This is a genomic window from Campylobacter sp. JH23 (assembly GCF_017846595.1).
Taxonomy (GTDB): Bacteria; Campylobacterota; Campylobacteria; order Campylobacterales; family Campylobacteraceae; genus Campylobacter_D; species Campylobacter_D coli.
The window spans coordinates 1-57,671 of sequence record NZ_JAEQBP010000007.1 but is presented as its reverse complement, the minus strand read 5'-3'; the positions used below and the strand labels follow the sequence as shown (position 1 = coordinate 57,671).

Here is a 57,671-nt window from a genome sequence, read left to right as displayed (position 1 = left end):
TTTCCACCAATTTCTCCTAAACCTCCTAAAGGAGTGATGCGGATTTTATGCTCGCTAGAATTATTATATTTTAAAGGGTGTAAGCGGTTTTCATGTGAAACACGGTTAGCTTCTATGCATTCTGCAAGAGCGATTTGCCAATCTTCATTACCTGTGAGTTTTGAAGGAAGATTGCGATTTTTCTTCTTTTTTTTCTCAGTTTTATTTTCTGAGTTTTCAGAATTTTCCTTGTTGGAATTTTGATCAATTTTTGGAGTATCATTTTCATTTTGCAAAGAATCAGCTAATTTTTTTCTACGATTTTTATATTTATAGCGTTTATTGTTTTTTGAATTTGAGTTCGGATTTTGTTCGTTTTTATTTATCTCTTTGTTTTCGTCCATATTCATCCTTTAATTTGTCATAAATTTTAAGGTATAAATCAACGCAAATTTCATGTGGTCTGATGTTTTCTTTTAAGCCAAGAGTGCTTAAAACTTCTAAAACTTTTGCTTTATATGTTTTTAAATTTCCTAAGAGTTGTTTTCTAGGAGCTTTAAAACAATCTTTTAGAAAATTTTTGAAATTTTCTATTTCGCAAAGTTCATCAAAATCCTTAGTTTTAATCAAACTCATCACCGCTGACATAACTTTTGGTGGAGGATTAAAACATTGTGGATCAACATCAAAAAGTATTTTTCTTTCGCAAATCATTGCACTTAAAACACCTAAGGAAGAAAACTCACTATTTCCTTCTTTAGCGCAGAATTTTTCAGCCATTTCCCTTTGTACCATTACAATAAGCCCTAGACAATTTTTATCTTCTAAAGCTTTTAATATAATGTGACTTGCAACATAATAAGGCAAATTTGCAACCAAAAAATATGGTTTTTCATCAAGACTAGGATTAAAAGCTTCGCTTGCGTCTTGATGGATCAAGTTAAATTTTCCACATTCAAGTTCTTTTTGAAATTTCTTTTTTAAAATAGGTATGAGATCATTATCGATTTCATAAGCTTTTACTTGAGAAATTTTTAAAAGTTCTTGCGTTAAATCACCTAAGCCAGGCCCAATCTCAATGATATTGTTCATCTCTTTGGGTATGGCTTGGATGATTTTTGCTAATACGCTTTTATCGATTAAAAAATTTTGTCCGTATTGTTTTTTTGCTTTAACCATAAGAAATAATTTTATCTAAAAATTCTTAATTAAGTCTTTTTAGGTAGAATTATTTTTGTAAAATTTCATAAGGATCAAAATGATTGTTTGTGCGGGTGGAAATGAAAATTTTTCTTTTGCAAAAGCCATAGGCATAGGTTTGGTTGAGTCAGCTTTTCATTTGAGTCAACTTTACTTCAAAGAAAAACCATCAAAACTTATATTTATAGGAACTTGTGGGCTTTATGATAAGGGAGAGATTTTAGAAATTTATAGAAGTTCGCACGCTTTTAATGTAGAATTTTCTAAAATTTCACATGCATTTTATACTCCTGCAAAATATGAAATTTGCTTAGAAAAAGAAAATGTTTCTCGTGAAACAATAAAAATCAATTCTTCAAATTATATTTGTCAAAATTCAAAAGCAGCAAAAGAATTTTCAAAATTAGGTTTTTTTGCAGAAAATATGGAAGCCTTTTCTGTTTTGAGCGTAGCTAAAAATTTAAATATTGATGCAGAGTGTATTTTGTGTGCAACAAATTTTTGCAATGAAAACGCTCACGAAGATTTTATAAAAAATCATCAAAAGGCAAAAGAAAAATTAGAAGAATACTTAAAAAAATATCATTATATTTAAAAATTCAAAAAAGGAAAATAATTTTGAAAGAGCTTGTTAATATTTTAGATTTTTTACCTGAAGAATTAGGAGAAAAAATCAAACCGATGTTTCGCGTGAAACAAATTTATCAATGGATTTATCAAAAATACGCCAATAATTTTTCCGATATGTCAAATTTACCAAAAGATCTACGTTTAGAACTTGCGCAAAATTTTCATCTCTCTCCTGTAAAATGTGTTAAAAATGAGCAAAGTAAAGATGGAAGTATAAAATATCTTTTTGAACTCGTTGATGGTTTAAGGATAGAAAGTGTGCTTTTGCCTATGAAAGAAGAAAAAATAGACGCAGAAGGCAAAAGAATTTCTCATGCGAGATATACTATCTGTGTTTCTTCTCAAGTAGGTTGTAAAAGTGGATGTAGTTTTTGTCTTACTGCCAAGGGTGGTTTGAAAAGAAATTTAAGTGCAGGTGAGATAGTCGGACAAATTTTATGGATCAAAAAACAAAACAATATCCCTTATGAACGCCGTGTAAATATAGTATATATGGGTATGGGCGAGCCTTTGGATAATCTTAAAAATGTTTCTAAAGCGGTAAAAATTTTAGCGCAAAATGAGGGACTTGCTATAAGTCCTCGCCGTCAAACCATCAGTACTAGCGGTTTGGCAAAACAAATCAAAGAATTAGGTCAAATGAATTTAGGTGTTTTACTTGCTATATCATTGCATGCGGTTAATGATGAGCTTCGAACCGAACTTATGCCTATCAATAAAGCTTATAATATCGCTGCGATTATGGATGCGGTGCGTGAATTTCCTATAGATCAAAGAAAAAGGGTAATGTTTGAATATCTTTTAATTGATGGTATCAATGATAAGCTTGAACACGCTAAAGAATTAGTCAAGCTTTTAAATGGCATTAAAGCTAAAGTGAATTTAATACTCTTTAATCCACATGAAGGAAGTTTATATAAACGCCCTAGTTTAGAAAATGCGATTAAATTCCAAGATTTACTAAGTAATAAAGGTGTAACTTGCACCATAAGAGAGAGCAAGGGACTTGATATTTCAGCAGCTTGTGGACAACTCAAAGAAAGGGCAAAAGAATTATGACAGCTTTGGATATTTTTCAAATCATTTTTATATTTGTCGTTGTGTTGATAGGTTTTGTGGGTATGATTTGGGTGATTTCTAAAGATAAAAGCAATCGCTAATTGAATAAATCTTTTATTGAAATTTTAAGATATTTAAATTTATAAATAAAACGATGTGCGCTTTGATAAATTTAAATATCAATCAAATTATAATTTTATGATACTATACTCTTATCAAAAGTCTATTTTAAGTTAATTTTATAATAACAAATTCCCCTTGTGTCTTTAAATTTGATTATTTTTTTGATTATTTCGAGATAAATTTTTAAACATTAATCTTTAAAATACAATAATCAAATTTCTATCTTTTATAAAATATACCTTATCTCAAAACCATCTCTTCAAACAAATTTTATTTCAAGCCATATAAAAGATGGTACAAATTTAAATGCCAAAAATTTAAAATAGAACTTAAATTCTAAGATAAAAACAAATTTATAATTTAAAACTATTAAGATAAAATTTGTAATTAAAATAATTTAAGGGTGATTTTTTAAAAGAAGTTTTAAAAATGGTGTCAAGGGGGAGACTTGAACTCCCGACCTCCGGCTTATGAGACCAGCGCTCTAACCAGCTGAGCTACCCTGACATAATAAATCTTTAAAGATCATTTTACAAAATGAAAATGTAATTATACTCTTTTTTACTAAAATTTTATTTAAAGCTTTTTTAGATATAATTTAATTTTTAATTAGACAGGTGTCCGAGCGGTTGAAGGAGCACGCCTGGAACGCGTGTAAAGTGCAAGCTTTCGAGGGTTCGAATCCCTTCCTGTCTGCCACTATTAACTTTTTAACATTAAAATATTATTGTTTTATTAAAAATTACTTTACTACTTAATAATATTTTTGTAAAATATTATATTTTTTTATATGGACTTCACAATGCTACAATCGAGATTATTTATGAATTTAAAAGGCATCGGAATATCTTTTGCGCCAAGATATTTTTTCAAACAAAATTGCATAAAATTTTCAATGAAATTTTAAAATATAATGCTAAAGAGCTAGAAGAAATACGAACTCGGGTTAAGTATTACAATCAAATAAATGATTTTTTTACATTAACAGAAAGAGAAAAAATAGGAAAATTTCCTTTTAAAAATACTTCTTATGCTTTTGATGCTTATGAAATTAGTAAATACTTTAATGATGATTTTTTATGGAAAAAAGAATTTGGTGATGTAAAATATACTTTTAAAGAGCCGGCCATTTGTAAATCAAGACCTTTAGAAAATAATACAAACAACATTTTATTAAAACTTGATAAAAATAGGCATTTTTGTTTTTTAAAAGACAATATAAAATATGAAAATAAAAAAGATATAGCAATTTTTAGAGGTGCTGTATATCAAAAACATAGAAAAGAATTTTTTCATTCTTATTTTGGTAAATCATTTTGTGATATAGGAGATACTTCAAAGCAATTGAGTCAATGAAAAAAAACTTTTTAAGTAAAAAAGAACAAATGAAATATAAATTTATAATCTCTTTAGAAGGCAACGATGTAGCAAGCAATTTAAAATGGGAAATGAATTCCAATTCTTTAGTCTTAGCCCCAAAAATAACTTGCGAAACTTGGTTCATGGAAGGAACTTTAAAACCAAATTACCATTTTGCTTTAATTGATAATGATAACTTAGCTACAGTAATCGAACATTTTATCAGTCATCCAAAAGATGCGCTAGAAATCATTAATAATGCTCATCAGTATGTTAAGAATTCTTAGATAAGAAAAAAGAATTTTATATAGGGATTTTAGTTTTGACTAAATATTTTTACTATTCTGGGCAACTCGATCTTAACAAAGATGAATACAAAAGAGAAATTTTAGAATTAATCAAATAATTTAAAATTCTTTTATATTTTATTTTTATAACTTTTAATAAGAATTTTAAATTTAGTTTTCAGCCAAAAAAAAGTAATATTGCGCTAAAATTTTTTAGAAAATTCTAAGGGGCATTAGCTCAGCTGGGAGAGCACAACGCTGGCAGCGTTGGGGTCAGCGGTTCGAACCCGCTATGCTCCACCATGGTTCCGTAGCTCAGTTGGTAGAGCACTACCTTGACATGGTAGTGGCCGTTGGTTCAAGTCCAATCGGAGCCACCATTTTTCATTTCTTTCAATTTCTTCAACTTTCAAAAAATACCTTAAAAGCACTATATATAAACAAACTAAAGGATTTTTGATTTCAATTTATTGCTTTTGTGTTATAATGATTTTCAATTAATTAAAGTTCTTTTTGGGGCTTTTAAAACTCAATAGGGTTTTTTGAAGAAATAAAACTTACAAAAAATATTAAAGTTAAACACTAGTATTTACATTACAAAAGGATTTTTATGCAAAATTTTGTCATAGAAAAAGCTACACAAAAAGATTTAAATTCCATACTTAACATAACAAAAGACGCTCTAAATTCCATGAAAGCTATGAATTTTAATCAATGGAATGAACATTACCCTAATGAAGAAATTTTTAAAGAAGATATCAAAGCACAAGAGCTTTATCTTTATAAAGAAAAGGATGAGATTCTAGGCTTTATTTGCATCAATGAAAAATTCGAACCCGAATTTTACGAGCAAATCAACTTTAAAAAATCCTACAATAATCTAGCTTTTTATCTGCACCGTTTGGCTGTAAAAGAAAATGCTAAAGGCAAAGGCGTGGCGCAAAAGCTGTTAAATTTTTGTGAAACTTATGCTAAAAATGAAGGAAAATATAGCTTAAGAGCGGATACTCATAGTAAAAATATCCCTATGAATTCGCTCTTTAAAAAATTAAATTTTGAGTTTTGTGGGGCTTTTCATATCCCTTGCTATGAAGATGAATTTTTCGCTTATGAAAAAATCCTAAACCAAAAAGCTTTTTGAGTTTTTCTCATAAGCCTTGATTTGTTCTTCATATTTTAAAGTTAAAGCTATATTATCAAGCCCTTCTAGTAAACAGGTTCTACGAAATTCATCCAAATCAAAAGAAAAAACTTGATCTTTAAAAAATACCTTTTTCTCAAATAAAGAAATCTCTATATTTTTATCTTCAGATTCTTTCAGTTGTTTTATAATGCTTACAACCTCATCTTTAGCAAGCTCTATAGTAAGCAAACCATTTCCTAAAGCATTATTTTTAAAAATATCTGCAAAAGAAGGCGCGATAATAGCTCTTATACCATAATCCACCAAAGCCCAAGGTGCGTGCTCCCTTGAAGAACCGCTTCCAAAATTTTCAAAACTTACCAAGATAGAAGCGTTTTGGTATTCTTTTTTATTGAGATTAAAATCCATATTTAAAACGCTTTCTTTATCGTCTAAATAACGCAAATCATGAAATAAATGCTTACCAAAGCCCTGCTTTGAAACAGCAAGTAAAAATTGCTTAGGGATGATTTGATCTGTGTCGATATTGGCATATTCCAAAGGACAAGCTATACCTTTATGAGTAGTAAATTTTTGCATTTTAAACTCCTAAATATTTTCTATTATCACAAATAACGCCTTCTATGGCACAGGCTGCTGCGCTTGCAGGACTCATTAAGTGGGTGATAGAACCTTTACCTTGTCTGCCTACAAAATTACGATTTGAAGTTGAAGCAACTCTTTGTCCCGCACTTGCTTTATCATCATTCATACCAAGACACATTGAACACCCTGCATATCTCCACTCACACCCTGCTTCGATAAAAATTTTATCAAGTCCTAAATTTTCAGCTTCTTTTCTCACTTGCATAGAACCAGGCACGATTAAAGCTTTAACATCCTTGTGAATTTTACGCCCTTTTAAAATATCCGCAGCTATCTTAAGATCTTCTAAACGCCCATTTGTACAAGAACCTATGAAAACAATATCGATTTTTACCCCTTCTAAGCTTTGATCTTGCTCCAAATTCACATAATCTAAAGCATCAAGTAAAGATTTTTGATCGCTTGGATTGATAAAATCACTGACTTTTGGAATTCTTTCATTTATAGCAATAACTTGAGAAGGATTAGTTCCATAGCTGATTTGCGGTTGAATTTGGCTTGCATCAAGGACTATACTTTCATCATATTGTGCGCCCTCATCGCTTTTTAAACTTCTCCAATACTCACAATGCTTTTCAAATTCTTCTCCCTTTGGAGCAAATTCTTTCCCTTTTATATACTCAAAAGTAATCTCATCAGGAGCTATCATACCGACTTTTGCTCCAAATTCTATAGCCATATTGCAAAGTGTCATTCTAGCTTCCATACTCAAGCCTTCTATCAACTCTCCACAAAATTCTATAGCATAGCCTGTGCCTTTTGCGGTACCGTATTTTGATATAAGATATAAAATCAAATCCTTAGCATAAACACCCTTTTGAAACTGACCCTTGCATTCTATTTTCATAGTTTTAAGTTTTGCTTGTTTTAAAGTTTGCGTAGCCATTACATGCTCGACCTCGCTTGTGCCTATACCAAAAGCCAAAGCTCCAAAGGCCCCGTGTGTTGCAGTGTGAGAATCCCCACAAACCAAAGTTACACCCGGTAAAGTAAAACCAAGCTCGGGACTTACTATATGCACTATACCTTGATTTTTATCGCCTAGGCCTAAAAGTCTGACTCCAAATTCTTTAGTATTTTGCATCAAAGTCGTAATTTGCTCTTTTGCCATACCTGAACAAGCATCCAAATCTGTGCTTTTAGTCGATACATCATGATCTATAGTTGCTAAAGTCAAATCCGATCTTGCCATTTTACGATTTGCCATTTTAAGACCTGAAAAAGCTTGAGGGCTTGTTACTTCGTGGATTAAATGTCTATCGATATAAAGTATAGGAAGTTCATTTTCCTTTTGATAAACCACATGAGAATCAAACACTTTTTCATATAAAGTTTTAGCCATTGTTATTCTCCTTTAAAATTTCTACTATACAATCCCCCATTTCATCGGTGCTTAAATAAGAATTCGCATTTAAATCCTTAGTCATTTTTCCACGCTCTAAAGCTATGGCTATGGCATTTTCTATATCCCTTGCAGCCTTTTCTTCTTTAAAGCTATATTTTAACATCAAAGCAGCACTTAAAATTTGGGCTATAGGATTGGCTATATTTAAATGAGCTATATCAGGAGCTGAACCACCTGCTGGCTCATAAAGCCCAAAACCTTTATCATTTAAACTCGCAGAACAAAGCAAGCCCAAAGATCCACTTATAGCTGCTAATTCATCGCTTAAAATATCGCCAAAAAGATTAGAACAAAGCATTACATCAAAAGTGCTAGGATTTTTAATAATTTGCATAGCTGCATTATCTACATACATGTATTCTAGCTTGATATCTTCGTATTCTTTTGCAATTTGACCTACTACATCACGCCATAAAATAGAACTTGCTAAAACATTTGCCTTATCAACTAGATGCACTTTTTTATTTCTTATTCTTGCACTTTCAAAAGCAAGGCGTGTAATCCTTTCTATCTCTGCTTTAGTGTAAATTTCAGTATCATAAGCACTTTCTTTGCCCAATTCTTGCTTACCAAAATAAATCCCGCCTGTAAGCTCTCTAACGCACAAGATATCCACACCTTTTTGGATAATTTCATCTTTTAAGGGCGAAGCATGTCTTAAGCTTTCATAAATTTTACAAGGACGCAAATTTGCAAATAAATTAAAATGCTTTCTTAAAGGTAAAAGCGAAGCTCTTTCAGGTCTTTGATCTATAGGTAGATTATCCCACTTAGGTCCTCCTACTGAACCAAACAAAATAGCATCGCTTTGCTCACAAAGCTTTAAAGTCTCATCGCTTAATGCTACCCCATAGGCATCTATACTTGCCCCACCTATCTTCGCTTCTTTTGTTTCTAATTTAAAGCCGTGTTTTTGGGCGACAAAATTTAAAATTTTTAAAGCCTCTTTCATCACTGAAGGCCCTATGCCATCTCCTGGCAAAACTGCTATTTTATAAGTATTCATACTGCTTTCCTTTCTTCAACTTTTAAAGATCGATAAATTGCATTGTAAGCACTGATAAAGGCTTGAGCTGATGCTTCTATAACATCTGTTGAAAGCCCTTTGCCATGAAATTTTCTCCCTTTAAATTCTAAATCCACATCCACTTGCCCTTGTGCATCCACACCTGAACTTTTTGCATTAATGCTATATGCTTTTAAAACAGGGTTTAAGCCTGTGATTCTAGAGATGCAATTAAACACCGCTTCTATGGGCCCATTTCCGGTACAAGCTTCAGTTTTTAATTCTTCTTTTATACGCACACAAACACAAGCTGTTGGGATAGTGCCGCTGATTACGCTTAATTTTTCAAGTACTAATTCATTTTCTTCATCATTTTCATAACTTAAAAACATTAAAGCCTCTAAGTCATAATCATAAACCTGTCCTTTTTTATCCGCAAGGCGTAAAAAACTCTCATAAACTTCATCTAAATCATAAGTTTTTTCATCATATCCTAAATTATCAAGACAAGTTTTAATCATAGCTCTACCGCTTCTTGCAGTCATAAGCATACGATTTTCATGAAGTCCTATGCTGCTAGGGCTTATAATTTCATAAGTTTGTCTATTTTTAAGTACTCCATCTTGATGAATTCCAGAACTATGAGAAAAGGCGTTACTTCCTACTATGGCTTTATGTGAAGGTATGCTTTCATTAGTGATAGCTGAAACTAATTTTGAAGTTTTAGAAATATTTTCACACTTGATATCTGTATAAAAACCTTTTAAATAATCGCTTCTTGTTTTTATCGCCATTACAACTTCTTCCAAAGCGCAATTTCCAGCCCTTTCACCAAGCCCATTCATAGTACATTCTATCTGTCTTGCGCCTTGTAAAATAGCACTTAAGCTATTGCCTGTTGCCATACCTAAGTCATTATGACAATGCACAGAAATAACAGCTTTGTCTATATTGGGTACTTTGTTAAATAAAATTTTGATGATATTAGCAAATTCACTTGGCAAAGTATAACCCACAGTATCAGGTATATTGATAGTTCTAGCCCCTGCTTTGATAGCATTTTCTACCATAAAACAAAGATTATCAATAGGAGTTCTTCCTGCATCTTCACATGAAAATTCCACATCATCAGTATAGTTTCTAGCTCTTGCAATCGCTCTTTGTGCCATAGCTAAAATTTCATCAAAATCTTTTTTTAATTTATCTTGTATGTGCAAAGTTGAAGTGGCTATAAAAGTATGAATTCTAAAAGAATCCGCCACTTTTAAAGCCTCATAAGCGGCATCTATATCTTTATCCAAAGCTCTAGAAAGCGCACAAATGGTTGAATTTTTTACTTTTGAGGCTATATTTTTTACCGCTTCAAAATCTCCTTGTGAAGATACAGGAAAACCTGCTTCTATCACATCAACACCTAAATTTTCAAGCGCTAAGGCAATCTGTAATTTTTGATTTATATTTAAAGAACTGCCTAAGGCTTGTTCACCATCGCGTAAAGTTGTATCAAAAATGATAATTTTATTATTCTTCATATTTTAATCCTTAAAAAACGAGATAAACCGAATGAATTTTATTAAAAATTCAAAAACTTAAAAACAATAGTAAAATAAATAAATTTCAGAAATGATTAAAAAAAATAAAAATTTTAGTTTAGGATAAGTGAGAGTTGCAGCATCAGGTTAAAGTGATTTTCTTTATTTTTTTGCTCTTTGACTTGAATTGAATTTGAATTTTTAAAAACCTGTGTCATTGTCGCCTCCTTCATAAAATTATATAGTTTCAAATTTAGCATATTTTTAGTTAATACACAAAATAAAAATTTACAAATTAAGAAATTTATTGTTATAATTGTAATTTTAAGTAACAAAAAGGATGTTGATGTTAAAAGAGCTTTTAGAAATCAAAAAAGAAATGGAGCCTGTTATCCATGAAGCTAATGTAAAATTAAATGTATTGGCTCGTGAAGTAATAGTTCGTAGAAAAGAGTATGAAATTTACGGACCTATGGTAGATCGTGTCTATCTTGATAATGCAATTTATGTTAAAGTTATGGCAAGTGGGCGCGATGTCAAAACTGATAATGTCCCAATCAAAACAGGTTTTTACATGGTTTTTGTTGCTCCTGAAAAAGAAAGTACAAAAGATATCAAAAATAAACTCAAAGTAGCTTATGAAGGACTTGATAACAAATTTATCACTACACTTATACGATCTTGCCAACGCTTTAAAGAGATCATAAACAAAACCCAAGCTACTCTATCCAAAGCTTCGAAAATGAATGTTTTAGTAAAAACCAACCTAGGAGAAGCAAGCGCGGCTCTTAAATTTAACATCACCATAGAATACACCAAAGAAAACCAAAAATTAACACGCGAAAATACAAAATCGGCAGGAAGTTTTAGAGATACTAGAACTTATATCAATCTTGTAGTAGATAAAAATACTGATTCTCAAATTTGTGAAAAATTGCTAGATGATGTAGAAAGATATTTTATCGGTGGGGGTTGAAATCCTACCGATAAAATACTTCATTAGAATTTGTAAGTATAACCTAAATATAAACCATAATTTGTTTGTCTTGGATCATAAAAATTCGACCCTATAGCTTCTTGGTAATAATTTCTAGTATTGTATTCGATTTGTTCTGCTTTAAAACCTACTTCGATTTCATTAGAAGCGCCTAATTCAAATATAGCACCTATTTTTGCTCCGTAAACAAAACCATCAAAATCTTGAGATAAAGATAATAAAGATGTTTTTAAATCAATACTTGTTTTTGCATAGCCTAAATATCCACCCGCAACAGCTCTTACTCTTTTAAAAATTTCTGGAGTAAAATCATAGCCTAGCAAGAATTTATGTGTGTTAAAATCACCCTCTATTCTAAGATTAGGAGTTCTTATAATATCACTAAATTCATCAGAATAATTATAAGCAGCATACAATCTATGTAAATCATTAAAACGATAACCCATTCTTAAACCTAAAATAGGAATGCTACTAGATAAATCACCATTAAAAACAGCACCGGTTTTATTATGTTTTAAATCTCCTTTAACTTTAGTTTGAACATAAGCTGCATCCGCACCTATAAAAAAACCTGATTCTTCCGCAGCTAAAGCTGAACTTGAAAATAGCGCAATACCCACAATTACACTTAAAAACTTTTTATTCATAATTTTTCCTTTAAATTGGTTTTGTAAAACGCATTATATTATATTATATTGATAATTAATATAGTATTATTTTTGTTACTTTTTTAATTTTTTTCTAAGATATGTAAGTATTCTATGGTTTGAGATTGTTTGCAAATTCGAGAAGAATCGGCCTTAAAACGCTTATAAATTTGACTTTTTAAATCATATTTTCCATATTTTTAAAGATTTGTTTTTCAAGGAAAGCAAGCTCAACATAAATCACTTAACATCTAAAAATATTAGACTTTTTGCCTCAACGATAGACAACTAATATCAAAATATATAACTTATATTTAAAAAAATGTGCAATTATAATATAAATTTATCTAAAAAAGAATAAAAAACACAAAGAGTAAATTTACTCTTTGTAAAAAAGTTTCAATCAAAAGTGATTAATCATCAAATTTTTGTCCCAAAAAATTGCCATTGCGATCAAAATAAAGCTCCATAAAATTATTGAGCTTAACCTCATAACCATACTCTTCCCAATCCACATCAACAATAAAAGCACCTGGATGTAGATTTTGAATTTGGCTGTTGATATTTTTTGGTAAGCCATTAAAATAATCTTGTGGTGGCATAGCTTGTTGTGGGTATGCAGGATATGGATGAAGTGGGGCAGGTGCGACTGCAGGAGTTTGAGTCGAAGCAGGGACCATGTTCGCACTTGCAAGAATTGCAAAGCATGCTAGAATAGCAGGGATAATTTTTGTTTTCATTATCTAACTCCTTAAAATGTTTTAACAAGTGTAAGTTTATGTTTTTTGTGTGAAGCGAGCGTGAAAGATAAGATAAAAAATATTTAGAAAATAGCTCTATAAATTTAGAATATTGAAAAAATTTTGAAGCTTTTGCACTTTAAAGCTATTTTTTATAAAGCTTTACATGAATGCAAAAGCTTTATTTCATTTTGGCACTACCATATCACTGCGACATTCTATCACTGTGTGCACATTTCCGCGTGGATTAAAATCCCCTACCACCTTAATCCATTTTGGCTTGAGCTTATCTTTTAAGGTATTATAAATTTCATTGATGCTTGCTTCATGTGAAATATTTCTATGCATAAAAGTATTGATATAAAGTTTTATCGCTTTAAGTTCAACCACAAATTGATCAGGTATATACTCAAGATAAATCGTCGCAAAATCAGGATAACCCGAACGCGGACAACAACACATAAATTCAGGTAAAGTGATTTTTATAATATAATCATTCTTCGCATCATTAGGCCAAATTTCCATATTTTCTACATCAAATTCTTTAATTTCTTTTTCACCATAACGCATGAGCTTTCCTTATTGAAAATTTTTAGAAAATTATATAAAAAATTACTTTTAGAGCAATTGAAAAATAAACATTTTTAACAAATTGTATAAAAAAGATCGATATTAGATTAAATAAAGCTTTTTATACTAGAATAAGACAAATTTTTAAAAAGGAAAAAAATGAGAAAATCAATTGCAATTATAGGCGGTAGCATCGCAGGACTTAGCGCGGCTTTATTTTTCGCTTCAGCTAAAAATGAAGAACTTGACTTTGATATCACTGTTTTTGATGAGGGTAAAGCAGATTTAAAAGCAGCAGCAATTTACAATGTTCCTTTTTTCCCAAAAGGTGCAAAAGCAGATGAAATTTACACTCATATAAAAGCACAAATTGCTTCTATGCTCGAAGTAAAATACATCGATTCAAAAGTAGTAAGCATTAGTGGAGAAAAAGGCGATTTTACGGTTAATGATGAGCAAGGCTTGGGTATAAAAGCAGATTATATCATCGTAGCAACAGGGGCAAACAAAAGCGATATCAAAGAACTTGAAGATTTTGTAATACCGCATGAGCTTATGCCAAAACCAAACAAATTTTGCTTCAAACATCACGGGAGACAGATTATCAAAGAAGGAATTTACGCAGCAGGACTTGCTTCAGGTGTTACGACTATGGTAGCTTGCGCGATGGGAAGTGCCAATGAAGCAGCTTGCGCAATTTTAAGCGATATCAAAGGTGCAGTAAGCGTATATCACGATACCCCTACTACAAGAAATTAAATCATCAAAGCACAAAAGGTGTGCTTTGATACACATCATAATTGAGCCAATTTGCAAAGATGGTGTTCGCATTTGAACGCCAATTGTATTTTATATTGCCCTTTTTATCGTAATAATTTTTAGCTTTTTGTATGAAATTATCTCTTACATATTCTTGGTGTAAAGTATCTTTAAAATACTCTAAATGGCCTAAAATAAAAATATTCTTTTCATCTCTTAACAAAGCCGAGCCAATTTTTTTATTTCTAAGTAAAACTTTCAATTTCCCTTGTTTTTGTAGTGCTAAAATTTGCTCTTCATCCATACTAGAATGTCTTGAATGAGGCATTAAAACCTTTTCATCTAAATTCGTTAAAAGTAAATCAGGTGAAATTTTATCATGCTTATAAATTCCAAAAATTTTCTTATCTAAAGCGATTTTATCTACGCCATGAAAATGTTTTAAAGCAGCCATAGCACCCCAACAAATATACATAGAACTTGTTACATTTTGCTGTAAAAAATCAAAAATTTCTAACAATTCTTTCCAGTAAGCAACTTTTTCAAAATCCATTTGTTCCACAGGAGCTCCCGTAACAATAGCACCATCAAATTTGCGTTTTTTAACCTCATCAAGACCTTTATAAAATTTTTCTAAATGAGTAAAAGGAGTGTTTTTACCTACATAGCTAGTAGTAGCTAAAAGTGTGATATTTACTTGCAAAGGAGAATTTGCAAGTAAGCTTAAAATTTGATTTTCTGTTTCAATTTTTTTTGGCATAAGATTGATGATTAAAATCTCTTGCGGACGGATATCTTGATGTTTTGCCCTCCTTGATCCCATGATAAAAGCATGTTCTTTTAAAAGCTCATAAGCGGGTATATTTTCTGGAATAATAAGTGGCATTTTTTCTCCTTTATTTTTTAATAAGCTTTATTCTCCATTCTGCATCGCCTAAAAGTTCAAAATCAACGATCTCATGTCCTTCTTCAGCAGCCCATTGTGGGATTGTTTCTGTAGCCTGTGTACAATCAAAAAGAATTTCTAATTCTTCACCGCTTTTTAAAGTTTGAACCAAATTCTTTGCTTCAACGAGTGGAAAGGGACAAACCTTTCCTCTAGTATCTAAAGTTACCATATCTTATCCTTATATCTTTTGTGTTGCCTTACGCGTAGGCAATATAATTGTATAAAAAGTAGCTATGTAAGCACCTATTAAGAAAAATACCGTAGCAACCCAACCTTTATACGAAAAAAGCGATGTTTCTACCAATCCATTACCTATGGTACAGCCTCCAGCAAGAGAAGCTCCAACCCCCATTAAAATTCCTCCTATGCTTGCATAAGCTAGAGTTTTTTTATCAGGAAGACGAAATCTAAATTCCCCTGATAATTTAGCACCTAAAAAAGATCCAAGTGCGATTCCAAGAACCAAAAAAACTCCCCAATCAACAAACTGAACATCACCTGTACTAAGGTATTGTACAAGATTTGCCGAAGGAGTTGTAATCCCTAAACCATAATTTCTTCCACTTAAGCTTGAAAGAGGCCAAGCTAAAATTGCGATCAATGCAACCAAAACAGCCGTAACAAAAGGATGCCATGATTTTTCAAACAATATGTGTGAAATTCCTTGCTTTCTAGGCTTTAATCTTGCGACTTTAAGGCGTGGCTTGCGTAATTCTCTAATCACAAAAAAGCCAACAATCAAACTCAAAGCAAGCACCAAAATCCAAGGAGAAATTCCCAAGCTTTGATAAAAAGTTCCATCAGAAATTTTAAAAGTATTTAAATTATCCTGCAAAGGCAAAAGAACTCCGTATTTTACAGCACTTGCACTAAAAGCATAAAACAATAAAGCTGCGATAGAACCGATCAAGCCCTCCCCTGCTCTATACCAAGTTCCTGTAGCACATCCTCCTGCTATGACCATACCAAAGCCAAAAATAATCCCACCAATAATCGTTGAAAGCCAATAAAACTCTTGAGGCTTTATCGAAATATATCCTAAAGAATGAAGAGCCCAAACACCAATACTTTGCAATGCAACGACGATAAAAAGCGCTATAAAAATTGTAAATTTTTTACTTAAAAATACATCTCTATAAGCTCCCACAACGCAAAATCGTCCCCTTTGCAAAACAAAGCCTAATAACAAACCAACTATAATTCCACTTAACATAAACACGCTCTTTAACTTTCTATAGCTTGTTTTAAATCCGCTATCAAATCATCGCTATTTTCAAGCCCTATGCTTAAACGCACAGTGGTTTTCTTAATGCCTGCTTTTTGAAGTTCTTCTTCACTTAGTTGAGAATGAGTAGTAGAAGCAGGATGGATAATTAAAGATTTACTATCACCTAAATTTGCAGCAAGTAAGAAAAGTTGAGTTTTATCACAAATTCTTCTAGCATGCTCATAATCCCTAGCTTCAAAGCTTAAAAGTCCACTAGCTAATTTTTTATCAAAATATTTTTTAAATAAATTATGATAAGCATTACTTGCTAAAGTAGGATAATTTACACCCTTGATATCAGGATGAGAATTTAAAAAATTCGCAACTTTTTCAGCATTTTGGCTGTGTTTTTCTATACGCACTGCTAAAGTTTCAAGTCCTTGTAAAAGCAACCAAGCATTTTGAGGCGCTAAACTAGCTCCTAAATCTCTAAGCCAAGTGATGATGATTCTAATGCTAAAAATTGGCAAATCAAGTGTATTTAAATTCAGTCCATGATAACTTGGATCAGGAGTATTAAAAGCTTTATATCTATCGTTATTTTTAAGCAAGTCGTTTAAATCTTTTCTTTCTATAAGCACTCCGCCTAAAGCACTGCCTTGACCGCTTACATATTTACTTAAACTATGCACGATTATATCCACTCCATGTTTAAAAGGTTGGAGTAAGAAAGGAGTAGCAACGGTATTATCACAAATGGTAGCGATTTTATGTTTTTTTGCTATTTGGGTTATTTTTTCTATATCAGCTATGGCAATTTGAGGATTTGAAAGACTTTCGAAAAAAATCGCTTTTGTGTTTTGATCTATAACTTTTTCTAAGCTATCTAAATCATCGATATCAAATTCCCTAGCTTCTATGCCAAAATTTTTAAGTGTGTGAGAAATTAAAGTTTGAGTTCCACCATAAATTTTATTTGAATACGCGACATTATCTCCTGAACTTGCTAAATTCACAAGGGCATAAAAACAAGCTGCCATACCGCTAGAAACAGGAATTCCAAAAGCCCCACCCTCAACATTAGCAAGTCTTTGTCCTAAAACATCGCTTGTAGGATTGCCTATCCTTGAGTAAATATTGCCAAGTTCTTGAAGATTAAATCTCGCTGCAGCCTGATCTAAATTTTCAAAATTATACGCAGTATTTTGATATATAGGCACACTAATACTTCTTTGAGTGTCAAAATTATAAGCTCCATGTAATGCTAAAGTTTCTTTATTAAAATTCATTTTTTATCCTTTTTTGTTAATTAAAAAAATACTAAAAAGCCTTTTATCAGCTTTAAACTAGATTGTTTGGAAATGTAAATTTATAGAATATGAGTATATACGAGTAGATTAAGCGTGCCAAGCACGCATACAGAAAGAAGAAAGCATTAAGTTAAAACTAATATAAGACATTTTTTCTCCTTTCTAAAAAATTATTGGCTATTTTATCTTTAAAAAATAAAAATAAAATTAAATTTTAAAAAATTTATATCACATTGCTGAAAATTTTATTGCAACCCACCCCTAGCAAGAGTGAGTTAGCAATAAATTGAAGGCAGTTCAAGCCTAAGCCTAGTATTACAAGACTACCAAGATAGGCTTGTAAAGCAAGGCTTGCTCCCTTTAAGGGAGCAAAAAACAATATTTTATAGAATACTAAGCTTAAATTATTGTTTAAGCTGGATTAGAGTTTGAAGCATTTGATCACTCGTTGAAATGGTTTTTGAATTTGCTTGATAACCTCTTTGAATGATAATAAGCTCTGTTAAAGAACGACTTAAATCCACATTTGACATTTCAAGAGCTGAGGTTTTCATCTCACCACGACCTCCTGTTCCTGCTTCACCTACCACGATATTACCACTATTTGCAGTAACTTTAAAAAGATTTCCACCAATTTCCTCAAGACCTGAGTTATTTGCCACTGAAGCCATTGCGATTTTTGCTACAGCAAAGGTTTTACCATTTGTAAATTCACCTAAGATATTACCTTTATCATCCACACGGATAGCCTCAGGTTTTAAGTTACCTGAAGTATAACCATCAGTTGCTTGTCCTGTTAGAGTTGAAGCAGAATTTGAGCTTACAAGACCGTCATTGCTTCCGCTTGTTCCAAAGGAAAGTTTGATTTGTTGATTTGGTGCGGCACCGTTATTTGGTGAAAAATTTATCGTTCTTGGTGTATAACTAGCTAAAGATCCATCATTGTTAAATCTTGCTGTTCCTACGATGATATTTGTAGGACCTTCACCTGTAGTGTTAATCTCTGCAGGTTCTGGTACACGGATGATCATTTGCCATTCATTACCCCCATCTTGAGTGGTGCTTTGCTTAACAAACTGCACTTCTAAAGTGTGTTTTGAACCTAAAGAATCATAAATTTCAAGTCCTGCTGAAAAAGCAGAAAGCTTAAGTTGCTCGCTTTCTTTGATCTGATTTCCTATAACCAAAGGACCATCGAAAGCTTTAAAAATTTTAGTAAAAGCATCATTAGTACTTACAGTTCCTTGTTTATTACTATAAGCAGTTATATTAAAACTCATATTTTTTGGATTTGTTGTAGCAGCATTAGCACCAGCACCAGCATTAGCTGGTATAGTAGAAGTTTCATTTGCGTTAGAAATAGCAAAATTACCATTTTCAGTTACCACTACTTTTACAGCTTGATTGATATCATTAGCGTCAAATGTTGGAGTAGCATTATCTATTATACCACTACCATTATAGTCAACCCCATACCTAGCATCTCTTTGCAAAAGCTCTCTTAAATCTTCTGTGGTTCTAAAAGTTCTTTCAGTAGTATTTTTTAAACTCCCTTGTATAGCATCCCAATAATTAGCAGAAGCGGGATCGGTTGGTCTATTACCGTTATTAGGCTGAAACGCCGGTCCACCATCAGGATTTATCATAGGTGGTATAGTAACAGGATTTGAACTATAAATATACTTATGTGCTGTCACTACTTTAACATTTTGTGGTTGACCTACTTGAGCTGCTCCAGCTATCCAATCAGTATCATTCTGAGCAGTTGTTAGATTACCACCTTGAGGAGAAAAAACACCAGTATTAGCATCATAATTAATAGTATTTCTTTCTCCTGCAGAATTCCCAACATTAACTGTTAAATCGATATTTTTCATATTATCTGTTGTACCATCAGCATTATCATTGACAAATTCTATACCTGAACCATCTGCTTTTTTTACCGCTTTTACTCCTGTTCCATCTCTTGTATCGGTTGGGGCAGTGAAGGTATTAATATAAGCTATGGCTTCATCTAAGCTTCTTATATTATCATTTTGAATTCTTACTCCATTTAAATTAATATCCAAAGTTACAGATATATCTTTATTACCCCAGAAAATAACATTATTTTGTTGTGCTACTGTTAAATTAGGATCAAAGACATTTGCACCATTAGCTCTATCTGTAGTAAATTTTGCATCCGCATAAGACACCCAAATTCCTTGACCTTCTCTAAGATTTAATCCTGTGCCATTAGCATTAAAAAGTGATCCCGCATCCACACCCTTTTCCGTCACTTCTACAGCATTCTTAGAAGTCGTGTAAAACTGAGTAGTTCCTGTATCATTTTCATCTTCAGGTCTTTGGGTTTTAGTATTCCATCCATGAACAGAATCAAGTGCATAAAGATTTCTACTTGAAGTTCCTATATTTAAACCGCTATTTAAATTCGCTTTGATAGCTACTTCTGTAGATTTTGCTGCAGGGATATGCATACCGGGATCGATAAAAATATTTTGCGGACTTCTTGAACTGTCTATAGTTTGATTATCCCAATTGATATTCCACCCTTGGACAACAAAACCTGCATTATTAACAAAATTTCCATAAGCATCAAGTTTAAAATCCCCATCTCTTGTAAGATAGCGCGTAAGCCCCCCATCATCACTCACCATAAAAAAGCCGTCTCCATTAATCGCGACATCGGTGTTTTTATTTGTTGTTTGCACTGGGCCTTGAGAGTGAATTCTAGTCGTAGAACTTACTGAAACGCCAAGACCGATTTGAAGTGGATTAGATCCACCTCTTCCATCAGTTGGAGCTGTAGCGATTTTCACAGTTTGGCTAAACATAGTCCCAAAATCTGCACGGGAGTATTTAAAACCCTTGGTATTAACATTTGAAATGTTATTACCTTCAACATCCATCGCAACTTGATGTGCTTGTAGTCCGCTTACGCCAGACCAAAGTGATCTCATCATCTTAAATCCTTTATAAAATATTGCTTTAAAAAATTTAACGCTTTGGCTTTAAAAAACTTTTGCGTTTATGTGAAGTTTACAAGCAAGTTCTGTTCCAACTTTTGAAATTTTTTATGAATTTTTTAAAAATTTATAGAAAAAATTTAAAGGTATTTTGGGAGTTTATGAAGCTTTGGGCTTTTGTGTAATAAAAATTACTAAAATCACACCCTAACTCTTAAATTTGCTGCATGGGTTAAAGCTACTGCAATAGCATCTGTGATATCCAAAGGCTTGATATCTTTACTAAGTCCTAAAAGCCTTTTTACCATAAAAGCAACTTGTTCTTTAGTTGCTTTGGCTTTTCCTGTAACGGCTTTTTTTACTTGTAAGGGAGTGTATTCTGCAAAATCTCCATGAATTTGAAGAATTTTTAAAGATAGGGCTCCGCGAAATTGTGCGAGTTTTAAAACGGTTTTTGGATTGTAAGCAAAAAAGATATCTTCTATAGCCACCTCATCAAAAGAATGATTTTTAAAAATCAAGTCCAAACCCTCGCAAAGCTCTGTGATTTGGTATTGTAAAGTACTGGGCTTTATCTTTATAAGTCCTGCTTCGATTAGGATATTTTTACCTTTATTTGCTTCTATGATAGCATAACCACAATTTCTTGAACCAGGATCTATACCTAAAATTTTCAATCTTCCACCTTAATCAATAATGAAATGCAAAAGCTTGATTTTAACCTTTTTTTATAAAATTTAAGATAAAATTTATAAGCTTACAAAGACTAAAGAGAGATTATGAATCCAAATCAAATACTTGAAAATTTAAAAAAAGAATTAAGTGAAAACGAATACGAAAATTATATCGCTATCTTAAAATTTAACGAAAAACAAAGCAAAGCAGATTTTCTAGTCTTTAGCGCTCCTAATGAGCTTTTAGCTAAATTTATACAAACAAAATATGGTAAAAAAATTTCACATTTTTATGAAGTACAAAGTGGAAATAAAGCGAGCGTTTTGATACAAGCACAAAGCCAAAAACATAGTAGCAAAAGCACTAAAATCGATATCGCTCACATCAAGGCGCAAAGTACGATTTTAAATCCTTCTTTTACTTTTGAAAGCTTTGTAGTGGGGGATTCTAACAAATACGCTTATGGAGCTTGTAAAGCTATCTCACAAAAAGACAAACTGGGAAAACTTTATAATCCTATCTTTATCTATGGGCCTACAGGGCTTGGAAAAACGCACTTGCTTCAAGCTGTGGGAAATGCAAGTTTGGAAATGGGAAAAAAAGTGATTTATGCTACGAGTGAAAATTTTATCAATGATTTTACTTCAAATTTAAAAAATGGCTCTTTAGATAAATTTCACGAAAAATATAGAAATTGTGATGTTTTACTCATAGATGATGTGCAATTTTTAGGAAAAACAGACAAAATTCAAGAAGAGTTTTTCTTTATATTTAATGAGATTAAAAATAATGATGGGCAAATTATCATGACAAGTGATAACCCACCCAATATGCTAAAAGGTATCACCGAACGCTTAAAAAGTCGTTTTGCTCATGGTATCATAGCAGATATCACTCCACCTCAACTGGATACAAAAATAGCCATCATACGCAAAAAATGCGAATTTAATGATATCAATCTTTCTAATGATATCATTAATTATATCGCCACTTCTTTAGGGGATAATATAAGAGAAATAGAAGGTATCATCATAAGCTTAAATGCTTATGCTAACATACTTGGACAAGAAATCACCCTTGAGCTAGCAAAAAGCGTGATGAAAGATCATATCAAAGAAAAGAAAGAAAATATAAGCATAGAAGACATTTTATCTTTGATCTGTAAAGAATTTAACATCAAACCAAGCGATGTGAAATCTAGCAAAAAAACTCAAAATGTCGTTACTGCAAGACGCATAGCAATCTACCTAGCAAGGGAACTTACAAGCCTTACTTTTTCACAACTTGCTAACTTTTTTGTGATGAAAGATCACACAGCTATTTCACATAGTGTGAAAAAAATAAAAGAACTCATGGAAGATGATGAGCAAATAAAAACAAAAATCGAAGAATTAAAAAACAAAATTCTTACAAAAAGTCAAAGTTAAGTGAAGAAATGTGAAAAGAAAAAAAGCAAAATGTGAAAAAATATAATTAAGCAAAATATGGTAAAATACAAATTTAATAATTTTTTGCTAAAGAATTTCACAATTTCAACAAGCTTATTATTACAATGAATTTAAAATTAAAATAAACCAAGGAGAAAAAATGAAGTTAAGTATCAATAAAAATACTTTAGAATCTGCAGTGATTTTATGTAATGCTTATGTAGAAAAAAAAGACTCAAGCACCATTACTTCTCATCTTTTTTTTCATGCTGATGAAGATAAACTTATCATTAGAGCGAGTGATTTTGAAATAGGGATAAACTATAAAATAAAAAAAATCCGCGTAGAATCAAGTGGTTTTGCTACTGCAAACGCAAAAAGCATAGCCGATGTGATAAAAAGTTTAAACAATGAAGAAGTGGTATTAGAAACCATTGATAATTTTTTATTTATAAGACAAAAAAGTACAAAATACAAACTTCCTATGTTTAATCATGAAGATTTTCCAAATTTCCCTAAAACAGAAGGTAAAAACCAATTTGACATTGATTCAAGTGATTTAAGTAGATCTCTTAAAAAAATTCTACCAAGCATTGATACTAACAACCCTAAATATTCTCTAAATGGTGCATTTTTAGATATAAAAACAGATAGAATAAATTTCGTTGGAACCGATACAAGACGCCTTGCAGTTTATACTCTTGAAAAAACAAACAATCAAGAATTTCACATCAGCATTCCTAAAAAAGCTATCATGGAAATGCAAAAACTTTTTTATGAGAAAATCGAAATTTATTATGATGAAAATATGCTGATCGCTAAAAATGATAATTTTGAATTCTTTACAAAACTTATCAATGATAAATTCCCTGATTATGAAAAAGTTATCCCAAAAACTTTCAAACAAGAACTTAAATTTTCAACTGAAGATTTTATAGATAGTCTTAAAAAAATCAGCGTTGTAACTGAAAAAATGAAACTTCATTTCAACAAAGATAAAATCATCTTTGAAGGTATAAGCTTAGACAATATGGAAGCAAAAACCGAACTTGAAATCGAAACAGGAGTAAGTGAAGAATTTAATCTTAATATCAAGATAAAATACCTACTTGATTTCTTAACTTCAATCGAAGAAGAACAATTCACTTTAAGTGTAAATGAACCTAACTTAGCCTTTGTAGTAAATTCTCAAGGCTTATCTATGGTTATCATGCCTATGATTTTATAAAAACTTAAAATCTTGAGTTAAAAGGAAAAATATGCAAGAAAATTATGGTGCGAGTAATATTAAAGTTTTAAAAGGCTTAGAAGCTGTTAGAAAACGCCCAGGTATGTATATAGGAGATACCAATATAGGCGGACTTCATCATATGATTTATGAAGTAGTGGATAATTCTATCGATGAAGCAATGGCAGGACATTGTGATACTATAGATATAGAAATCACTACCGAAGGAAGCTGTATCGTTAGCGATAATGGTCGTGGAATTCCTGTAGATATGCACCCTACTGAAAATATGCCAACCCTAACCGTCGTTTTAACTGTTCTTCATGCAGGGGGAAAATTCGATAAAGATACTTATAAAGTTTCAGGGGGTTTGCATGGTGTGGGCGTTTCAGTCGTAAATGCACTTTCTAAAAAACTTATAGCTACGGTTGAAAGAAATGGAGAAATTTATCGCCAAGAATTTTCAGAAGGTAAAGTCATCAGTGAATTTGGTGTTATAGGAAAGAGCAAAAAAACAGGAACTACCATAGAATTTTGGCCTGATGATACAATTTTTGAAGTAACAGAATTTGATTATGATATTTTGGCTAAAAGATTTCGTGAACTTGCATATTTAAATCCAAAAATCACTATAAATTTTAAAGATAATCGTGTAGGCAAAAGTGAAAGTTTTCATTTTGAGGGCGGAATTTCACAATTTGTTAGTGATTTAAATAAAAAAGAAGCTTTAACCAAACCTATATTTTTTAGCGTAGATGAAGAAGATGTAAATGTAGAAGTAGCTTTGCTTTATAATGATACTTATAGCGAAAACTTGCTTTCTTTTGTAAACAATATCAAAACCCCTGATGGTGGAACGCATGAAGCTGGATTTAGAATGGGTTTAACAAGAGTGATTAGCAACTACATAGAAGCAAATGCTAGTGCTAGGGAAAAAGACTCTAAAATCACAGGCGATGATGTGCGCGAAGGACTTATCGCTGTAGTAAGTGTAAAAGTGCCTGAACCTCAATTTGAAGGACAAACTAAAGGAAAACTTGGCTCTTCTTATGTGCGTCCTATAGTTTCAAAAGCAAGTTTTGAATATCTTAGTAAATATTTTGAAGAAAATCCTATCGAAGCAAAAGCTATTATGAATAAAGCTTTAATGGCAGCTAGAGGAAGAGAAGCAGCAAAAAAAGCAAGAGAATTAACGCGTAAAAAAGAAAGCTTGAGTGTAGGAACTTTGCCTGGAAAATTAGCTGATTGTCAAAGTAAAGATCCAAGTGAGAGTGAAATTTATCTTGTGGAAGGGGACTCTGCGGGCGGTTCTGCAAAACAAGGAAGAGAAAGATCTTTTCAAGCGATTTTGCCTTTGCGTGGTAAAATTCTAAATGTTGAAAAAGCAAGACTTGATAAAATTTTAAAATCTGAACAAATTCAAAATATGATTACTGCTTTTGGTTGTGGTATAGGTGAGGATTTTGATCTTTCAAAACTAAGATATCATAAAATCATCATCATGACGGATGCGGATGTGGATGGTTCTCACATACAAACTCTACTTTTAACTTTCTTCTTCCGTTTTATGAATGAACTTGTGGCTAATGGACACATTTATCTTGCCCAACCACCGCTTTACCGCTATAAAAAAGGTCAAAAGAAAGAAATTTATCTCAAAGATGAAAAAGCTTTGAATGATTATCTCATCGAAACAGGTATTGAAAGTTCTAATTATGAAGGAATTGGCTTAAATGATTTAAAAGATTTTCTAAAAATCGTTGCCGCTTATCGCTCGGTATTAAATGAGCTTAAAAAGCGTTTCAATGTGATTTCTGTGATTAGATATTTGATCGAAAATCCTGACTTTATCAAAGAAAATAATGAAGAACTTTTTAAAATCGTTAAAGCTTTTTTGGAAAAAGAAGGGCATAATATTTTAAATCATTATATCAATGAAAATGAAATTCGCATTTATGTGCAAACTGAAAATGGTTTGGAAGAACTTATCATCAATGATGATTTATTTTCACACCCTCTTTATGAAGAGGCAAATTATATCTTTAATAAAATAAAAGATCGTGATTTGAGCTTTGAAAAAGATATTTTAGATATCTTAGATGAAGTAGAAAAAAATGCCAAAAAAGGTGCTTATATCCAACGCTATAAAGGTTTGGGTGAAATGAACCCTGAACAACTTTGGGAAACAACTATGGATCCAAGCGTAAGAAGACTTTTAAAAATCACTATCGAAGATGCACAAAGTGCTAATGATACTTTTAATCTCTTCATGGGCGATGAGGTTGAACCAAGACGCGATTATATCCAAACACATGCTAAAGATGTAAAACATTTGGATGTATAAAAATTTTTTAGTGTCAAATTGTAAATTTGACACTAAATTCTATCTTTTTGTTTAAAAATTTCACACTTTGTTACAATAATTCATATTTTATCTTTACTCAAATTATTTTTTAAATTTATAGATTTATAATTTGTAATACTAAATACTTAAAAGGATTAATTCATGTTAGAAGTTTCGCGTAGAAATTTTTAAAAGCTACGGATTTAAGTGCTGTTTGTCTTTCTGGTTTGAATGCTTCTTTTTTGGAATTTTCTCAAGCTAAACAAGTGAAATATTTTATCAAAGATAGTGAAATTCCTCATCAAGGAAATTTCATTAACGCGGATGAAATTTTACTTATTGAAAAAGATATCAGCAATATTTACTCACAACTTAAAGAAGCTTTTGAAAATAAAGCACTCATTGGAAGTGTGAGTAGTGGGACAACTTTTTTTGTGATCCGCACTATGGCGGCGGATTATGGTATGCGTGTTGCGTATGAAAAAAACAAGGTGATTTTTATACTTGGATTTTGGCACCAAAAGGAGTTAAATTATGATTTTACCAAAAAATGTTTCGCAAAGTGATTTTACAGCTGCAGTAGCAAAATTTGAAAAAGCTTTGGGTAAAGAGTGGGTATTTAAAACCTAAGAGGATTTAGATCTTTATAGAGATGCGTATAGCCCGCAATGGGATGATGATGACGAACCTATCCCTTCTTTAGCGCTTGCACCTAAAAATGTGGAAGAAGTTCAAGCTATAGTTAAAATAGCAAATGAATTTAAAATTCCTCTTTTTCCTATTTCCACAGGTAAGAATTTAGGCTATGGTTCTTCTGCACCACAGCAAAGAGGGCAGGTTGTTGTAGATTTAAAAAGAATGAATAAAATCATCGAAGTAGATGATAAAAGAAATTTCTGTATCGTTGAACCTGGGGTGAGTTATTTTGATCTTTATAAGTATGTAGAAAAAACAATCTCAATGTTTTTTTAGATATTCCTGATCCAGGTTGGGGTTCTCCACTTGGAAATGCTTTAGATCATGGTTGGGGATATAGCTATGGGATGTATCGTGATCACTTTGGCTCGCATTGTGGGATGGAAGTTGTTTTGGCTAATGGAGAAATTTTACGCACGGGTATGGGTGCTTTACCAAAAGCTAAGACTTTCGCAGACTTATGGAAAACCGATGAATGCGGAGTTAAAAGGCTATCTTACAAGTAAAAATGGCTTACCTGATATGGATAAAATTCAAAATTATGCTTTGAAAAATAAAATCCCTTATTGGAATATCGATGTTTCAGTTTATGGCTGTAAAGAAGTGTGCTATGCAAATTTAGAATATATCAAGCAAAGATTTAAAATCATTGAAGGTGTAGATATTTCTATCGTTCAAGAATTTAGTTTACCTTTGAATTTGGAGCAAAAAAAGCAGCTTAAACATAAGGTTACTCTTGGAATTCCAAATATGGAAATTTTTTGGCTTAGCACAAGAGGTGAGGTTTTAGAACCAAGTGATGGGCATGTATGGTTTTCACCTATTATTCCACGCGATGGTAAAGAACTTTTAAAATGCCAAGAAGTGTATATGAATTTATTTAGAGAATTTGGGGAAGAATCTCCTATAACACCTTTTTCGCATCCTAGAAGTTGGATGTATCGTGCATTTTGCTTTATGTTAGCCTTTAATAACTCAAGAACCGATAAAGCACACAATTAAAAGTGCGTAAAATGTATCGTCAAATGGTTCAAACTGCTGCAGAACATGGATGGGGAGATTATCGCGCAGCTCCAACTTTCCAAGATGATGTAATGGGTGCGTATTCTTATAACAATCATATTTTACGCCGCTTTAATGAGTAGCTTAAAGATTGTATTGATCCAAATGGAATTTAGCACCTGGTCGTGGAGGCATTTGGCCTAAAAATTTAAGAGATGAGCGTTTTGTTAATAACAAACGCGACGCATTAAGAATGAAAGAAGGTAAAGAAAAATGAAAAAAATCGCTTTATTTTTTGTTTTATTTGTTTGCTTGCTGAATTTCAATGCTAAGGATAAAGAATGGTTGCCAAAGGGTGAATCTATAAGTGTTTATGAGTATATTCCAAACAATCCAAGATCCCCTGCAGCATTTTCAAGCGTTGATAGTAAAAAATTAAATGCAAATCAAAGAAAGGGACAGCAAGTTTATAGTAAGTGGTGTATAGCATGTCATGGCGAGGGAATGCCTGGGACAAACGCACTTTCAGTTCTTTATAAAGATCAAGGAATTCCTGCGCTTTTAGAAGATAGAACGGATTTAAGCCCTGATTTGGTAACGATTTTTTTTGCGTTATGGTAAACATTCAATGCCGTTTTTCCGTAAAACTGAAATCAGCGATAAAGAATTGCAGTATTTAGGTGAGTATTTGGGTAGAAACTACAAATAAAGATAAACTCTAAAGGACTTTATGTTAAGTAAAGTCCTAAAATACTTTTCTAATGAGAATATTTACTGGTTTAAATTTAAAAAAGCTTCTGTGCTAAATGTAAAAAAGCTTTTTTTTGTTTAATGCGCCACAGCTTCACTTACTCCCACACCGCTTTGAGCTCTAAAATCTTGTGCTTCAAAACCTTCTTTATCTTTTTTAGCTCTTTTAGAATTATCCAATTTTGAAATGATATAAATGAGTATAAAACTTAAAGGCATTGAAAATAAAGCAGGATGATCATAAGGAAAAATAGCTTCACTAAAACCAAAACTTTTTACCCATATACTAGGGCTTAAAATCACAAGAGCAAGAACGACTATAAGTCCTATAAGTCCACCCCAAAAAGCGCCTTTAGTGGTAAGATTTTTCCAATAAATACAGAGTAAAAGTATAGGAAAATTTACACTCGCAGCAATAGCAAAAGCAAGTCCTACGGTAAAAGCAACATTTTGTTTTTCAAAGACAATGCCTAGCAAAATAGCAAAAATTCCTATAGCTATAGTTGCGATTTTTGTAACTCTCATTTCATCTTCATGTTTGACATCACCCTTTTTGATAACATTGACATATAAATCATGACTTATAGCTCCTGCACCTGAAATCGCAAGTCCTGCAACGACTGCTAAAATAGTAGCAAAAGCTACTGCTGAAATAAATCCTAAAAAGACATCTCCACCCAAAACATCAGCTAAGGTAACTGCTATCATATTACTAGCCCCATTAAAACTTCCATCAGCGTTAGTAAATTGAGGATTACCAAGTAAGAGCGCTATAGCACCAAAGCCTATGATGAAAGTAAGTATGTAAAAATACCCTATAAATCCTGTTGCATAAAATACTGACTTTCTAGCTTCTTTAGCATCTTTTACGGTAAAAAATCGGATAAGTATATGAGGTAAACCTGCAGTTCCAAACATAAGAGCCAAGCCTAAAGAAAGAGCTGATACGGTATCAGGCAAAAAAGTCCCTGGTTTCATTATGTTTTCACCTTTTGGATGATGAGAAATGGCTAAATCAAAATAATATTTTAAATCAAATTTCGTAAGGTATAAAATCATAACAGCCATAAAAGTAGCCCCTGCTAGAAGTAAAATGGCTTTGATGATTTGCACCCAAGTGGTTGCGTGCATTCCTCCAAAGGTTACATAACAAATCATTAAAATTCCGACCAAAACAACCGCAAAAGTGTAAGGTAAACCAAAAAGCAATTGTATGAGTTGTCCTGCTCCTACCATTTGAGCAATAAGATAAAAGATAATAACGCTTAAAGCAGAAATAGCTGATATAACGCGTATAGGCTTAGCTTCTAAACGATAAGCGGTAATATCTGCAAAGGTAAATTTGCCAAGATTTCTAAATTTTTCTGCAATTAAAAATAAAATAATAGGCCAACCCACTAAAAATCCTATAGAATAAATAAGCCCATCAAAGCCATTAGTAAAAACTAAAGCGGTAATTCCAAGAAAGCTTGCCGCACTCATATAATCCCCCGCTATAGCTACACCATTTTGCATTCCTGTGATATTTCCTCCGGCGGTATAAAATCCACTTTTGGATTTGGATTTTTTGTTAGAATAATAGGTGATAAACAAAGTAGCTAAAACAAAGACTAAAAACATACTAACAGCAGTTATATTTATAGGTTTTTGATGAACTTCTCCTAGATCAAAACCGGCGCTTAAGGCTAAATTAAAGATTAAACTTAAAAATATAAAGACTTTCATACTAGCTCCTTATAATTGATTTTTCCATCTTTTAACGCATCAAGCAACCCTTCATTTTCCAAGCTTTTAATCACTTCTTCTTGCTCTTTATCAAGAAAATAATTTGCGATAAAAGTGTAAATTCCTGTGGAAATAATACACAATAAAATCAGGCCAATGCCTACCATAATACCAAGCGTGATGGAACTAGGACCCAGTTTATACCCTAAAATTTCAGGCATAAGTCCTATACCTAAAACAAAGATATAGTAACAAATAAGCACTATCAAAGATAGGTTAAGCGATATTTTGTTTCTAAAAGAAACAAACTTTTTAAATCTCAAAACAGCATTTTTTTGCTCCGCATTTAAATTCATGAGTACTCCTTTCAATGTTTATAATTCAATATAACAAAAAATTCAATGAATTAAGGCTTTTTATTTTAAAAATTTGTGTAATAATAGAATTTTTATCTTAAATATGAAAAAAAGTAACATATATTTATCAATGTTACTAAAATTTACATATTAATTCATTGATAATTTTTATCTCATTTTAAAAAATTTTTCTTTAGAATTAAGCTTTTATAAATTCACAAGGAAAAATTTTGACCCTGCTTACAAATCCTATCATCATCAGTGTAGTTTTGATGACTTTACTTTGTTTATTTCGTTTTAATGTACTTTTGAGTCTTTTGATTTCTGCTTTAGTTGCTGGAATTTTTTCTCATATTGAGATTATGGAAACTATGAGTATTTTAATCGACGGAATGAAGGGAAATTTAAAAACCGCTTTAAGTTATATACTTTTAGGTGCTATTGCTGCTGCGATTTCAAGGACAAATTTAACAGCTTATTTGATTAAGGTAGTCAGTCGTTTTATCTCTCATAAAAAATATCTTTTACTTTTGTCCATAGCTTTGATTTCTTGTTTTTCGCAGAATTTAATTCCTATTCATGTGGCGTTTATTCCTTTGCTAATCCCACCACTTCTAAGTCTTTTTAATAAATTAAAAATCGATCGTAGGGCTGTTGCTTGTGCTTTAACCTTTGGACTTACGACACCTTATATGGTTTTGCCTATAGGTTTTGGACTTAACTTCCAAGATCTTTTAAGAGAAAATTTGGAAAAAAATGGGGTTAATGTCAACTTAGCAGATGTAACAAATGCGATGTATTATGCTGCTATTTGTATGGTGTTAGGACTTTTTTTAGCGCTTTTTGTATTTTATAGAAAACCAAGAGAATATCAAGAAATAGAAATTCAAAAAATGGATTTTGATAATATCAAAATGGGACGCAAAGAATGGGGCGTTTTAGTAGGGCTTATTTTGACTTTGGTTTTACAAATTTTTACGATGAATTTACCTTTATCAGGGCTTTTGGGCTTTATTTCTATGGTGATTTTGGGCGGAGTTGAATATAAAAGTGTCAATGATATTTTTGATGATGGACTTAAATTAATGGGCTTTATCGCTTTTGTTATGCTTGTAGCAGCGGGTTATGGAGAAGTTTTAAAACAAAGCGGTGCTGTAAATGAGCTTGTAAATTCCGTAGTGCCTTGGATGCAAGAAAATAAATTTTTAGCGGTATTTTTAATGCTTTTAATAGGTCTTATTATTACCATGGGTATAGGTACTTCTTTTGGGACTATTCCTATCATAGCTACACTTTTTTGTCCGCTTTGTTTAGAACTTGGTTTTAGCGCAGCACTTATTATATTTATCTTAGGAGTAGCAGGGGCCTTAGGAGATGCAGGAAGTCCAGCAAGTGAAACGACGATGGGAACGAGTGTGGGATTAAGTGTAGATAAGCAACACGATCATATAAAAGATACTTGTATTCCTACTTTTATTTTTTATAATGGGCCTTTGCTGATTTTAGGAAGTATCATAGCGATGTTTTTATAATTTTTATAAATCCATTGAAATATTTTTTAATTTATTTATTTTTAAGATAAAAAATATCTCGATATTAAAAAAATATATGTTATAATCCTTAACAAGCTATCAAATTTAAAATCAATCTTATAAGGAGAATAAAATGGATTTGGAAAATATCTTAGAAAACAATCAAAGCGTAGGTTTATATCACCCTAAAAATGAACACGATGCCTGTGGTATTGCCGCAGTTGCCAATATACGCGGTATTGCTTCTTATAAGGTTATTTGTGACGCTTTAGAAATTTTGATGAATCTTGAACACCGAGGCGGTGCGGGAGCTGAAGAAAATTCAGGTGATGGAGCGGGAATTTTGATTCAAATTCCTCATGATTTTTTCATGACTCAAGAGCTTGGTTTTGAGCTTCCTCAAAAAGGTGATTATGCTGTAGCTCAAATGTTTTTATCGCCTAATGCAGATGCTAAAGAAGAAGCAAAAGCGATATTTTTACAAGGTTTAAAAGATAAAAATTTAGAATTTTTAGGTTTTAGAGAAGTGCCTTTTAATCCTAGCGATATAGGAGCAAGCGCTTTAAAAGCTATGCCTTATTTTTTACAAGCTTTTGTAAAAAAACCAAGCACGGTTAATGCAGGACTTGAATTTGAAAGAGTACTTTATGCTTGTCGTCGTCTTATAGAAAAAAGAGCTATTAATGTGCCTAAATTTTATTTTTCAAGCTTTTCTTCACGCACTATAGTTTATAAAGGAATGCTTCTTTCTACTCAATTGAGTGATTTTTATCTTGATTTTAAAGATGTCAATATGAAATCAGCCATTGCTTTGGTGCATTCTCGTTTTTCGACTAATACCTTCCCAAGCTGGGAAAGAGCTCATCCAAACCGCTATATGGTGCATAATGGAGAGATTAACACTATACGAGGAAATGTCGATAGCATAAGAGCTAGAGAAGGTTTGATGGAGAGCGAATATTTTGAAAATTTAGATGAAATTTTTCCTATCATAGCAAAACCAAGTAGTGATTCTGCTATGTTTGATAATACTTTAGAATTTTTAGCTTTAAATGGACGCACTTTAGAAGAAGCTTTTATGATGATGGTGCCAGAACCATGGCATAAAAATGAGAACATGGGAAGTAAAAAGCGTGCTTTTTATGAGTATCATTCTTTATTGATGGAGCCTTGGGATGGACCTGCTGCTATAGTTTTTACTGATGGGGTTATCATGGGGGCGAGTTTAGATAGAAATGGTTTTCGTCCTTCAAGATATTATCTTACAAAAGATGATATGCTCATACTTTCAAGCGAAACAGGAGCTTTAAAACTTGATGAAAACAATATCAAAGCTAAAAAACGCCTAGAACCTGGAAAACTTTTACTTGTAGATACTGCAAGAGGTAGAGTAATAGCTGATAATGAAATCAAAGAGCATTATGCTAATGCGAAGCCTTATAAACAATGGCTTAAAAATTTAGTAGAGCTTGAAAAACAACACAGCGGGGTTTATAAACATAAATTTTTAAAAGAAGATGAGGTTTTAAAACTTCAAAAAGCTTTTGGATGGAGCTATGATGAGCTTAAAATGAGTGTAGCAAGTATGGCACAAAATGGCAAAGAAGCTTTAGCGGCTATGGGTGTGGATACTCCTTTGGCTATTCTTTCTAAGACTTATCAGCCTTTGTATAATTATTTTAAACAACTTTTTGCTCAAGTGACTAATCCACCTTTAGATGCTATAAGAGAAGAGATTGTTACTTCTACAAGGATATATTTAGGAAGCGAAGGGAATTTGCTAAAACCAGATGAAAATAATGCAAAGCGTGTTAAAATTTCTTTGCCTATTATTAGCAATGAAGAGCTTTTCGAGGTTAAAGCCTTAAACAATTTCCAAGTTAAAGAATTTTCTATACTTTATGATTATTCTAAAAAAACTTTAGAAAAGGCTTTAGATGAACTTTGCGTTAAGATAGAAGATGAGGTTAAAAAAGGTGTTTCTATTATCATTTTAAGCGATCAAGGAGTGGATGAAAAAAACGCTTATATCCCTGCTTTGCTTGCTGTTTCTGGAGTGCATAATCATCTAGTAAGAAAAAATTTAAGAACACATACAAGTCTTATCATCGAAAGTGGTGAACCTAGAGAAATTCATCATTTTGCATGTCTTTTAGGTTATGGTGCGACTGTTATTAATCCTTATTTGGTTTATGAGAGTATACAAAAACTCATTGCCAATAAAGATTTAAATTTAAGTTATGAAAAGGCGGTAGAAAATTTCATCAAAGCAAGTTCAAGTGGTATAGTAAAAATTGCTTCTAAAATGGGAGTTTCTACTTTACAAAGTTATAATGGTTCTGCTCTTTTTGAGTGTTTGGGCTTAAGCTCTAAGGTGATTGATAAATACTTTACTTCTACAACTTCACGCATTGAAGGTATGGATTTAGAAGATTTTGAAAAAGAGCTCATTGCTTTACATAAACATGCTTTTAACGATACGCATAAGGCTTTAGATTCTAAAGGAATTCATGGTTTTAGAAGTGCTAAAGAAGAACACTTAATCGATCCACTTGTGATTTTTAATCTTCAGCAAGCTTGTCGCAATAAAGACTATAAAAGCTTTAAAAAATACTCGGCTTTAGTAGATGAAAAACAAGTGAATTTGCGTTCTTTGATGGAATTTGATTTTAGTGAAGCTATCAGTATAGATAAGGTTGAAAGTGTAGAAAGTATAGTTAAACGCTTTAGAACAGGGGCGATGAGTTATGGTTCTATTTCTAAAGAAGCACACGAGTGTTTAGCACAGGCTATGAATAAAATAGGCGCTAAATCAAATTCAGGCGAGGGCGGTGAAGATGAGGAACGCTATGAAATCAAAGATGGAGTCAATAAAAATTCCGCTATCAAACAAGTAGCAAGTGGGCGTTTTGGGGTGGATTTAAACTACTTAAGTCATGCAAAAGAATTACAAATCAAAGTCGCTCAAGGTGCAAAACCAGGCGAGGGCGGACAATTAATGGGCTTTAAAGTTTATCCTTGGATAGCTAAGGCTAGACATTCTACAGCGGGTGTGACGCTTATTTCCCCGCCTCCTCATCATGATATTTATTCTATTGAGGATTTGGCTCAACTCATTTATGATTTAAAAAATGCGAATAAAGACGCCAAAATTTCAGTAAAACTTGTAAGCGAAAATGGTATAGGAACAGTTGCTGCAGGTGTGGCAAAAGCAGGAGCGAATTTAATCCTTGTTTCAGGTTATGATGGAGGAACAGGAGCAAGCCCTAGAACTTCTATACCGCATGCGGGAATTCCTTGGGAGTTAGGCTTAGCTGAAACGCATCAAACTTTGATCTTAAACAAGCTTAGAGATAGAGTAAGATTAGAAACTGATGGAAAGCTGATGAATGGACGCGATTTAGCTATAGCTGCACTTTTAGGAGCTGAAGAATTTGGCTTTGCTACTGCGCCTTTGATTGTTATGGGTTGTACGATGATGAGAGTTTGTCATCTTAATACTTGTCCTTTTGGTATTGCCACTCAAGATAAAGAACTTAGAGATCGTTTTAAAGGCAAAGTAGATGATGTGGTTAATTTCATGTATTTTATAGCTGAAGAGCTTAGAGAATATATGGCAAGACTTGGTTTTGAACGCCTTGATGATATGATAGGAAGAGTTGATAAACTCCGTCAAAAACCTATGCAAGGTAAAGCAGGTAAAGTGAATTTAGATAAAATTTTAAAATCCTTACCTACTTATAACAGAACCGCTGTGCATTTTAAAGACTATAAAGACAATAAACTTGAAAAAACGATTGATTATAGAATTTTACTCCCACTTTGTAAAAATGCTGTGGAGAAAAAAGAGCCTATCAAACTTTCTTTAGAGGTAGGAAATCAAAGCCGTACTTTTGCTACTATGCTTTCAAGTGAAATTCTAAAAACTTATGGCAAAGACGCTTTAAGCGAAGATAGCATACAAATTAAAGCCATAGGAAATGCAGGCAATAGCTTTGGAGCATTTTTGTTAAAGGGTATTAAGCTTGAGATTATAGGCGATAGCAATGATTATCTAGGTAAAGGTTTAAGCGGAGGTAAGATCATTGCTAAAATTTCAAATGAAGCCACTTTTTCACCTGAAGAAAATATCATCGCAGGAAATGCTTGTTTGTATGGAGCAACCGAGGGTGAAGTGTATTTAGATGGTATAGCAGGAGAAAGATTTTGCGTAAGAAATTCAGGAGCTAAAGCGGTAGTTTTAGGAACAGGCGTGCATGGTTGTGAGTATATGACAGGGGGGCTTGTCGTAGTGCTTGGCGATGTGGGTGCGAACTTTGCTGCAGGTATGAGTGGGGGTGTGGTTTATATCTTTGGAAGACACAATGAAGCCCATGTAAATACCGAGCTTGTGGATATTAAAGATCTTAGCACTAAGGATGAAAAAGAATTAAAAACGATGATAGAAAATCATATCGCTTATACCAATTCTAAAAAGGCTAAGGACATACTCGAAAAATTTGACAAAAAAGACTTTTTTAAAGTTATGCCAAGAGATTATGAAAAAATGTTAGAGATGATCGAGCTTTGCAAAGATGAAGAAGATCCAAGTTTGGCAGCATTTTTGAAAATCACACAAAAATAAGGAGTAAAAATGGGAAATGCAAGAGGTTTTTTAGATTTTAAAAGGGTAGATTTTAAAAAAGTTGCTCCTAAAGAAAGAGTTTTAAATTTCAAAGAATTTACAACGCTTTTAGACAAGAAAGAACAAGAAATTCAGGGCGGACGATGTATGGATTGTGGGGTAGCATTTTGCCATACGGGTGTGATGAGTGAAGGCAAGGATGTAGGCTGTCCTTTAAACAATCTCATCCCTGAATGGAATGATCTTATTTATCGTTCTTTATGGAAAGAAGCTTATGAAAGACTTGATCTTACCAATCCTTTTCCTGAATTTACTGGCCGTGTTTGTCCGGCTCCTTGTGAGGATTCTTGTGTGTGTGCGATTAATGGAAAAAGCGTAAGTATCAAAAATAACGAGCTAGCCATCATAGAAAATGCTTTTAAAGAAAATTTAGTAAGTCCAAATAAACCTAAACAATACAATGGCAAAAAAATCGCCGTCATAGGAAGTGGGCCTGCTGGACTTGCTTGTGCTAATACCTTAAATTCACTTGGCTACAAGGTAAGTGTTTTTGAAAGAAGCGATAAAGTAGGCGGGCTTTTAATGTATGGAATTCCTGATATGAAGCTTGATAAAAGTATAGTCGATAGACGCGTTGATTTACTCAAAGAAAGCGGTATAGAATTTAAGGTAAATGAAAATATAGACAGCAAAGATAAGGTTTCTAAACTTTTAAAAGAATTTGATGCTTTAGTACTTTGCACAGGAGCGAGCAAGCCTATCGATCTTGATATAGAGGGTAGAAAACTAAAGGGCGTTGAATTTGCTCTTGATTTCTTAACGCAAAATACCAAAACCTTGCTAAAAACAGGTAAGGGTGCTGATACAGCAAAGGGTAAAAATGTCTTGGTTATAGGAAGTGGGGACACAAGTGTTGATTGTATCGCTGTAGCTACAAGACAAGGAGCTAAGTCCATAGTGCGTTTTGAAAGAAGCCCAAAAAGACCTTTACAAAGAAGCCAAAGCAATCCTTGGCCTTTAAAAGCTGATATCTTTACGACAGATTATGGTTTAGAAGAAGCCATTGCTGTATATGAAAAAGATCCTAGAGAATATCAAAAAATGACAAAAAAATTCTTAGGTAAAGACAAAGTAGAAAGCGTAGAAGCATGTGATTTAAAACGCGAATTCAAAGAAGGTAAGGCTATAAATGTCGAACTTCCAAATTCTAATCAAAACTATAAAGCAGATTTAGTACTTTTGGCTATGGGTTTTAGCGGAAGTGAAGATGCTATCGCTAGTAATTTTGGAGTAAGTTTGGATGAGAAAAACAATGTCAAAACAAAGAATTTCCAAACCACACATGAAAAAATCTTTGCTTGTGGAGATGCTAGAAAAGGACAATCTTTAGTCGTTTGGGCTATAAAAGACGGTATAGAGTGTGCTTTAAATATACATGAGAATTTAGCAAAATAGTCATAAAAGTTTAAAACTTTTGCGATGAAGCTTGCAAATTCCAAATTTTGCTATCAATTCCTTATGGGCTTTTGTCCCATAAGCCTTGTTTTTTTCAAACTCATAGCAAGGAAAATCTTTAGCTAAAAAATTCATTATCCTATCTTTGCTCACCTTTGCAAGTATGCTTGCTGCACTTACTTGTTTGATATTGGCATCGGCTTTGATTTGAGTTTTTATACCGCTAATGCCTAAATTTGTATTGCCATCGTATAAGAAATTATTTTCTGTTTTAAAGTGTTTTTTTATGAGTGTTAAACCCATTTTTAAACAAGCGCTAAGCCCTATTTCATCAATTTTTTCTGAAGAAAAAGCAAGTATGAGATAATTTGAATTTTTGATGATAATTTCATAAAGTTCTTCGCGTCTTTTTTCGCTCAATTTTTTAGAATCACAAAGCCCCTCAAGATCTTTATGCAGTTTACAAGCTGCCATCATCATAGGACCTGCTAAGGCACCTCGTCCTGCTTCATCAATGCCGATTAAGTTAATATCAAATGGAGTTAAAAGTTCGTTTTCTTCAAATAAAGTTTTCAAATTTTCTCTAAGAAAGGGCGAAAAATCGCCCAAGGATTTAGCCTAAAAATTCACGCTTAAAGTATTCTTTAGGTGCTTTACATAAAGGACAGGCTGCAGGAGCTTTTTTGCCACGATGGATATGTCCACAAACCTCACAAACCCATAGTTCTTCTACTTCGCTATTAAAGAATTCTTCTTCTTCAAGCATTTTTTTAAGAGCTAGGTATTCTCTTTCGTGTTCTATTTCTACTTTTCCAATCGCAGTAAATAATCTTGCTATAGCTTTTTTACCCTCATCTTCAGCGATTTTAGCAAAATTTGGATACATAGTTGTGTGCTCATAGTTTTCACCTTCTGCAGCAGTTACTAGGTTTTTTGTAGTTACTTCTAAAGGTTTGCCATCAACGATTTCGTGATAAGCTTTAAATTCAGCTCTTGCATGCCATTTTTCATTTTCTGCTGCTTCTCTAAAATGTCTTGCAACCGCATGCCATCCTTCTTCTTCAGCTACATCCGCAAATAAATCGTATTTATTTCTAGCCATTGATTCTCCAGCAAAAGCTTTCATCAAATTTATTGCAGTTAAATCTTGAGTGATACACTCCATCTCAACACCACAACAGCTAAGTTTTCCACCGCCTACATTTTGAACTTCTACTTCATTGCCGCATTTTGGACATTTATAGGATTCATATTGTCTCATTTTGTACTCCTTTTTGATAATCAAAAAGCATTGTATTATAAAAAAATACTTTTGTCAATTGATGAAAATTATACACAGAAAGCTTACTTCTTGCAAGTAAATTTTATAAAAATTAAGTTATAATATTAAAAAAATATTAAGGAGTTTTTAGTGAGAAGTGATGCGATTAAAAAAGGGCATTTAAAAGCACCCAACCGCTCTTTACTTAGAGCATGTGGCTTAAAAGATGAGGATTTTGACAAGCCTTTTATAGGTGTGGCAAATAGCTATATTGATATTATTCCAGGGCATTATTTTTTAAATGAATATGCAAAAATTATAAAAGATGAAATTCGAAAAAATGGCTGTATCCCTTTTGAATTTAACACTATAGGCGTGGATGATGGCATAGCTATGGGTCATGAGGGTATGCTTTATTCTTTGCCGAGTCGTGAAATCATTGCAAATTCAGTTGAAAGCGTTATGAATGCGCATCAGTTAGATGCTTTAATTTGTATTCCAAATTGTGATAAAATCACTCCAGGTATGCTAATGGGTGCCTTAAGGGTTAATGTACCGACTATTTTTGTAAGCGGTGGTCCTATGCGTTCGGGTGTGACTAAAAAGGGTGAAAAAATAAGTCTTAGTTCAGTTTTTGAAGCTGTAGGAGCATATGAGGCCAATAAAATCAGCGAAGAAGAATTTAAAGATATAGAATGTTCGGCTTGCCCAAGTGGAGGCTCTTGCTCGGGTATGTTTACTGCAAATTCTATGAATACTTTATGTGAAGCTATGGGTATAGCTTTAGAAGGAAATGGTACGATCTTAGCACTTAGTAAAGAAAGAGAAGAGCTTTTAAGAAAGGCTGCAAGAAGAATTTGTGAAATCGCTTTAGATGAAAGATTTAAAATCAAAAATATTATCACCCAAAAAGCTATAAGAAATGCTATGGTGGTAGATATGGCAATGGGTGGAAGCACAAATACAATCTTACATATGCTAGCTATTTCAAGAGAAGCGGGAGTTGCGCTTGATATCAAGGATTTAAATTTTATTTCAAGCAAGGTTGCACATATTGCAAAAATCGCTCCATCACTTAATACTGTTTATATGGATGATATCCATAAAGCAGGGGGTGTAAGTGCTGTAATGGCTGAAATTTCAAGCAGAGAAGGACATATTTTAGAGCTTGATGCCTTAACCATCACAGGAGAAAGTTTACAAGATCGTTTAAAAAATGCTAAAATCAAAGATGAAACCATCATTCGTAAGGTAGATAATGCTTACTCTAAAGTAGGGGGGCTTGTGGTTTTATTTGGAAATTTAGCCGAACAAGGCTGTGTTGTAAAAACTGCAGGTATTACAGGAGAGAGAAAATTCAAGGGCAAGGCTGTTTGTTTTAATTCTCAAGATGAGGCTATCAAAGGCATCATTAAGGGCAAGGTTCAAAAGGGTGATGTTTGCGTGATTCGTTATGAAGGACCAAAGGGTGGCCCAGGTATGCAAGAGATGTTAAGTCCAACTTCACTTATCATGGGTATGGGGCTTGGTGCAGATGTGGCTTTGATTACCGATGGAAGATTTAGCGGTGCAACAAGGGGTTTAAGCATAGGTCATGTTTCTCCTGAAGCTGCTGAGGGTGGACTTATAGGGCTTTTAAAAGATGGTGATGAGATAGAAATCGATGTAGATGCTTATACCATCAATGCAAATTTAAGCGATGAAGAAATCACAAAACGCAAAAATGACTTTGTAATGCCTCAAAAAGAAGTAAAATCCAGATGGCTTAGAATGTATCAAAAACTTGTAACAAATGCTAGCAAGGGTGCGGTTTTAGATATGGAATGAAAGAGTTTCTTTCATTCCGTTCTTGGAGTTTATAATCAAAATAAGATTAAATTTTAAAATAATCCCTAAATTCTCTACAAATTTCGAGGAAATTTACTCCATCGATTGTAGGGCTTTCGTTGAAAAATCTAAACATATCTTCAAAACCGTTTTCAAGTTCTTTAGACTTTACTCCATAGCTTATGCTAAGCCCTGCTTCGATAAAAGCAGCGATTTTATCGCAGTATTTTAAAGCCTTGCCATCAATTGCTCCAAATTCGTTTTGATTAAAAGAGCTTAAACTTCCGCTACAAAGCTCTATTTTAGCATTTTTATAGGTGCGATTTTCAAATTCATTTTTGACAAAACTTGCTTCATTGCTTCTGCCCTCTCTAATGCCTAAGATATAAGAAAATTCAGCCCTTAAACCCTCAGGTACAAAGGGTAAAATTCTTTCATTAATAAGTTTCATTTCATAATCATTGATGATAGTGTGAAGTCCGTCTATGCCGTATTTTACAGGGCTTATGATATCACGCGTTAAAGATTCAGGTAAATCATGAAATAAAGCGCAATAAAAATTGTTTTCAAGTCTTTTATCGCAAGCTTTGATTTTAAGTGAATAAAAATATCCTAAAATCGCCACTACAAGCATATGTCCTAAAACAGCAGTTTCAGGTATGCGCGGGGTTTGAGCCCAACGCTTTTGAAAACGAAGTCTTCCGCTTAAATCAATTATTTTTGCGATTTTTTGATTAAGAGCGATTTTTCTAGCTCCTATAAGCTCATAGTAATCTTCTAATTCTTCTTCAACTTTGTTTTTAATCTCATCAATATCATTTAAAAAAGCTGAGGTTTGATAAACTATGTTAAATTCCCATCTTGTAGCAAAATATGAAGCTGCTTTTAAGATAAGTCTTTCTTTAGCATAAGCATTACCGTTTAAATACGCTTCAAAACGCTTTAGAAATTCCCCATCTTCTATATCTTCTATCATAGGTTCGATTTTGCTTAAAACCCAAGCATTAACTTCAGCTTTTTTTTGACGCACGATTTCATGATACACATCAGGGCGTATATCAGTTACCACAACACGACTTAAAAACTCAAAAATTCCACCCTCTATAATCACTCTCATATCCACATCTTTTTCCATTTTTGCAATGAAATAAGCTATGATAAATTTATGAGCTTGTTTGTCAAGTTCAACCAAATTTGCCATTCTTGGATAATCATTCCAACGACTGATAGAAGCGGCTTTAAAAATGTGTTCTATGAGTTTTATGTTTATCATGCTTTTGCCTTTTTTGCAATTTAAATTTAAAAATTTTCGTTAAAATTGTGAAATTATAGCAAATTTAAGGATAAAAATGAGTAAAAAAGCACTTTGTATCATAAGTGGCGGTATGGATAGTACTTTGTGTGCTTATCTGGCCAAAAAAGAAGGTTATGAAATCATCGCTTTGCATTTTGACTATGAACAACGCACTCAAGAAAAAGAAAAAGAATGTTTTAAGCAAATTTGCAAGGCTTTAAAAGTAGAAAAATCTTATATTTTAGATGTGAGTTTTATCAAAGATATAGGGGGCAATGCCTTAACCGATAAAAGTATAGACATCCCTAAAAATGAGCTTTGTACAAGCGATACTCCACCTATCACTTATGTGCCTTTTCGCAATGGAATTTTCTTAAGTATAGCAGGATCTTTGGCTGAAAAGGAAAATTGTGAGAGTATTTTTATAGGGGTGGTAGAAGAAGATGGCAGTGGTTATCCTGACTGTACTGATGAGTTTATACAAAAGGCACAAGAATTTATCAATGAAGGTACGAGTAAGAATTTCAAAGTTTGTATAAAAACTCCGCTTGTTAGACTAAACAAAGCTAAAATTGTAGAACTAGCCTTAAAAGAAAATGTACCTTTAGAACTTACTTGGTCTTGTTATGAGAGTGAAGATGAAGCTTGTGGGGAGTGCGATAGTTGTTTGCTTCGTTTAAGAGGTTTTGAAAAAGCAGGATTTAAAGATAAGATTAAATATAAGTCCTAGTTTTCACTAGGACTTAAAGCTTAGTTTAAAGTATAAAGCTTGTTTGCTCCATCTTGATAAGAAAGAATATTGATTTTTCCATCTTTAAAGAAAATACTTCTTGCATTAGTGATAGAGCTTGGGAAAGCGATAGTTTTCACTACTTCTTCTTTGACTGGATCAATTACGGCAATCACATTGTGGTTTTTGCTGAGTGCATAAATTTCACCATCTTTAAAAGTCATAGAAGTGATATAAAGATCACCCAAAGTTTTACCCTCTTTAAGCTCTGCTTTTGGAGTAAATTCTGCTGAAAGAACAAGATCTTTTAAAGAAATTTTAGAAATTACAAAGCTTTTAGAATTTTTGTTATTAGGCACGGTTGCAAGATAAAGATAATGATCATCTGTTGTCATACTTGCTACATGGTTGAATTTTGCTCTAACTGTATCAAGTCTTCCACGACCTAAATCTTTTCCTTGACCTTCAAATTTATCATTTCCTTTAATAAAATCTGCATATTGTAAAGTTTCGTCCGCATTTGGATTTTTGGCAAATCTTAGGAAAGATTTATTAGATCCCATGAGAAGAAATTTATTTTCTTTATAAGGAATGATACCTATGATAGGATCGATAGTAGCTGAAAAATAAGGATCAAGCTCAAAACCTTCTTTAACGCTAAAATTATTATCTAAGAAAGCCACATCCCATTTAGAACTTGCTACAAATTCATCATTAATATAATCAAGAGTATTGATTGCTTTATCAAAATTTATGGTTTGTTCATTGATAATTTTAAGCTCATCGTCAATTTCTGCAAATGGAGAATTATTTGTATTATTATCAAATTTTATACCCAATTTTTCACTCGCAGGTGCAAAAGCATAATCAGGAGCTTTAACATCACGCTTTCCTAAGAAAGAAATATTTTGCCATAAACCATTCCAACCCTCTGTGCTCCAAATGATATATTTTGGATTAAGACTAAATCTTACTGGATCACCTTGTCCTACATAAGGAGGAATTCCTGTGCTTACAAAAGCTTGAAAAACATTTGATGCAACGATAAGGGTGCTGATTAAAACTGCTGCGAAGCTAAATTTAGTAAATTTTCTAAATTTTTCACCGTTTAATTCTTTGTCAAAAGATCCAAATTTAGGAGCAAAAGCAAACATCACACCCAAAAGCAAGACTACAGCCCAAAAGACTACTTCAGCCCAAAAATAAGTATGGATACCAAAAACTGCCAAACCAAAACCTTGATCTAAATCTCTATGAGCGTGATTGCCATAATGTGCAAAAGACTGATAAAGACCTACTGCAGTCATGATTAAAAGAGCGGCAAGGTATTTGCCTTTCATACCATAACGCACGATAAAAAGTGCTATAACTCCGATAAAAATCATCGCTTCTCTTTGTCCCCAACAAAGAGTGCATGGGCTATCACCCAACATATAACCAAATACAAAATTTGCAATCCCTACAGGCAAAAGAATAATCAAAAAGCCTGCTAAACACATAAGAGTGTAGAAATTTTTTGTTTTATTTATTTCGTTCATTCTCTAGCCTTTCTTTACAGATTCATTATCGTTAAAAGCGCACCTGTTTTGTGGCCAACATAGAAAAAAACCATTAAAAGCCAAGCTACCATTACCAAACCAAAAGCCAAATTTTCTTTTTCTGGTTTTTTGATAATCAGTATCAAGGCGATTAAAACTAATAAAAGCTCTAAGAACTCCATAATTTCTCCTTTTGATTGAACTTATTAAAAATTGTTTTAATAAGAGTTTATGATATTATATTACAAATTTCTCCTAAATTTTCTATTACACAGCGTATTTCATCACCTTTTTTAAGAAAAACGGGCGGATTTAAACCCATTCCTACACCGCTTGGGGTTCCCATTGATATGATGGTACCGGCTTTTAAGAGCATTCCTGAGCTTAGTTCCTCTAAGACATATCCGATGTCAAAAATAAAAAATTTTGTATTGGAGTTTTGTCGTAATTCTTTATTGACATAACTTTTCAAATGAAGTTCAGGCGGATAAGCAATCTCATCAACACTTGTGATATAAGGCCCCATGATAGTACTTCCCTCAAGGCTTTTTGCGCGGTAAAATTGCTTGTGGCGTTTTTGGAGATCTCGTGCTGAAATTTCATTGATGATGGTATAACCAAAAATATAATCCTTTGCATCTTCAGCTTTGATTTTATAAGCATCTTTACTTAAAATGAAAGCAAGCTCGCATTCATAGTCTAATTGAGAAGTAACATCAGCATGTAAAGATATGCTGCCAAAAGGAGCTGTGGCTTGATTGCAGCGTTTTCCAAAATATACAGGATATTCTCTTTCTTCAAATTTTTCGCCTTTAAATTGTGCAGATTCTTTGGCATGATCTAAAAAATTGATCCCAAGACATATGATATCTTGTCGAGGTTCTATGATAGGAGCTAGATAATCTTCTTTTGGAATTTCATAAGCTGTTTTAGAGTCTAAATCTTTAAACTTATGTTTAAATTCATCAAAATTTATAATCAATTCATTCATATCACGAACATTGATATCAAGATCGGCTAAATTTACGACCTTTCCACTTGAGTTAAACACCCCTAGAGTAGCTTTTTGATTAAATTTAAAATTAACAAATTTCATTTATAAAATCCTATATTTTTATTTTTTGATTATACTAAATTTTTAACAAAAAGTAAATTTTTATTTTAAAAATTTTTATTAAAAATAATAGCTTGTTAGATATGAAGTATCGCCTTTATTTTAAAATGCTGCTAAAATTTTTTCCATACCCTTTTTTGAAAAAATATCAAAATTTTCTCCGTTATAGTTAAATTTTAAACGATAAGAATGCAAACACAAGCGTTTAGCACCGCTTAGTTTTATGCGTTCTTCTATGTCCATTTTGTCATCTAAAATTTTTTCTATATCTTTTTTTTCAAGGCCATAGAGTGGATCGCCTAAAATTTTATGGTTTTTATAAAATAAATGCACTCTAATTTGGTGTTGTCTGCCTGTGAGTGGTTTGCAAAGCAAAAGTGTAGCATTGAGCTTAGGATAAAAGCTCAAAACCTCAAACTCTGTGATTGCTTTTTTTCCATTTTCACAAATTTGCATTCTAGTTTTAACATCATCATAATCTTTTGTTAAATCCATCGCTTGATCGACTATAAAATTTACTTTAATTTCTCCACTTGCAAGGGCAAGGTATTCTTTTTGAATTTGTTTTTTTTCAAACATAGTTTTAAGTTCAATTTGTGCTTTTTTGTGTTTGGCTACGAGTATGAGTCCACTTGTTTCTTTATCAAGCCTATGGGCTACGCACGCTTTTTTACCCCAAAGGTGCCAAATTTCATCACTAAGGCTGTATTTGCAGTGTCTGCCATTAGGATGACTTAAAATTCCACTTTCTTTTTCAAGTACCGCAAAATCTTCATTTTCAAAAACAATTTCTACTCCCTTGGGATTGTTTTCATAGACTATTAATTCTACATCGCCTTTTAAGATTTTATTTTTTTCTTCTACTAAAATTCCATCACAAAAAAGTCTTTTTTTGTCTATGAGTTTTTGGGCTTCATTTATATTGATTTTCAAATTATCTATAAGGACTTGAAACGCCTTTTTTCCATTGTTTGATAGTTTTATTTTTGTGTAAGCCAAACTTAACCTTTCTCTAAATTTTTTTAGATAAAATTCCATTTTCATTTTTAAAAAAATTATAGCTAAAAAGGTTTCAAAGATGGTTGAAAGATATAGCAGAGAAATCATGGCCAAAAAATGGGATATGCAAGCAAAATATGATGCATGGCTAAAAGTAGAGCTAGCTGCTGTAAAAGCTTGGAATAAACTAGGCCTTATAAATGATACAGATTGTGAAAAAATTCTTAAAAATGCTAAATTTGATATAGCTAGAATTGATGAGATAGAAAAAACTACCAAGCATGATGTGATTGCTTTTCTTACAAGTGTAAGTGAAAGTTTAGGAGAGGAAAGCCGCTTTGTACATTATGCGATGACAAGTTCTGATTGTATCGACACCGCTGTAGCTTTACAGATGAAAGAAAGTTTGGATTTGATTTTAGAAGATGTTTCTTTGCTTTTAGAAGTGATTAAAAAACGCGCTTTGGAACATAAAAATACTTTAATGGTAGGTAGAAGTCATGGAATTCATGGAGAGCCTATCACTTTTGGTTTAGTACTTGCGATTTGGTATGATGAAATTTTACATGCAAAAGAGCTTTTAGAGCATGCAAGAGAAGTGATAAGTTATGGAAAAATTAGTGGTGCAATGGGAAATTTTGCTCATGCTCCTTTAGAATTTGAAGAAGAAGTATGTAAAAATTTAGACCTTAAACCTGCACCTGTTTCAAATCAAGTTATTCAAAGAGATCGTTACGCACAAGTGATTTCAGCCATTGCGATTTTGGCTTCATCGTGCGAGCAAATTGCTGTTGCAATAAGACATTTTCAAAGAACAGAAGTATATGAGGCTGAAGAGTATTTTAGCGTGGGGCAAAAAGGAAGTTCGGCTATGCCACATAAAAGAAATCCGGTTTTAAGTGAAAATATCACAGGGCTTTGCCGTGTGCTTAGATCCTTTGTAACTCCTGCTTTAGAAAATGTAGCTTTATGGCACGAAAGAGATATATCGCATTCAAGTGTTGAAAGATTTATCTTGCCTGATGCCTTTGTTACAGCTGATTTTATGCTCATGCGTCTTACAAATTTGATCGATAAGCTTTTGGTTTATCCTGAAAATATGATGAAAAATTTAAATCTTACAGGTGGACTCGTATTTTCACAACGCGTTTTATTAGAGCTTCCATTTAAGGGCATTAGCCGTGAAGAAGCTTATAAAATAGTCCAAAGAAATGCGATGAAAGTTTGGGCTGATTTGCAAAATGGCAAAGCTGCTATCAATGAAAAAAATGAAAGCTTATTTTTACTTGCACTTTTAGCTGATGAGGATTTGAGAAAAAGCTTGAGTGAAGAGGATATAAGAAAATGTTTTGATTATAATTATTACACAAAAAATGTTGATGCAATCTTTGCAAGAACTTTTAAATAAGGACAAGGAATACAATGAAAGTTATTAAAAGAAATGGTCGCACAGAAGAATTAGACGTTTCTAAGATCAAAAAATGCACCTTTGATGCTATAAAAGATTTAGAAGGCGTTAATCTAAGCGAGCTCGAGCTTGATGCTAAAATTCAATTTCGAGATGGAATTTCAACTGAAGAAATTCAAAAAACATTGATTAAAACTGCTGTAGATAAAATCGATATTGATTGTCCAAACTGGACCTTTGTCGCAGCTAGACTTTTTTTGTTTGACTTGTATAAAAAAGTGAATGGAATGAATCGCTATAATCATTTGCGTGAGTATTTTGAAAAGGGCGAAAAGGAAGGTAGAATTTTACTTGGGCTTAAAGAAAAATATGATTTAGATGATTTAAATGATTATATTAAGCCTGAACGCGATATGCAATTTACTTATCTTGGCATTAAAACTCTATATGATAGATATTTGATTAAAGATAGCAAGGGTATGCCTATAGAGCTTCCTCAGCAAATGTTTATGGCTATTGCTATGTTTTTAGCACAGAATGAATTTAATCCTCAAGAATGGGCAAAGAAATTTTATGATCTCATCTCTAAATTTGAACTCATGCTTGCAACTCCTACTTTATCAAACGCAAGAACAACACGCCATCAGCTTAGCTCTTGTTATATAGGCTCAACTCCTGACAATATCGAGGGAATTTTTGATTCTTACCAAGAAATGGCATTATTGTCTAAATTTGGTGGAGGTATAGGCTGGGATTGGTCTAAAGTTCGCGCAATGGGTGGAAGCATAGATGGGCATAAAAATGCCGCAGGAGGTATCATTCCTTTTTTAAAAATCACCAATGATATAGCTGTGGCTGTAGATCAGCTTGGCACAAGAAAGGGTGCGATCGCTGTTTATATCGAACCTTGGCATATGGATGTAAGTGATTTTATCGATTTGCGTAAAAATTCAGGCGAAGAAAGACGCCGTGCACACGAGCTTTTCCCTGCTTTGTGGATTAACGATCTTTTTATGAAAAGAGTGAGAGCAAACGATAAATGGACTCTTTTTGATCCTGCAGATACACAAGATTTGTGTGATTTATATGGAGAAGCTTTTGAAAAGCGTTATGAAGAATACGAAAAAGATGAAAGTATAGCTAAAGAAATAGTAGAGGCTAAAGAGCTTTGGAAAAAGATTTTGCTTAATTATTTTGAAACAGGCTTGCCTTTTTTATGCTTTAAAGATAATGCAAATAAAGCCAATCCAAATGCGCATGTAGGGATTATCAGAAGTTCAAATTTATGTACAGAAATTTTTCAAAATACAGAGCCAAATTATTATAAGATCAAAGTTGTATTTGAAAATGGTGATGAAAAACATTTTGATGAAGAAGAACGCGTTATTATCGATGGAGGATATGAAAAACCTGCTAAGAAAATTTCAACGCTTGATAGTTTTAATGGAAACAAGGTTTATATCGTAGAAAAATACAAAAGCGATGGAAAAACTGCAGTTTGTAATCTAGCCAGTATAAATCTTAGCAAAGTATATACTAAAGAAGATATAGAACGCGTGGTGCCAACTGCTATTCGTATGCTTGATAATGTTATTGATTTAAACTTTTACCCTCATAGAAAAGTAAAGGATACCAATTTAAAATCTCGCGCCATAGGACTTGGCGTTATGGGTGAGGCACAAATGCTCGCTGAGGCAAGAATTCATTGGGGTAGTGATGAGCATTTAAATAAAATTGATGAAATTATGGAAAAAATTAGCTACGAAGCTATTAATGCAAGCTCAAATTTAGCGATAGAAAAAGGCTCTTACCCTGATTTTGAAGGATCAAATTGGAGTAAGGGGATTTTTCCTATTGATGTAGCAAGTGAAAAAGCCAAAGCTTTAACCCTAAGAGAAGGGTTGTTTAATCAAAGCGAATGTGATTGGGATAAGCTTAGGGAAAAAGTAAAAGAAGATGGTATGAGAAATGGTTATTTGATGGCCATTGCTCCTACTTCTTCAATTTCTATTTTGGTAGGAACAACACAAACTATCGAACCTGTTTATAAGCGTAAGTGGTTTGAGCAAAATTTAAGTGGTATGATACCTGTTGTAGTGCCTAATTTAAGTCTTGAAACTTGGCAATATTATACCCCAGCTTACGAACTTGATCAAAGAATTCTTGTTAAAGCTGCAGCAGTGCGTGGAAAATGGATAGATCAAGGGCAAAGTTTAAATATCTTTTTATCACTCGATAAAGCAAGCGGGGGTTACTTAAATGATATATATCAATTAGCTTGGGAGCTTGGAGTAAAATCGACTTATTATCTAAGAAGTGAAAGCCCTGATAGCGAAAAGATAAATATTGCTGATCGTAGCATAGAATGTGAAGGTTGCCAATAAAGATTTAAACCTATATTAGGTTTAAATCTTTTTAAGAATTATAAATTTCTTTATCTATGGCTTTTAAATTTTTTGCAGTGCAAAGCGCTGAGGTCATAGCCCCTGAAACATTACTGGCTGTTCTTGCCATATCAATGATAGGATCAATAGCTAAAATAAGGCTAAGCATAACAAAATTATCCCCAAATCCAATTCCTGCGAGCATAATAGAAGCTGCCATAGTTGCACTTCCAGGAACTCCAGCAATACCTAAAGATCCAATAACTGCTACTAATACTATCATCAAAGCAAAAGTAAAATCTATAGGCGTGTGTGTAGCAAATGCCACAAAGATTGCTGCCATAGCTGGGAAATAACCCGCGCAACCATTAAGTCCCGTTGTTGTTCCTATAGAGGCAACAAAGTTAGCCACGGCAGGATTTACTCCAAATTTGTTTTGCAAAGTTGAAGTCGTCATCGGTAAAGTCCCTAAAGAAGATCTTGAACTGAATGCAAACAGCCATACAGGAAAAGCTTTTTTTGCGTATTTTATAGGATTTAGTCCTTGAGAAGCAAGAAGTAAAAAATGCACACCAAATATTATAAACATTGCTATATAGGTAAGAATGATAAAAAGTCCTGCAGTTTTGATTGCTTCAAAACCATTGCTTAGTAAAACATTTGCCATCATACAAACTACAGCATAAGGCATAAATCGAATCACTGCAGCCGTCATATTCATCATAATATTATAAAAAACTAAGACAAAATTTTCAAAAGTTTGAAAAGCTTGTGCATATTCTTCTTTTTTTGAAACTTTTTTTGCGCAAATTCCCACAAAAAAAGCAAAAATTACAATGGCTATGATATTTTCTTTATTCATAACAGAAATGATATTGCTAGGAATTAAACCTAAAATAATACTTGAAAAAGTTTGAATTTCGCGAATTTGTCTCGTTCCTTCATAAGCAGTAAAATTATCACCTAATTGAAAATTGTAAGCCAATAATATACCCAAAGAAGCAGCTATAGCAGTACTAAAAAGTATCCAAAAGAGGCTTATGCTAAGCAAGGAAGAAATTTTTATATTTTTATCAATTTCTATAATCACTTTAATGATACAAATACCCACAAGCGGAATAACTAGCATTTTTATAAAAGCTACAAAAACAGAGCTTACAAAACCAAACCAATGTTTTGCTTCATTGTACCAAATGATAGCACTTGCTTCTTTGCTATCTGGAAATTGAGCTAGATATTGCAAAGCAAAACCAAAGCCTAGGCCTATAAAAAGAGCAAAAAGCATACGAAGGGAGAAATTTACCTTTTTATCTCGCATTTTTTTAAGAATGTAAAAAATTACAAAAAGCACAGCAATAATAGCTACAGTTTGTATTTGCGAGAACATTAAAAACATTTGAAAAAATTGTTTATCCATAAAAAGTCCTTTAAGAAACTATATCAAGTATGAAATATATTTAAAGTATATCCATAAAATCTTGATCTTATGGATGATACCATAAAAATATTATAAATAAGATAAAATTAGTATGATTTAATGAATATCTTTATGCAAACAATGCTCAAAAATAAATTGATGATCTTGTGGCAAGGCTTCAAATAAAGCATTAGCCAAATTTCGAATCTCCCAAAGAGCAGATTTTGAGCTACGCAAAGAAATAAAATTTTGCAAACTTCTAGCATTGATTGTTAAAGTAAGTTCGGTTTTATAACTCTCAGGTAAGCAGTATTTGGCTATATCCAAGCTTATACTTTTTTGTAAAATAAGGCGTAAATTTTCTAAAGCTTGAATGCTAGCATTATCAACTTCTTCATTGCCACAAAGGACAAGATAACGGCTTGCATTTTCAAAATCTCCTATTTTAAATTCACCCTCATTGCGAAGTTCTTTTAGGGTGTAGCGCGTGCTTTTAACGCTAGGACTTGTATGGCGATGTCTAGCAACTTCTTGTAAGCAAGCCCTTGAAATTCCTTGAATATAAAAAGTATAATTTAAATGCTCTAAGGTTGAGGCATGTTTAAATTTATTTCCTACGCGATCGATGAGTTCTTTATCTTTTTCTCCACCACAATCTCCTTTATCAAAACTTTGCCAACAAGTTCTTGTTGCATGCGAACATACAGAAAGAGGGGTATGAAAAAGTAAAGTGATTTGCATAAATTTTCCTTGATAAATTTTTTTATAATTCTTACATTTTTTACTTAAAATTCTAATGAAATAAAAAGTTTTATCGAGTTATAATTAGACAAAAAATTAAGGCTTATTAATAATGAATAAACAAACCAAATATATTTTTGTTACAGGAGGAGTGTTAAGCTCCTTAGGCAAAGGAATAGCAGCTGCAAGTATTGCAACTTTATTGAAAAATTCAGGACTTAAAGTAAGTATTTTAAAAGCAGATCCTTATATAAATGTTGATCCTGGCACCATGAGTCCATTTGAGCATGGAGAAGTTTTTGTTACAGATGATGGAGCAGAAACCGATCTTGATTTAGGGCATTATGAGCGTTTTTTGGATGAGAGTTTATCGCAAGATAACAATTTCACCACAGGACGCGTTTATCAAAGCGTGATTGAAAAAGAAAGACGCGGAGAATATCTTGGCAAAACCATCCAAGTTATTCCACATATCGTAGGAGAGATTAAAGATCGTATTAAAAAAGCAGGAGAAGGCAAGGATATCTTAATCGTAGAGATAGGTGGAACTGTCGGGGATATCGAGGGCTTGCCGTTTTTAGAAGCTATTCGTGCTTTGCGTTTAGAAGTGGGTAAAAATAATGCTATGAATATTCATTTAACCCTAGTGCCTTTTATTAAGGCTGCAGGGGAGTTAAAAACCAAACCAACCCAACACAGCGTAGGTGAACTAAGACGCATAGGCATTAGTCCTGATATGATTATTTGCCGTAGTGAAAAAGCGTTAGATAGAGATTTAAAAGATAAAATCGCTATTTCATGCGGTGTAGAAAAAAATTGCGTTATAGAAAGTGTTGATGCAGCAAGTATTTATCAAATTCCACTAAATTTCTTAAAGCAAGATATTTTAAATCCTATCGCTTCTATTTTGGATTTGAAAAATTTAAAACCAAACATGGAAAACTGGGATATCCTAGTAAAAAGAGTTATAGCTCCAAGTAATGAAGTCAAAATCGCTTTTGTGGGTAAATATGTAGATCTAAAAGAAAGCTATAAGAGTCTTACAGAAGCTATCATTCATGCAGGTGCAGCGCTTGATACTAGAGTAGAGCTTCAATGGGTAGATAGTGAAAAGCTTGAAAATTTAGAAAGTGCTGAAGCATTTAAAAATGTGAGTGGAATTTTGGTTGCAGGGGGCTTTGGTTACCGCGGAGTAGAGGGTAAAATAAAGGCTATCAATTACGCAAGAGAAAATAAAATTCCATTTTTGGGAATTTGTTTGGGTATGCAGCTTGCATTGGTAGAATTTGCTAGACATGTGTTAAAAATTGAAGATGCAAATTCGAGTGAATTTGATGATAAATGTTCCAATCCTATCGTTTATCTCATCGATGAATTTATGGATGCGAGCGGTAAAAAACAAATTCGTACTGCTAAAACACCTTTAGGTGGAACTATGCGTTTGGGATCTTATGAGTGTAAAGTCAAGCCTAACTCCCTTTTAGCTAAGGTTTATAATAATGCAAAAAATATCAAAGAACGCCACCGCCACCGCTATGAAGCCAATCCAAAATATCGTAAAGAATTTGAAGATAAGGGCTTGATAGTAAGTGGAGAGAGTGAAGGGCTTATAGAAGCTGTGGAGTTAAACAATCATCCTTTCTTTTTAGCTGTCCAATTTCACCCTGAATTTACCTCAAGATTAGAGCGTGTAAATCCTGTGATTTGTGGTTTTATCAAGGCGGCTATAAGCTATGAAGACGATTGATAAAAATGAAATTAGAAAAATTCTAGCTTCTCGTTTCGAAAAAGATTTACATACCAAACTTTGCGATTTACCTTTGCCTTGCTGCTTAAAAGATATTTACAAGGCGGCAAATCGCATTAAAGAAGCTATAGATAAAAATGAAAAGATCGCTATAGTGGGTGATTATGATGTTGATGGGATTATCTCTTGTGTTATTATGGCAGAATTTTTTGATGATATAGGTTTTGATTATACGGTAAGAATTCCTAATCGCTTCAAAGATGGATATGGTTTAAATGCTGAAATTATCAATGAACTTGATGTAAATTTGATTATTACAGTGGATAATGGTATAGCAGCCTTTGAAGCAGCCAAGCTTTGTAAAGAAAAAAATATTGATTTAATTATAACTGATCATCATATGCCTCAAGATACTTTACCCGATGCCTTTGCGATTATCAATCCTAAGCAAAAAGATTGTGATTTTCCAGATATTGAAATTTGCGGAGCGCAAGTGGCTTGGTATTTAATAGCTGCTTTAAAAGAGGTTTGTAAATTAAAATACGATATGGGTAAATTTTTAGAACTTCTAGCTATTGCCATTGTTGCAGATATGATGGAATTAAGAGATTTAAATAGAGCCTTGGTTAGACGAGGGATTGAGTGTATTAACAAATCCAAAAGAGTTGCTTTTAAGGCGATTAAGCAATATTATCAAAAAGATAAATTTGCACTCGATAATATAGGATTTTTAATCGCTCCTCTTATCAATAGTGCTGGAAGAATGGATGATGCAAGCATTTCTTATGAATTTTTACATACAAAGGACTTGGATAAAGCTTCGGCTTATTTAGAGCAAATCATTAGCTTTAATGAAAGCCGTAAAGATGAGGAAAAACAGCTTTTTGAAGATAGTTTAAGTCAAATTGATGAAAATGATTCTTGTATTGTTGTATCGGGTTTAAATTGGCATGAGGGAGTTTTAGGGATAGTAGCAAGCCGTTTAGCAAAACATTTCAATAAACCCGCTTTTGTATTTTCACAAAACGATCAGCGCTTAAAAGGAAGTGCAAGAAGTGTTGGAAAAATCGATATTTTAGCTTTGATTTCTAAGGCAAATTTCATATTGAGTAATTATGGCGGGCATAAGGGTGCTGCAGGTCTTAGTTTAGATCTTGATTCTTTTGAAAAATTTAAAACCATAATAAAAAAAGAATGTATGGAAATTTCTCAAAGCGAATTTTTAGACACAGATGAGATTTTAGGTATTTTAGATCCTAATGAAATCGATTTTGAAATGCTTGAAATTTTAGAATCTTTCGAGCCTTTTGGGCATAAAAATCCGCGTCCTTTTTTTATTTTGGAAAATCTTTATGTTAAAAATAAAAAATTTTTAGGAAAAGATGAAAAGCATCTAAAACTCATACTCACAAAAGATAATAAAACCATAGAAGCTTTATTTTTTAATTTTGACAAAGAACCCCAATTGTATGAAAATATTAGTTTGCTTGGAAGTATTTCTAAGAATGAATTTAGAGGATTGGCAACTCCACAATTTATTATTAAAGAAATTTTGTAAAAATTTATAAAATTTTTATTTAATATGTATTAATATTATATAAGTTTCATCAATGAAACTTAATTTTAATAAATAAGGGGGCTTTGTGAAAAAGTTACTTTTGTGTGTATGGGTATTTTTATCTATAGGAGTATGTATGGCAGAAGCCAAACCAAAAATTGCTATTTTGGCAACGGGCGGAACTATAGCAGGTTCTATTGATAGTGCTGTGGCTACTACAGGCTATACAGCAGGTGTTGTGGGTGTAGATGTTTTAATCAAAGCAGTGCCACAAATTCAAGATTTGGCTAATATCAGCGGGGAACAAGTAGCAAATATTGACAGCTCTAATATGCGTGATGAAATTTGGTTAAAGCTTGCTAAAAAAATCAATAAGCTTTTTGATGAGGGTGTAGATGGTGTAGTCATTACTCACGGTACTGATACCATGGAAGAAACCGCTTATTTTTTAAATTTGACCATTAAAAGTGATAAGCCTGTAGTTTTAGTTGGTGCTATGCGTCCATCAACTGCTATAAGTGCCGATGGCCCAAAAAATCTTTACAATGCTGTAGCATTAACTGCCGATAAAGAAGCTAAAAATAAAGGCGTTATGGTGGCTATGAATGATAAAATTTTAAGTGCTAGGGGCGTGGTAAAAACCCATAGTTTAAATGTTGATGCTTTTTCTTCTCCTGATTTTGGAGATTTGGGCTATATAGTAGATGGAAAAGTTTTCTTCTATAATAACATAAGCAAAGCACACACAAAAAATAGCCCTTTTGATGTAAGTAAACTCACAAGCTTACCAAAGGTAGATATACTTTATACTTACTCAAATGATGGTAGCGCTATTGCTGCAAAAGCTTTATTTGACAATGGAACCAAAGGTATTGTTGTAGCAGGAAGTGGCGCAGGAAGCATACATGAAGATCAAAAAAATACTTTAAAAGAACTCATCAAACAAGGGCTTGATGTTGTTGTAAGTTCAAGGGTTGCAGCAGGACGCGTTGCGGTGAGTGATGCGGATAAGAAATTGGGTTTTATCAGTGCTGAAGATTTAAATCCACAAAAAGCTAGAGTTCTTTTGATGCTAGCTCTTACAAAAACAAATGATCCTAAAAAAATCCAAGAATACTTTTTAAAATACTGAATTTAGGCATTTCCAAAAGTTTAGAGAGGATATTTATCTTCTCTAAATTCAGTATTTTCATCCTTTTAACCCCCAACCACCCAAAAATAAGGCTAAATTTCTAGCCTTATTTAATCCTCCTTTAAGCTTAATTGGTTATACTTTCATTTCCTTTTTCAGAAAAGGACTTAAGATCTTTAAATTATAGTCTAAA

Annotated in this window: 53 protein-coding genes, 4 tRNA genes and 1 pseudogene (1 of these 58 running past the window's edge); 30 read left to right on the top strand and 28 right to left on the bottom strand. The window is 32.7% G+C overall.

The window, feature by feature from the left end:
* A protein-coding gene (locus KAR88_RS07580) for a ribonuclease J (protein ID WP_079264581.1) crosses the window boundary here: on the bottom strand, positions 1-389 show its 5' end (the start). 1,606 nt of this gene lie to the left of the window's left edge; only the first 389 of its 1,995 coding nucleotides appear in the window; the start codon lies at positions 387-389; the stop codon falls past the left edge of the window.
* Positions 358-1,158, bottom strand: a complete 801-nt coding sequence (rsmA, locus tag KAR88_RS07575; protein ID WP_002860133.1) for a 16S rRNA (adenine(1518)-N(6)/adenine(1519)-N(6))-dimethyltransferase RsmA — start codon at positions 1,156-1,158, stop codon at positions 358-360. Before rsmA ends, KAR88_RS07580 begins: the two co-directional genes overlap by 32 nt.
* Positions 1,159-1,237: 79 nt before the next feature.
* Between rsmA and KAR88_RS07570 the strand changes: the two genes are divergently transcribed.
* From KAR88_RS07570 to KAR88_RS08940, 3 genes are read left to right on the top strand one after another with little or no spacing between them, the layout of a single operon-like run.
* On the top strand, positions 1,238-1,774 hold the full coding sequence (locus KAR88_RS07570) for a hypothetical protein (protein WP_002860134.1): 537 nt from the start codon (positions 1,238-1,240) through the stop codon (positions 1,772-1,774).
* A 23-nt stretch (positions 1,775-1,797) separates the two neighbouring features.
* Complete coding sequence (gene rlmN, locus KAR88_RS07565; protein WP_192801357.1) at positions 1,798-2,868, top strand: 23S rRNA (adenine(2503)-C(2))-methyltransferase RlmN; 1,071 nt, start codon at positions 1,798-1,800, stop codon at positions 2,866-2,868.
* Positions 2,865-2,969 carry a hypothetical protein gene (locus tag KAR88_RS08940; protein ID WP_002779359.1) on the top strand — a complete coding sequence of 35 codons (105 nt, stop codon included), beginning with the start codon at positions 2,865-2,867 and terminating at the stop codon, positions 2,967-2,969. The genes rlmN and KAR88_RS08940 overlap by 4 nt, the downstream gene beginning before the upstream one ends.
* A 452-nt stretch (positions 2,970-3,421) precedes the next feature.
* Here the strand turns inward: KAR88_RS08940 and KAR88_RS07560 are convergent.
* Positions 3,422-3,498 (bottom strand) — tRNA-Met (locus tag KAR88_RS07560).
* A gap of 104 nt (positions 3,499-3,602) precedes the next feature.
* On the opposite strand from KAR88_RS07560, the gene KAR88_RS07555 reads away from it, so the two are divergent.
* From KAR88_RS07555 to KAR88_RS07535, 6 genes are all read left to right on the top strand, one after another.
* Positions 3,603-3,690: transfer RNA gene (locus KAR88_RS07555), tRNA-Ser, on the top strand.
* A gap of 180 nt (positions 3,691-3,870) precedes the next feature.
* On the top strand, positions 3,871-4,347 hold the full coding sequence (locus KAR88_RS08935) for a hypothetical protein (protein ID WP_079264130.1): 477 nt from the start codon (positions 3,871-3,873) through the stop codon (positions 4,345-4,347).
* Positions 4,344-4,637: a glycosyl transferase family 90 gene (locus KAR88_RS08930; protein WP_180339109.1), complete on the top strand. Its 294-nt coding sequence runs from the start codon at positions 4,344-4,346 to the stop codon at positions 4,635-4,637. The genes KAR88_RS08935 and KAR88_RS08930 overlap by 4 nt, the downstream gene beginning before the upstream one ends.
* A 227-nt stretch (positions 4,638-4,864) precedes the next feature.
* A tRNA-Ala gene (locus tag KAR88_RS07545) sits at positions 4,865-4,940 on the top strand.
* Between the two features lies 1 nt (position 4,941).
* Positions 4,942-5,017: transfer RNA gene (locus KAR88_RS07540), tRNA-Val, on the top strand.
* Between the two features lie 230 nt (positions 5,018-5,247).
* The gene (locus KAR88_RS07535) at positions 5,248-5,778 is read left to right on the top strand and encodes a GNAT family N-acetyltransferase (protein ID WP_002789817.1); all 531 of its coding nucleotides are present in this window, start codon (positions 5,248-5,250) and stop codon (positions 5,776-5,778) included.
* Here the strand turns inward: KAR88_RS07535 and leuD are convergent.
* Genes leuD through leuA form a run of 4 tightly spaced genes read right to left on the bottom strand, consistent with a single transcriptional unit; the run spans position 5,758 to position 10,369 of the window.
* Complete coding sequence (gene leuD / locus KAR88_RS07530; RefSeq protein ID WP_002779361.1) at positions 5,758-6,360, bottom strand: 3-isopropylmalate dehydratase small subunit; 603 nt, start codon at positions 6,358-6,360, stop codon at positions 5,758-5,760. The two genes, KAR88_RS07535 and leuD, sit on opposite strands and share 21 nt — an antisense overlap.
* Before the next feature lies 1 nt (position 6,361).
* A complete protein-coding gene (gene leuC / locus KAR88_RS07525) occupies positions 6,362-7,774 on the bottom strand; it encodes a 3-isopropylmalate dehydratase large subunit (protein WP_072216969.1) in 1,413 nt (470 codons plus the stop codon).
* Positions 7,761-8,837, bottom strand: a complete 1,077-nt coding sequence (gene leuB, locus KAR88_RS07520) for a 3-isopropylmalate dehydrogenase (RefSeq protein ID WP_002791625.1) — start codon at positions 8,835-8,837, stop codon at positions 7,761-7,763. The genes leuC and leuB overlap by 14 nt, the downstream gene beginning before the upstream one ends.
* A complete protein-coding gene (gene leuA / locus KAR88_RS07515; protein ID WP_192801327.1) occupies positions 8,834-10,369 on the bottom strand; it encodes a 2-isopropylmalate synthase in 1,536 nt (511 codons plus the stop codon). Before leuA ends, leuB begins: the two co-directional genes overlap by 4 nt.
* 346 nt (positions 10,370-10,715) lie before the next feature.
* Between leuA and KAR88_RS07510 the strand changes: the two genes are divergently transcribed.
* On the top strand, positions 10,716-11,345 hold the full coding sequence (locus KAR88_RS07510; protein WP_052782765.1) for a hypothetical protein: 630 nt from the start codon (positions 10,716-10,718) through the stop codon (positions 11,343-11,345).
* Between the two features lie 23 nt (positions 11,346-11,368).
* Here KAR88_RS07510 and KAR88_RS07505 read toward each other — a convergent pair whose 3' ends face one another.
* From KAR88_RS07505 to queF, 4 genes and pseudogenes are all read right to left on the bottom strand, one after another.
* Positions 11,369-12,013 carry an outer membrane beta-barrel protein gene (locus KAR88_RS07505; protein ID WP_002779366.1) on the bottom strand — a complete coding sequence of 215 codons (645 nt, stop codon included), beginning with the start codon at positions 12,011-12,013 and terminating at the stop codon, positions 11,369-11,371.
* An 83-nt stretch (positions 12,014-12,096) separates the two neighbouring features.
* Positions 12,097-12,213: pseudogene (locus KAR88_RS08925) on the bottom strand (modification methylase); the annotation flags it as partial.
* A gap of 213 nt (positions 12,214-12,426) precedes the next feature.
* Positions 12,427-12,753, bottom strand: coding sequence for a PepSY-like domain-containing protein (locus KAR88_RS07500; RefSeq protein WP_002841458.1), 327 nt, complete (start codon positions 12,751-12,753; stop codon positions 12,427-12,429).
* A gap of 186 nt (positions 12,754-12,939) precedes the next feature.
* Entirely contained in the window at positions 12,940-13,323 is a 384-nt protein-coding gene (gene queF, locus KAR88_RS07495) for a preQ(1) synthase (protein ID WP_002795203.1), read from the bottom strand.
* Between the two features lie 159 nt (positions 13,324-13,482).
* Between queF and KAR88_RS07490 the strand changes: the two genes are divergently transcribed.
* Positions 13,483-14,082 carry an NAD(P)/FAD-dependent oxidoreductase gene (locus KAR88_RS07490; protein WP_002793587.1) on the top strand — a complete coding sequence of 200 codons (600 nt, stop codon included), beginning with the start codon at positions 13,483-13,485 and terminating at the stop codon, positions 14,080-14,082.
* Between the two features lie 4 nt (positions 14,083-14,086).
* On the opposite strand, the gene metA is transcribed toward KAR88_RS07490, so the two are convergent.
* The 6 genes from metA to ruvC form a co-directional block, all read right to left on the bottom strand.
* Positions 14,087-14,968, bottom strand: a complete 882-nt coding sequence (metA, locus tag KAR88_RS07485; RefSeq protein ID WP_002779370.1) for a homoserine O-succinyltransferase — start codon at positions 14,966-14,968, stop codon at positions 14,087-14,089.
* A 10-nt stretch (positions 14,969-14,978) separates the two neighbouring features.
* On the bottom strand, positions 14,979-15,200 hold the full coding sequence (locus tag KAR88_RS07480; RefSeq protein ID WP_002779371.1) for a sulfurtransferase TusA family protein: 222 nt from the start codon (positions 15,198-15,200) through the stop codon (positions 14,979-14,981).
* 9 nt (positions 15,201-15,209) lie between these two features.
* The gene (locus tag KAR88_RS07475; protein ID WP_002789805.1) at positions 15,210-16,244 is read right to left on the bottom strand and encodes a YeeE/YedE family protein; all 1,035 of its coding nucleotides are present in this window, start codon (positions 16,242-16,244) and stop codon (positions 15,210-15,212) included.
* Positions 16,245-16,255: 11 nt separating this feature from the next.
* A complete protein-coding gene (locus KAR88_RS07470; RefSeq protein ID WP_060785384.1) occupies positions 16,256-17,527 on the bottom strand; it encodes an O-acetylhomoserine aminocarboxypropyltransferase/cysteine synthase in 1,272 nt (423 codons plus the stop codon).
* Between the two features lie 425 nt (positions 17,528-17,952).
* The gene (gene flgE, locus KAR88_RS07465; protein WP_192801875.1) at positions 17,953-20,511 is read right to left on the bottom strand and encodes a flagellar hook protein FlgE; all 2,559 of its coding nucleotides are present in this window, start codon (positions 20,509-20,511) and stop codon (positions 17,953-17,955) included.
* Positions 20,512-20,714: 203 nt separating this feature from the next.
* Complete coding sequence (gene ruvC, locus KAR88_RS07460; RefSeq protein WP_002779377.1) at positions 20,715-21,191, bottom strand: crossover junction endodeoxyribonuclease RuvC; 477 nt, start codon at positions 21,189-21,191, stop codon at positions 20,715-20,717.
* 102 nt (positions 21,192-21,293) lie between these two features.
* Between ruvC and dnaA the strand changes: the two genes are divergently transcribed.
* From dnaA to KAR88_RS07430, 9 genes are all read left to right on the top strand, one after another.
* Entirely contained in the window at positions 21,294-22,616 is a 1,323-nt protein-coding gene (gene dnaA / locus KAR88_RS07455) for a chromosomal replication initiator protein DnaA (protein WP_002787448.1), read from the top strand.
* 160 nt (positions 22,617-22,776) lie between these two features.
* Entirely contained in the window at positions 22,777-23,844 is a 1,068-nt protein-coding gene (gene dnaN / locus KAR88_RS07450) for a DNA polymerase III subunit beta (protein ID WP_192801273.1), read from the top strand.
* A gap of 31 nt (positions 23,845-23,875) precedes the next feature.
* Positions 23,876-26,188: a DNA topoisomerase (ATP-hydrolyzing) subunit B gene (gene gyrB, locus KAR88_RS07445; protein WP_002791617.1), complete on the top strand. Its 2,313-nt coding sequence runs from the start codon at positions 23,876-23,878 to the stop codon at positions 26,186-26,188.
* A 242-nt stretch (positions 26,189-26,430) separates the two neighbouring features.
* Positions 26,431-26,754, top strand: a complete 324-nt coding sequence (locus tag KAR88_RS07440; RefSeq protein WP_057037091.1) for a hypothetical protein — start codon at positions 26,431-26,433, stop codon at positions 26,752-26,754.
* Between the two features lie 154 nt (positions 26,755-26,908).
* Positions 26,909-27,160 (top strand): FAD-dependent oxidoreductase, encoded by a 252-nt coding sequence (locus KAR88_RS08920; protein ID WP_002826934.1) that lies wholly within the window; start codon positions 26,909-26,911, stop codon positions 27,158-27,160.
* 71 nt (positions 27,161-27,231) lie between these two features.
* Positions 27,232-27,390, top strand: coding sequence for a hypothetical protein (locus tag KAR88_RS08915; protein WP_223206638.1), 159 nt, complete (start codon positions 27,232-27,234; stop codon positions 27,388-27,390).
* Positions 27,356-27,886, top strand: a complete 531-nt coding sequence (locus KAR88_RS08910; protein ID WP_079755059.1) for a p-cresol methylhydroxylase — start codon at positions 27,356-27,358, stop codon at positions 27,884-27,886. Before KAR88_RS08915 ends, KAR88_RS08910 begins: the two co-directional genes overlap by 35 nt.
* Before the next feature lie 11 nt (positions 27,887-27,897).
* Complete coding sequence (locus KAR88_RS08975; protein ID WP_002787444.1) at positions 27,898-28,029, top strand: hypothetical protein; 132 nt, start codon at positions 27,898-27,900, stop codon at positions 28,027-28,029.
* A gap of 130 nt (positions 28,030-28,159) precedes the next feature.
* Positions 28,160-28,507, top strand: coding sequence for a cytochrome c (locus KAR88_RS07430; protein WP_002797294.1), 348 nt, complete (start codon positions 28,160-28,162; stop codon positions 28,505-28,507).
* Positions 28,508-28,714: 207 nt separating this feature from the next.
* On the opposite strand, the gene KAR88_RS07425 is transcribed toward KAR88_RS07430, so the two are convergent.
* Both KAR88_RS07425 and KAR88_RS07420 read right to left on the bottom strand, forming a co-directional pair.
* Complete coding sequence (locus KAR88_RS07425) at positions 28,715-30,361, bottom strand: cation acetate symporter (RefSeq protein WP_002785504.1); 1,647 nt, start codon at positions 30,359-30,361, stop codon at positions 28,715-28,717.
* The gene (locus tag KAR88_RS07420) at positions 30,358-30,717 is read right to left on the bottom strand and encodes a DUF485 domain-containing protein (RefSeq protein ID WP_002787440.1); all 360 of its coding nucleotides are present in this window, start codon (positions 30,715-30,717) and stop codon (positions 30,358-30,360) included. The genes KAR88_RS07425 and KAR88_RS07420 overlap by 4 nt, the downstream gene beginning before the upstream one ends.
* 230 nt (positions 30,718-30,947) lie before the next feature.
* On the opposite strand from KAR88_RS07420, the gene KAR88_RS07415 reads away from it, so the two are divergent.
* The 3 genes from KAR88_RS07415 (at position 30,948) to KAR88_RS07405 (ending at position 38,328) form a co-directional block, all read left to right on the top strand.
* The gene (locus KAR88_RS07415; RefSeq protein WP_002797292.1) at positions 30,948-32,249 is read left to right on the top strand and encodes a Na+/H+ antiporter NhaC family protein; all 1,302 of its coding nucleotides are present in this window, start codon (positions 30,948-30,950) and stop codon (positions 32,247-32,249) included.
* 133 nt (positions 32,250-32,382) lie between these two features.
* Positions 32,383-36,873, top strand: a complete 4,491-nt coding sequence (gene gltB / locus KAR88_RS07410) for a glutamate synthase large subunit (RefSeq protein ID WP_057030698.1) — start codon at positions 32,383-32,385, stop codon at positions 36,871-36,873.
* Positions 36,874-36,882: 9 nt separating this feature from the next.
* Complete coding sequence (locus tag KAR88_RS07405) at positions 36,883-38,328, top strand: glutamate synthase subunit beta (RefSeq protein ID WP_002790483.1); 1,446 nt, start codon at positions 36,883-36,885, stop codon at positions 38,326-38,328.
* Here KAR88_RS07405 and KAR88_RS07400 read toward each other — a convergent pair whose 3' ends face one another.
* Together KAR88_RS07400 and KAR88_RS07395 are read right to left on the bottom strand one after the other, a co-directional pair.
* Positions 38,329-38,904: a ribonuclease HII gene (locus KAR88_RS07400; protein WP_002818690.1), complete on the bottom strand. Its 576-nt coding sequence runs from the start codon at positions 38,902-38,904 to the stop codon at positions 38,329-38,331.
* 37 nt (positions 38,905-38,941) lie between these two features.
* Complete coding sequence (locus KAR88_RS07395) at positions 38,942-39,589, bottom strand: ferritin family protein (RefSeq protein ID WP_002779391.1); 648 nt, start codon at positions 39,587-39,589, stop codon at positions 38,942-38,944.
* Positions 39,590-39,739: 150 nt separating this feature from the next.
* Here KAR88_RS07395 and ilvD point away from each other — a divergent pair, with 150 nt between their 5' ends.
* Positions 39,740-41,416 carry a dihydroxy-acid dehydratase gene (gene ilvD, locus KAR88_RS07390; RefSeq protein ID WP_057037919.1) on the top strand — a complete coding sequence of 559 codons (1,677 nt, stop codon included), beginning with the start codon at positions 39,740-39,742 and terminating at the stop codon, positions 41,414-41,416.
* A gap of 46 nt (positions 41,417-41,462) precedes the next feature.
* Here ilvD and KAR88_RS07385 read toward each other — a convergent pair whose 3' ends face one another.
* The gene (locus KAR88_RS07385) at positions 41,463-42,689 is read right to left on the bottom strand and encodes an HD domain-containing protein (RefSeq protein ID WP_060787515.1); all 1,227 of its coding nucleotides are present in this window, start codon (positions 42,687-42,689) and stop codon (positions 41,463-41,465) included.
* A 76-nt stretch (positions 42,690-42,765) separates the two neighbouring features.
* Between KAR88_RS07385 and queC the strand changes: the two genes are divergently transcribed.
* On the top strand, positions 42,766-43,440 hold the full coding sequence (gene queC / locus KAR88_RS07380) for a 7-cyano-7-deazaguanine synthase QueC (protein ID WP_002779268.1): 675 nt from the start codon (positions 42,766-42,768) through the stop codon (positions 43,438-43,440).
* 20 nt (positions 43,441-43,460) lie between these two features.
* Here queC and KAR88_RS07375 read toward each other — a convergent pair whose 3' ends face one another.
* The 4 genes from KAR88_RS07375 to KAR88_RS07360 all read right to left on the bottom strand — a co-directional run bounded on the left by KAR88_RS07375 (position 43,461) and on the right by KAR88_RS07360 (position 47,091).
* A complete protein-coding gene (locus KAR88_RS07375) occupies positions 43,461-44,978 on the bottom strand; it encodes a disulfide bond formation protein B (protein ID WP_002783493.1) in 1,518 nt (505 codons plus the stop codon).
* Between the two features lie 14 nt (positions 44,979-44,992).
* Positions 44,993-45,160, bottom strand: a complete 168-nt coding sequence (gene dba, locus KAR88_RS07370; RefSeq protein WP_002779270.1) for a disulfide bond formation protein Dba — start codon at positions 45,158-45,160, stop codon at positions 44,993-44,995.
* A gap of 47 nt (positions 45,161-45,207) precedes the next feature.
* Positions 45,208-46,074, bottom strand: coding sequence for a fumarylacetoacetate hydrolase family protein (locus KAR88_RS07365; RefSeq protein WP_002779903.1), 867 nt, complete (start codon positions 46,072-46,074; stop codon positions 45,208-45,210).
* 120 nt (positions 46,075-46,194) lie between these two features.
* A complete protein-coding gene (locus KAR88_RS07360) occupies positions 46,195-47,091 on the bottom strand; it encodes an RluA family pseudouridine synthase (RefSeq protein ID WP_002820948.1) in 897 nt (298 codons plus the stop codon).
* A 79-nt stretch (positions 47,092-47,170) separates the two neighbouring features.
* Here KAR88_RS07360 and purB point away from each other — a divergent pair, with 79 nt between their 5' ends.
* Both purB and KAR88_RS07350 read left to right on the top strand, forming a co-directional pair.
* Positions 47,171-48,499: an adenylosuccinate lyase gene (gene purB, locus KAR88_RS07355; protein WP_002779897.1), complete on the top strand. Its 1,329-nt coding sequence runs from the start codon at positions 47,171-47,173 to the stop codon at positions 48,497-48,499.
* Positions 48,500-48,513: 14 nt separating this feature from the next.
* On the top strand, positions 48,514-50,883 hold the full coding sequence (locus KAR88_RS07350; protein ID WP_002779276.1) for a ribonucleoside-diphosphate reductase subunit alpha: 2,370 nt from the start codon (positions 48,514-48,516) through the stop codon (positions 50,881-50,883).
* 31 nt (positions 50,884-50,914) lie between these two features.
* On the opposite strand, the gene KAR88_RS07345 is transcribed toward KAR88_RS07350, so the two are convergent.
* Together KAR88_RS07345 and thyX are read right to left on the bottom strand one after the other, a co-directional pair.
* The gene (locus KAR88_RS07345; RefSeq protein ID WP_002779277.1) at positions 50,915-52,300 is read right to left on the bottom strand and encodes a cation:dicarboxylase symporter family transporter; all 1,386 of its coding nucleotides are present in this window, start codon (positions 52,298-52,300) and stop codon (positions 50,915-50,917) included.
* 117 nt (positions 52,301-52,417) lie between these two features.
* The gene (thyX, locus tag KAR88_RS07340; RefSeq protein ID WP_002779278.1) at positions 52,418-53,041 is read right to left on the bottom strand and encodes an FAD-dependent thymidylate synthase; all 624 of its coding nucleotides are present in this window, start codon (positions 53,039-53,041) and stop codon (positions 52,418-52,420) included.
* A gap of 112 nt (positions 53,042-53,153) precedes the next feature.
* On the opposite strand from thyX, the gene KAR88_RS07335 reads away from it, so the two are divergent.
* The 3 genes from KAR88_RS07335 (at position 53,154) to KAR88_RS07325 (ending at position 57,478) form a co-directional block, all read left to right on the top strand.
* Positions 53,154-54,788, top strand: a complete 1,635-nt coding sequence (locus KAR88_RS07335; protein WP_002779279.1) for a CTP synthase — start codon at positions 53,154-53,156, stop codon at positions 54,786-54,788.
* The gene (gene recJ, locus KAR88_RS07330; protein WP_002779280.1) at positions 54,775-56,346 is read left to right on the top strand and encodes a single-stranded-DNA-specific exonuclease RecJ; all 1,572 of its coding nucleotides are present in this window, start codon (positions 54,775-54,777) and stop codon (positions 56,344-56,346) included. Before KAR88_RS07335 ends, recJ begins: the two co-directional genes overlap by 14 nt.
* 100 nt (positions 56,347-56,446) lie before the next feature.
* A complete protein-coding gene (locus KAR88_RS07325) occupies positions 56,447-57,478 on the top strand; it encodes a type II asparaginase (RefSeq protein WP_225982197.1) in 1,032 nt (343 codons plus the stop codon).
* Positions 57,479-57,671: the final 193 nt, after the last annotated feature.

Excerpts from the sequence above, each read along its gene's own strand:
- rsmA (WP_002860133.1), bottom strand. The coding sequence starts at position 1,158 with ATGGTTAAAGCAAAAAAACAATACGGACAAAATTTTTTAATCGATAAA.
- KAR88_RS07570 (WP_002860134.1), top strand. The coding sequence starts at position 1,238 with ATGATTGTTTGTGCGGGTGGAAATGAAAATTTTTCTTTTGCAAAAGCC.
- KAR88_RS08940 (WP_002779359.1), top strand. The coding sequence starts at position 2,865 with ATGACAGCTTTGGATATTTTTCAAATCATTTTTATATTTGTCGTTGTG.
- KAR88_RS08930 (WP_180339109.1), top strand. The coding sequence starts at position 4,344 with ATGAAAAAAAACTTTTTAAGTAAAAAAGAACAAATGAAATATAAATTT.
- KAR88_RS07535 (WP_002789817.1), top strand. The coding sequence starts at position 5,248 with ATGCAAAATTTTGTCATAGAAAAAGCTACACAAAAAGATTTAAATTCC.
- leuD (WP_002779361.1), bottom strand. The coding sequence starts at position 6,360 with ATGCAAAAATTTACTACTCATAAAGGTATAGCTTGTCCTTTGGAATAT.
- leuB (WP_002791625.1), bottom strand. The coding sequence starts at position 8,837 with ATGAATACTTATAAAATAGCAGTTTTGCCAGGAGATGGCATAGGGCCT.
- leuA (WP_192801327.1), bottom strand. The coding sequence starts at position 10,369 with ATGAAGAATAATAAAATTATCATTTTTGATACAACTTTACGCGATGGT.
- KAR88_RS07510 (WP_052782765.1), top strand. The coding sequence starts at position 10,716 with ATGTTAAAAGAGCTTTTAGAAATCAAAAAAGAAATGGAGCCTGTTATC.
- KAR88_RS07505 (WP_002779366.1), bottom strand. The coding sequence starts at position 12,013 with ATGAATAAAAAGTTTTTAAGTGTAATTGTGGGTATTGCGCTATTTTCA.
- KAR88_RS07500 (WP_002841458.1), bottom strand. The coding sequence starts at position 12,753 with ATGAAAACAAAAATTATCCCTGCTATTCTAGCATGCTTTGCAATTCTT.
- queF (WP_002795203.1), bottom strand. The coding sequence starts at position 13,323 with ATGCGTTATGGTGAAAAAGAAATTAAAGAATTTGATGTAGAAAATATG.
- KAR88_RS07490 (WP_002793587.1), top strand. The coding sequence starts at position 13,483 with ATGAGAAAATCAATTGCAATTATAGGCGGTAGCATCGCAGGACTTAGC.
- metA (WP_002779370.1), bottom strand. The coding sequence starts at position 14,968 with ATGCCACTTATTATTCCAGAAAATATACCCGCTTATGAGCTTTTAAAA.
- KAR88_RS07480 (WP_002779371.1), bottom strand. The coding sequence starts at position 15,200 with ATGGTAACTTTAGATACTAGAGGAAAGGTTTGTCCCTTTCCACTCGTT.
- KAR88_RS07475 (WP_002789805.1), bottom strand. The coding sequence starts at position 16,244 with ATGTTAAGTGGAATTATAGTTGGTTTGTTATTAGGCTTTGTTTTGCAA.
- KAR88_RS07470 (WP_060785384.1), bottom strand. The coding sequence starts at position 17,527 with ATGAATTTTAATAAAGAAACTTTAGCATTACATGGAGCTTATAATTTT.
- flgE (WP_192801875.1), bottom strand. The coding sequence starts at position 20,511 with ATGATGAGATCACTTTGGTCTGGCGTAAGCGGACTACAAGCACATCAA.
- dnaA (WP_002787448.1), top strand. The coding sequence starts at position 21,294 with ATGAATCCAAATCAAATACTTGAAAATTTAAAAAAAGAATTAAGTGAA.
- dnaN (WP_192801273.1), top strand. The coding sequence starts at position 22,777 with ATGAAGTTAAGTATCAATAAAAATACTTTAGAATCTGCAGTGATTTTA.
- gyrB (WP_002791617.1), top strand. The coding sequence starts at position 23,876 with ATGCAAGAAAATTATGGTGCGAGTAATATTAAAGTTTTAAAAGGCTTA.
- KAR88_RS08915 (WP_223206638.1), top strand. The coding sequence starts at position 27,232 with ATGTATCGTGATCACTTTGGCTCGCATTGTGGGATGGAAGTTGTTTTG.
- KAR88_RS08910 (WP_079755059.1), top strand. The coding sequence starts at position 27,356 with ATGAATGCGGAGTTAAAAGGCTATCTTACAAGTAAAAATGGCTTACCT.
- KAR88_RS08975 (WP_002787444.1), top strand. The coding sequence starts at position 27,898 with ATGTATCGTCAAATGGTTCAAACTGCTGCAGAACATGGATGGGGAGAT.
- KAR88_RS07430 (WP_002797294.1), top strand. The coding sequence starts at position 28,160 with ATGAAAAAAATCGCTTTATTTTTTGTTTTATTTGTTTGCTTGCTGAAT.
- KAR88_RS07425 (WP_002785504.1), bottom strand. The coding sequence starts at position 30,361 with ATGAAAGTCTTTATATTTTTAAGTTTAATCTTTAATTTAGCCTTAAGC.
- KAR88_RS07420 (WP_002787440.1), bottom strand. The coding sequence starts at position 30,717 with ATGAATTTAAATGCGGAGCAAAAAAATGCTGTTTTGAGATTTAAAAAG.
- gltB (WP_057030698.1), top strand. The coding sequence starts at position 32,383 with ATGGATTTGGAAAATATCTTAGAAAACAATCAAAGCGTAGGTTTATAT.
- KAR88_RS07405 (WP_002790483.1), top strand. The coding sequence starts at position 36,883 with ATGGGAAATGCAAGAGGTTTTTTAGATTTTAAAAGGGTAGATTTTAAA.
- KAR88_RS07395 (WP_002779391.1), bottom strand. The coding sequence starts at position 39,589 with ATGAGACAATATGAATCCTATAAATGTCCAAAATGCGGCAATGAAGTA.
- KAR88_RS07385 (WP_060787515.1), bottom strand. The coding sequence starts at position 42,689 with ATGATAAACATAAAACTCATAGAACACATTTTTAAAGCCGCTTCTATC.
- queC (WP_002779268.1), top strand. The coding sequence starts at position 42,766 with ATGAGTAAAAAAGCACTTTGTATCATAAGTGGCGGTATGGATAGTACT.
- KAR88_RS07375 (WP_002783493.1), bottom strand. The coding sequence starts at position 44,978 with ATGAACGAAATAAATAAAACAAAAAATTTCTACACTCTTATGTGTTTA.
- dba (WP_002779270.1), bottom strand. The coding sequence starts at position 45,160 with ATGGAGTTCTTAGAGCTTTTATTAGTTTTAATCGCCTTGATACTGATT.
- KAR88_RS07365 (WP_002779903.1), bottom strand. The coding sequence starts at position 46,074 with ATGAAATTTGTTAATTTTAAATTTAATCAAAAAGCTACTCTAGGGGTG.
- purB (WP_002779897.1), top strand. The coding sequence starts at position 47,171 with ATGGTTGAAAGATATAGCAGAGAAATCATGGCCAAAAAATGGGATATG.
- KAR88_RS07350 (WP_002779276.1), top strand. The coding sequence starts at position 48,514 with ATGAAAGTTATTAAAAGAAATGGTCGCACAGAAGAATTAGACGTTTCT.
- KAR88_RS07345 (WP_002779277.1), bottom strand. The coding sequence starts at position 52,300 with ATGGATAAACAATTTTTTCAAATGTTTTTAATGTTCTCGCAAATACAA.
- thyX (WP_002779278.1), bottom strand. The coding sequence starts at position 53,041 with ATGCAAATCACTTTACTTTTTCATACCCCTCTTTCTGTATGTTCGCAT.
- KAR88_RS07335 (WP_002779279.1), top strand. The coding sequence starts at position 53,154 with ATGAATAAACAAACCAAATATATTTTTGTTACAGGAGGAGTGTTAAGC.
- recJ (WP_002779280.1), top strand. The coding sequence starts at position 54,775 with ATGAAGACGATTGATAAAAATGAAATTAGAAAAATTCTAGCTTCTCGT.